At 60.8% G+C, this 55,649-nt stretch carries 47 protein-coding genes and 10 pseudogenes; 24 read left to right on the forward strand and 33 right to left on the reverse strand.

The window, feature by feature from the left end; genetic code table 11:
- The 3 genes and pseudogenes from ACS5Q1_RS22815 to ACS5Q1_RS22825 form a co-directional block, all read left to right on the forward strand.
- Window positions 1–621: IS110 family transposase (locus ACS5Q1_RS22815; protein ID WP_473100321.1), on the forward strand; the 621-nt coding region annotated here is incomplete at its 5' end.
- Between the two features lie 298 nt (window positions 622–919).
- Window positions 920–1,216: pseudogene (locus tag ACS5Q1_RS22820) on the forward strand (ISNCY family transposase); the annotation flags it as partial.
- Between the two features lie 483 nt (window positions 1,217–1,699).
- Window positions 1,700–1,960: a DUF6894 family protein gene (locus tag ACS5Q1_RS22825; protein WP_473100322.1), complete on the forward strand. Its 261-nt coding sequence runs from the start codon at window positions 1,700–1,702 to the stop codon at window positions 1,958–1,960.
- Window positions 1,961–2,875: 915 nt separating this feature from the next.
- Here ACS5Q1_RS22825 and ACS5Q1_RS22830 read toward each other — a convergent pair.
- Window positions 2,876–3,148 carry a zinc ribbon domain-containing protein gene (locus ACS5Q1_RS22830; RefSeq protein ID WP_473100323.1) on the reverse strand — a complete coding sequence of 91 codons (273 nt, stop codon included), beginning with the start codon at window positions 3,146–3,148 and terminating at the stop codon, window positions 2,876–2,878.
- Window positions 3,149–3,707: 559 nt separating this feature from the next.
- Between ACS5Q1_RS22830 and ACS5Q1_RS22835 the strand changes: the two genes are divergently transcribed.
- The 3 genes from ACS5Q1_RS22835 to ACS5Q1_RS22845 are packed head-to-tail and all read left to right on the forward strand — an operon-like array spanning window position 3,708 to window position 6,004.
- Complete coding sequence (locus ACS5Q1_RS22835; protein ID WP_473100324.1) at window positions 3,708–3,947, forward strand: hypothetical protein; 240 nt, start codon at window positions 3,708–3,710, stop codon at window positions 3,945–3,947.
- Complete coding sequence (locus ACS5Q1_RS22840; protein WP_473100325.1) at window positions 3,937–5,592, forward strand: recombinase family protein; 1,656 nt, start codon at window positions 3,937–3,939, stop codon at window positions 5,590–5,592. Before ACS5Q1_RS22835 ends, ACS5Q1_RS22840 begins: the two co-directional genes overlap by 11 nt.
- Window positions 5,540–6,004, forward strand: a complete 465-nt coding sequence (locus ACS5Q1_RS22845; protein ID WP_473100363.1) for a MerR family transcriptional regulator — start codon at window positions 5,540–5,542, stop codon at window positions 6,002–6,004. Before ACS5Q1_RS22840 ends, ACS5Q1_RS22845 begins: the two co-directional genes overlap by 53 nt.
- Here ACS5Q1_RS22845 and ACS5Q1_RS22850 read toward each other — a convergent pair.
- The 3 genes and pseudogenes from ACS5Q1_RS22850 to ACS5Q1_RS22860 form a co-directional block, all read right to left on the reverse strand.
- A pseudogene (locus ACS5Q1_RS22850) lies at window positions 6,001–7,067 on the reverse strand (IS3 family transposase); the annotation flags it as partial. The gene ACS5Q1_RS22845 and the pseudogene ACS5Q1_RS22850 overlap by 4 nt on opposite strands.
- Before the next feature lie 572 nt (window positions 7,068–7,639).
- Window positions 7,640–7,837: pseudogene (locus ACS5Q1_RS22855) on the reverse strand (DUF6894 family protein); the annotation flags it as partial.
- 193 nt (window positions 7,838–8,030) lie between these two features.
- Window positions 8,031–8,273, reverse strand: a complete 243-nt coding sequence (locus ACS5Q1_RS22860) for a hypothetical protein (protein WP_473100326.1) — start codon at window positions 8,271–8,273, stop codon at window positions 8,031–8,033.
- Window positions 8,274–8,673: 400 nt separating this feature from the next.
- Here ACS5Q1_RS22860 and ACS5Q1_RS22865 point away from each other — a divergent pair.
- The 5 genes and pseudogenes from ACS5Q1_RS22865 to ACS5Q1_RS22885 all read left to right on the forward strand — a co-directional run bounded on the left by ACS5Q1_RS22865 (window position 8,674) and on the right by ACS5Q1_RS22885 (window position 11,203).
- Window positions 8,674–9,214 (forward strand): annotated as a pseudogene (locus ACS5Q1_RS22865) (sigma-70 family RNA polymerase sigma factor).
- Window positions 9,215–9,246: 32 nt separating this feature from the next.
- Window positions 9,247–9,555: an SWIB/MDM2 domain-containing protein gene (locus tag ACS5Q1_RS22870; protein WP_473100327.1), complete on the forward strand. Its 309-nt coding sequence runs from the start codon at window positions 9,247–9,249 to the stop codon at window positions 9,553–9,555.
- 65 nt (window positions 9,556–9,620) lie between these two features.
- Window positions 9,621–9,902 (forward strand): hypothetical protein, encoded by a 282-nt coding sequence (locus ACS5Q1_RS22875; protein WP_473100328.1) that lies wholly within the window; start codon window positions 9,621–9,623, stop codon window positions 9,900–9,902.
- Between the two features lie 241 nt (window positions 9,903–10,143).
- Window positions 10,144–10,326 (forward strand): annotated as a pseudogene (locus tag ACS5Q1_RS22880) (hypothetical protein); the annotation flags it as partial.
- Window positions 10,327–10,798: 472 nt separating this feature from the next.
- The gene (locus tag ACS5Q1_RS22885) at window positions 10,799–11,203 is read left to right on the forward strand and encodes a PRC-barrel domain-containing protein (protein WP_473100329.1); all 405 of its coding nucleotides are present in this window, start codon (window positions 10,799–10,801) and stop codon (window positions 11,201–11,203) included.
- Window positions 11,204–11,610: 407 nt separating this feature from the next.
- Here the strand turns inward: ACS5Q1_RS22885 and ACS5Q1_RS22890 are convergent, their stop codons facing one another.
- Complete coding sequence (locus ACS5Q1_RS22890) at window positions 11,611–12,765, reverse strand: sensor histidine kinase (RefSeq protein ID WP_473100330.1); 1,155 nt, start codon at window positions 12,763–12,765, stop codon at window positions 11,611–11,613.
- An 84-nt stretch (window positions 12,766–12,849) separates the two neighbouring features.
- Window positions 12,850–13,245, reverse strand: a complete 396-nt coding sequence (locus ACS5Q1_RS22895) for a response regulator (protein WP_473100331.1) — start codon at window positions 13,243–13,245, stop codon at window positions 12,850–12,852.
- A gap of 653 nt (window positions 13,246–13,898) precedes the next feature.
- Between ACS5Q1_RS22895 and ACS5Q1_RS22900 the strand changes: the two genes are divergently transcribed.
- Window positions 13,899–15,347: an adenylate/guanylate cyclase domain-containing protein gene (locus tag ACS5Q1_RS22900; RefSeq protein ID WP_473100332.1), complete on the forward strand. Its 1,449-nt coding sequence runs from the start codon at window positions 13,899–13,901 to the stop codon at window positions 15,345–15,347.
- Here the strand turns inward: ACS5Q1_RS22900 and ACS5Q1_RS22905 are convergent.
- Window positions 15,347–15,448, reverse strand: a pseudogene (locus tag ACS5Q1_RS22905) (hypothetical protein); the annotation flags it as partial. The gene ACS5Q1_RS22900 and the pseudogene ACS5Q1_RS22905 sit on opposite strands and share 1 nt — an antisense overlap.
- Before the next feature lie 153 nt (window positions 15,449–15,601).
- Between ACS5Q1_RS22905 and ACS5Q1_RS22910 the strand changes: the two are divergent.
- A complete protein-coding gene (locus ACS5Q1_RS22910) occupies window positions 15,602–16,300 on the forward strand; it encodes an IS6 family transposase (protein WP_473100361.1) in 699 nt (232 codons plus the stop codon).
- Between the two features lie 86 nt (window positions 16,301–16,386).
- On the opposite strand, the gene ACS5Q1_RS22915 is transcribed toward ACS5Q1_RS22910, so the two are convergent.
- Together ACS5Q1_RS22915 and ACS5Q1_RS22920 are read right to left on the reverse strand one after the other, a co-directional pair.
- Window positions 16,387–17,334, reverse strand: coding sequence for a phosphotransferase family protein (locus ACS5Q1_RS22915; RefSeq protein WP_473100333.1), 948 nt, complete (start codon window positions 17,332–17,334; stop codon window positions 16,387–16,389).
- Entirely contained in the window at window positions 17,331–18,251 is a 921-nt protein-coding gene (locus tag ACS5Q1_RS22920) for an HAD hydrolase family protein (RefSeq protein WP_473100362.1), read from the reverse strand. Before ACS5Q1_RS22920 ends, ACS5Q1_RS22915 begins: the two co-directional genes overlap by 4 nt.
- A gap of 312 nt (window positions 18,252–18,563) precedes the next feature.
- On the opposite strand from ACS5Q1_RS22920, the gene ACS5Q1_RS22925 reads away from it, so the two are divergent.
- The 4 genes and pseudogenes from ACS5Q1_RS22925 (at window position 18,564) to ACS5Q1_RS22940 (ending at window position 23,112) form a co-directional block, all read left to right on the forward strand.
- On the forward strand, window positions 18,564–19,070 hold the full coding sequence (locus ACS5Q1_RS22925; RefSeq protein ID WP_473100334.1) for a flavodoxin family protein: 507 nt from the start codon (window positions 18,564–18,566) through the stop codon (window positions 19,068–19,070).
- Between the two features lie 125 nt (window positions 19,071–19,195).
- Window positions 19,196–20,314: pseudogene (locus ACS5Q1_RS22930) on the forward strand (NAD(P)/FAD-dependent oxidoreductase).
- Between the two features lie 537 nt (window positions 20,315–20,851).
- Window positions 20,852–21,289: a PPC domain-containing DNA-binding protein gene (locus tag ACS5Q1_RS22935; RefSeq protein ID WP_473100335.1), complete on the forward strand. Its 438-nt coding sequence runs from the start codon at window positions 20,852–20,854 to the stop codon at window positions 21,287–21,289.
- A 215-nt stretch (window positions 21,290–21,504) separates the two neighbouring features.
- On the forward strand, window positions 21,505–23,112 hold the full coding sequence (locus tag ACS5Q1_RS22940) for an alpha-amylase family glycosyl hydrolase (RefSeq protein WP_473100336.1): 1,608 nt from the start codon (window positions 21,505–21,507) through the stop codon (window positions 23,110–23,112).
- 30 nt (window positions 23,113–23,142) lie between these two features.
- Here the strand turns inward: ACS5Q1_RS22940 and ACS5Q1_RS22945 are convergent, their stop codons facing one another.
- From ACS5Q1_RS22945 to ACS5Q1_RS22970, 6 genes and pseudogenes are all read right to left on the reverse strand, one after another.
- Window positions 23,143–24,783 (reverse strand): alpha-amylase family protein, encoded by a 1,641-nt coding sequence (locus ACS5Q1_RS22945; RefSeq protein ID WP_473100337.1) that lies wholly within the window; start codon window positions 24,781–24,783, stop codon window positions 23,143–23,145.
- An 11-nt stretch (window positions 24,784–24,794) separates the two neighbouring features.
- The gene (locus ACS5Q1_RS22950) at window positions 24,795–25,982 is read right to left on the reverse strand and encodes an SDR family oxidoreductase (protein ID WP_473100338.1); all 1,188 of its coding nucleotides are present in this window, start codon (window positions 25,980–25,982) and stop codon (window positions 24,795–24,797) included.
- A 41-nt stretch (window positions 25,983–26,023) separates the two neighbouring features.
- Window positions 26,024–27,809 (reverse strand): annotated as a pseudogene (locus ACS5Q1_RS22955) (thiamine pyrophosphate-requiring protein).
- A 197-nt stretch (window positions 27,810–28,006) separates the two neighbouring features.
- Window positions 28,007–28,216 carry a hypothetical protein gene (locus ACS5Q1_RS22960; protein ID WP_473100339.1) on the reverse strand — a complete coding sequence of 70 codons (210 nt, stop codon included), beginning with the start codon at window positions 28,214–28,216 and terminating at the stop codon, window positions 28,007–28,009.
- 151 nt (window positions 28,217–28,367) lie between these two features.
- Complete coding sequence (locus tag ACS5Q1_RS22965) at window positions 28,368–29,711, reverse strand: PQQ-dependent sugar dehydrogenase (RefSeq protein ID WP_473100340.1); 1,344 nt, start codon at window positions 29,709–29,711, stop codon at window positions 28,368–28,370.
- 264 nt (window positions 29,712–29,975) lie between these two features.
- Complete coding sequence (locus ACS5Q1_RS22970; RefSeq protein ID WP_473100341.1) at window positions 29,976–30,389, reverse strand: hypothetical protein; 414 nt, start codon at window positions 30,387–30,389, stop codon at window positions 29,976–29,978.
- Between the two features lie 249 nt (window positions 30,390–30,638).
- On the opposite strand from ACS5Q1_RS22970, the gene ACS5Q1_RS22975 reads away from it, so the two are divergent.
- Window positions 30,639–31,016, forward strand: a complete 378-nt coding sequence (locus ACS5Q1_RS22975; protein WP_473100342.1) for a hypothetical protein — start codon at window positions 30,639–30,641, stop codon at window positions 31,014–31,016.
- Between the two features lie 338 nt (window positions 31,017–31,354).
- On the opposite strand, the gene ACS5Q1_RS22980 is transcribed toward ACS5Q1_RS22975, so the two are convergent.
- Window positions 31,355–31,801: a CBS domain-containing protein gene (locus ACS5Q1_RS22980; protein WP_473100343.1), complete on the reverse strand. Its 447-nt coding sequence runs from the start codon at window positions 31,799–31,801 to the stop codon at window positions 31,355–31,357.
- Between the two features lie 821 nt (window positions 31,802–32,622).
- Window positions 32,623–32,865, reverse strand: a complete 243-nt coding sequence (locus ACS5Q1_RS22985; RefSeq protein ID WP_473100344.1) for a hypothetical protein — start codon at window positions 32,863–32,865, stop codon at window positions 32,623–32,625.
- Between the two features lie 1,017 nt (window positions 32,866–33,882).
- Here ACS5Q1_RS22985 and ACS5Q1_RS22990 point away from each other — a divergent pair.
- The 4 genes and pseudogenes from ACS5Q1_RS22990 to ACS5Q1_RS23005 all read left to right on the forward strand — a co-directional run bounded on the left by ACS5Q1_RS22990 (window position 33,883) and on the right by ACS5Q1_RS23005 (window position 36,680).
- Window positions 33,883–34,593, forward strand: a pseudogene (locus tag ACS5Q1_RS22990) (IS6 family transposase).
- 17 nt (window positions 34,594–34,610) lie between these two features.
- A complete protein-coding gene (nuoH, locus tag ACS5Q1_RS22995; RefSeq protein ID WP_473100345.1) occupies window positions 34,611–35,597 on the forward strand; it encodes an NADH-quinone oxidoreductase subunit NuoH in 987 nt (328 codons plus the stop codon).
- Window positions 35,598–35,627: 30 nt separating this feature from the next.
- The gene (locus ACS5Q1_RS23000; protein ID WP_203441372.1) at window positions 35,628–36,194 is read left to right on the forward strand and encodes an NADH-quinone oxidoreductase subunit I; all 567 of its coding nucleotides are present in this window, start codon (window positions 35,628–35,630) and stop codon (window positions 36,192–36,194) included.
- Between the two features lie 45 nt (window positions 36,195–36,239).
- Entirely contained in the window at window positions 36,240–36,680 is a 441-nt protein-coding gene (locus ACS5Q1_RS23005) for a CBS domain-containing protein (RefSeq protein WP_473100346.1), read from the forward strand.
- Window positions 36,681–36,743: 63 nt separating this feature from the next.
- Here ACS5Q1_RS23005 and nuoG read toward each other — a convergent pair whose 3' ends face one another.
- From nuoG to amrB, 15 genes and pseudogenes are all read right to left on the reverse strand, one after another.
- Complete coding sequence (gene nuoG / locus ACS5Q1_RS23010; RefSeq protein WP_473100347.1) at window positions 36,744–39,320, reverse strand: NADH-quinone oxidoreductase subunit NuoG; 2,577 nt, start codon at window positions 39,318–39,320, stop codon at window positions 36,744–36,746.
- 32 nt (window positions 39,321–39,352) lie between these two features.
- Window positions 39,353–40,618 (reverse strand): NADH-quinone oxidoreductase subunit NuoF, encoded by a 1,266-nt coding sequence (nuoF, locus tag ACS5Q1_RS23015; protein ID WP_473100348.1) that lies wholly within the window; start codon window positions 40,616–40,618, stop codon window positions 39,353–39,355.
- A gap of 4 nt (window positions 40,619–40,622) precedes the next feature.
- Window positions 40,623–41,132: an NADH-quinone oxidoreductase subunit NuoE gene (locus ACS5Q1_RS23020; protein ID WP_473100349.1), complete on the reverse strand. Its 510-nt coding sequence runs from the start codon at window positions 41,130–41,132 to the stop codon at window positions 40,623–40,625.
- A gap of 17 nt (window positions 41,133–41,149) precedes the next feature.
- A complete protein-coding gene (gene nuoD, locus ACS5Q1_RS23025) occupies window positions 41,150–42,364 on the reverse strand; it encodes an NADH dehydrogenase (quinone) subunit D (RefSeq protein ID WP_473100350.1) in 1,215 nt (404 codons plus the stop codon).
- 27 nt (window positions 42,365–42,391) lie between these two features.
- Window positions 42,392–42,928 (reverse strand): NADH-quinone oxidoreductase subunit C, encoded by a 537-nt coding sequence (locus ACS5Q1_RS23030; protein WP_473100351.1) that lies wholly within the window; start codon window positions 42,926–42,928, stop codon window positions 42,392–42,394.
- On the reverse strand, window positions 42,925–43,428 hold the full coding sequence (locus ACS5Q1_RS23035; protein ID WP_203441379.1) for a NuoB/complex I 20 kDa subunit family protein: 504 nt from the start codon (window positions 43,426–43,428) through the stop codon (window positions 42,925–42,927). The genes ACS5Q1_RS23030 and ACS5Q1_RS23035 overlap by 4 nt, the downstream gene beginning before the upstream one ends.
- Window positions 43,416–43,781, reverse strand: a complete 366-nt coding sequence (locus ACS5Q1_RS23040; protein ID WP_203441380.1) for an NADH-quinone oxidoreductase subunit A — start codon at window positions 43,779–43,781, stop codon at window positions 43,416–43,418. Before ACS5Q1_RS23040 ends, ACS5Q1_RS23035 begins: the two co-directional genes overlap by 13 nt.
- Before the next feature lie 150 nt (window positions 43,782–43,931).
- The gene (locus ACS5Q1_RS23045) at window positions 43,932–45,371 is read right to left on the reverse strand and encodes an NADH-quinone oxidoreductase subunit N (RefSeq protein WP_473100352.1); all 1,440 of its coding nucleotides are present in this window, start codon (window positions 45,369–45,371) and stop codon (window positions 43,932–43,934) included.
- Window positions 45,368–46,843 carry an NADH-quinone oxidoreductase subunit M gene (locus tag ACS5Q1_RS23050; RefSeq protein ID WP_473100353.1) on the reverse strand — a complete coding sequence of 492 codons (1,476 nt, stop codon included), beginning with the start codon at window positions 46,841–46,843 and terminating at the stop codon, window positions 45,368–45,370. The genes ACS5Q1_RS23045 and ACS5Q1_RS23050 overlap by 4 nt, the downstream gene beginning before the upstream one ends.
- A 9-nt stretch (window positions 46,844–46,852) precedes the next feature.
- Window positions 46,853–48,613: a Na(+)/H(+) antiporter subunit D gene (locus ACS5Q1_RS23055; RefSeq protein ID WP_473100354.1), complete on the reverse strand. Its 1,761-nt coding sequence runs from the start codon at window positions 48,611–48,613 to the stop codon at window positions 46,853–46,855.
- Window positions 48,606–48,860: a hypothetical protein gene (locus tag ACS5Q1_RS23060; protein WP_473100355.1), complete on the reverse strand. Its 255-nt coding sequence runs from the start codon at window positions 48,858–48,860 to the stop codon at window positions 48,606–48,608. The genes ACS5Q1_RS23055 and ACS5Q1_RS23060 overlap by 8 nt, the downstream gene beginning before the upstream one ends.
- A complete protein-coding gene (locus tag ACS5Q1_RS23065) occupies window positions 48,857–50,320 on the reverse strand; it encodes a monovalent cation/H+ antiporter subunit D family protein (protein WP_473100356.1) in 1,464 nt (487 codons plus the stop codon). The genes ACS5Q1_RS23060 and ACS5Q1_RS23065 overlap by 4 nt, the downstream gene beginning before the upstream one ends.
- Window positions 50,321–50,324: 4 nt before the next feature.
- Window positions 50,325–50,627, reverse strand: a complete 303-nt coding sequence (gene nuoK, locus ACS5Q1_RS23070) for an NADH-quinone oxidoreductase subunit NuoK (protein WP_473100357.1) — start codon at window positions 50,625–50,627, stop codon at window positions 50,325–50,327.
- The gene (locus ACS5Q1_RS23075) at window positions 50,627–51,127 is read right to left on the reverse strand and encodes an NADH-quinone oxidoreductase subunit J (RefSeq protein ID WP_203441387.1); all 501 of its coding nucleotides are present in this window, start codon (window positions 51,125–51,127) and stop codon (window positions 50,627–50,629) included. Before ACS5Q1_RS23075 ends, nuoK begins: the two co-directional genes overlap by 1 nt.
- Window positions 51,128–51,654: 527 nt before the next feature.
- Window positions 51,655–52,437 (reverse strand): annotated as a pseudogene (amrB, locus tag ACS5Q1_RS23080) (AmmeMemoRadiSam system protein B); the annotation flags it as partial.
- Between the two features lie 100 nt (window positions 52,438–52,537).
- On the opposite strand from amrB, the gene amrS reads away from it, so the two are divergent.
- Window positions 52,538–53,650 (forward strand): AmmeMemoRadiSam system radical SAM enzyme, encoded by a 1,113-nt coding sequence (amrS, locus tag ACS5Q1_RS23085; protein ID WP_473100358.1) that lies wholly within the window; start codon window positions 52,538–52,540, stop codon window positions 53,648–53,650.
- Window positions 53,651–54,028: 378 nt separating this feature from the next.
- Here the strand turns inward: amrS and ACS5Q1_RS23090 are convergent, their stop codons facing one another.
- On the reverse strand, window positions 54,029–54,892 hold the full coding sequence (locus ACS5Q1_RS23090; protein ID WP_473100359.1) for a GNAT family N-acetyltransferase: 864 nt from the start codon (window positions 54,890–54,892) through the stop codon (window positions 54,029–54,031).
- Between the two features lie 453 nt (window positions 54,893–55,345).
- On the opposite strand from ACS5Q1_RS23090, the gene ACS5Q1_RS23095 reads away from it, so the two are divergent.
- Window positions 55,346–55,540: a hypothetical protein gene (locus tag ACS5Q1_RS23095; protein WP_473100360.1), complete on the forward strand. Its 195-nt coding sequence runs from the start codon at window positions 55,346–55,348 to the stop codon at window positions 55,538–55,540.
- Window positions 55,541–55,649: the final 109 nt, after the last annotated feature.

Genomic DNA, 55,649 nt, shown 5'->3' on the forward strand with positions numbered 1-55,649 from the left:
CTTGAGACCGACATCCGCGGTCTGCTGCGCAACTTTGGGCTCAAGGTTGGGATCGTTGGCAAGGTCAGGTTCGAGGACCGGATCCGCGAGCTCGTGGCCGGCCTGCCGGAGCTGGCTGAGATCATAGCCTGCCTGCTCGAAGCCCGTCGGAGCCTGCGGGAACGCTTCACCCCTCTTCACCGCAAAGTGCTGGCGACCGTGCGGGATGATGACGTCTGCCGGCGCCTGATGACCATTCCCGGTGTCGGTCCCGTGGTGTCGCTGGCCTTTAGCGCCACGATCGACATTCCGGCGCGGTTCAAGAATTCCCAGGCCGTCGGCCCCGCTCTGGGGCTCACGCCGGTTCTCAATCAGTCCGGCGAGAGCCATCGGATCGGACGGGTCTCTTTGTGCGGCGATGCCATGATGCGAGCGCTGCTCTATGAGGCCGCTCAGGTGCTGCTGACCCGGGTGCAGCAATGGTCGTGGCTGAAGGCCTGGGCCATGACCGTGGCCCGCCGGCGCGGCCTGCAAAAGGCCATTGTGGCTCTGGCGCGTCGGCTGGCCGTCATCATGCACCGCCTCTGGAGCGATGGCACCGAGTTCCGCTGGACCAAGGAGGGTGTCTTGGCAGTCGCTTGATCGCTCACAGCAATCGCCTGTCACAAGAACAGAAGGATAGCCGAGATCCGCCAGCCGGTGGAGAGACGTCCCTTGCGGGACGATGGATGAGGTGAGTTCGCTAGGGCACTTGTGTCGATCGCGTCTTGCGCGATCAGAACGCGCAACAGATTGGGCTGCCTCATTCTTCTGATCCCATACTGGGAGAGCCACAGAGCTGATCCCGAAGAGAAGCAAGACCCGCGAGTGACGTCAAACACCGGAACGGTAAAACAGCCCGAAAGCGCTTGACCTCAAACCGCCGAATAGAGAAGAACCCGACAAGGTGCTGTTCATCCTCGAGCCGAACGCGATCACGCGTCCGCTCGCCCGTCAGCGTGTGACTGTCTATGACTATCCGGATGGCCGCTTTGAGATCAGGCACAACGGCCTCTCTCTGCCCTACCGCATTTACGACAAGCTGCGCCAGGCCGACCAAGCGGCCATTGTCGGGAACAAGCGTCTGGGGCCGATCCTGGCTTATGCTGCTGAGCGTCAGAAAGAGCTCGGCATGAAGCGTAGCCAGAAGGCTCCACGCCGGCAAGGACAAGGCAAGAGTCTCTTCAAGGTCGGATGAGAGTTGAAATGGACGTGGGATGAGTCCAGCGCTGCAACCCTGACTAGCTGCGCTGGACGAATCCGACACCGCGCAGCCCTATGACTGGCGGTTTACTGGTGATATCTCTAACGGGGCAACCAGAGACTTGTCTAACGGGTTCTGACAGGTGGGATTCTCAGGTTCGCGTTTATGGAGCGGAATGCCCTCGATGACCTCTGGGCTTTTCAGTTTTGAATCTCGGGGTTTCACCCGATAGGGAGCCGGTACCGATAAAGCTAGAATCTGTGCTGAGATGGAGATTTGCTCATCCCATGATGTGAAAGGGTCAGCCCAAAGGCCAAGCCAGACAAGCCAAAGCCGCCAGCTTCAGCATCGACCAAGTCGTCGAGCGGCTGAGGCCGAAGGATTGAGGAGATCTGACAGCAGGATTCTTACGTCACCTGCGAACAAACTGCTTCTCCTCAAGGCTCTAGTAAGGAATCTGGATTAGGGGAATACGCAATGCCACGGTTCTTCTTTGACGTGTCGATCAAAAGCCAATTGGCTCGCGATGACGAAGGCCTTGAGCTGGATAGTCTCGACACGGCCGAACACGAGGCCATCCGCACTGCATCCCAGATTGTCCAGGAGGATCTGTCGAAGGGCGACATCTCTGAAATCGTTCTTCACATCAGGGACGAACAGGGCCAGCAGGTGCTCAGGATCGCAGCTTCCATGACGGTTCAGCGGATGAATATCGTGCAAGGGAAACACAGGGCCTAGTTTCGCATGAGCCGCAGTATGGAACGCGTTTTGAAGGTTTCGCAGCGTATTCGGGGCAGTTCTCGGCCGCTCATCGCGCCTATTCGGTAACGACAGATCGCAAAAGCGCCGCGGAAGGGCTGTTTATACTGGCGAATGCTATGGCTGGATCGAGCAGGAAGAGAGGCCGGCAACGCCACCATCCGAGCTCTCTACGCTTGGTCCCGAGCACCAAGGGGATTGCTGCATCTCCCAGGCGGGTAAACCATAGCCAGCTTTGCACCGTCCTGCAGCAGGATCGTTCCCCTACTTCACCCGGAAGTGTTTCAGGCGATGGGAGCGTCGAGGGCTGTAGGACCGTTGCCGTTCCCTGGGCGAGACAACGGATTAACAGTCCGTTGCGCTACGGTTGTGCAGAGGACTGCAAATCCTTGCTCGGTTGTTCACTCCTCTGGGGCTGGATCGGCACCAAGGGGCAGGAGCAGCCTCGCGTGCTGCGGGCCAACGGTGAGCCAGATCCTCTGGCGCGATGAGTAACCCGGCGGCCGCAATCTGAAGAAAAATTATCGCCGCCGGGATAACCCGTCAGAGGGCGGCTGGGATAATCCGTCAGAGGGCAGCGGCATTCCTGAGGCATAGTTTAGAATGACTACAACGTCTCTGGCTTGGGGATCAGGATGCCTCGGGGATTCAACGTCATCTGCAAAGGACCGATCGAAGGATTACATCTGCCCCGCAATGCTTGGGTTGCGCTTCACAAGGCAGACATTAGGACACTCGACCAGCTCCGAGCTGTGGCGGATCAGATCGAGCGTGTGGTCGATGGCGTCGGGTCTAAGACAGCCCAAGCAATCAGGGCAGAAATCGCCCGGATCGGGCCAGCGAAAGAGGTTAGCTCCGAAACACAGTAATGCGGTCTTGTGATGCCTCCGCGCCCTAAAGGACGTGGCTTCCCGGTCCCTTCAGACCGAGCGTCTCGCACCCGAGACGGGCAATGTTCAGCGCAGCGTTCTGATCGCGGTCGTGAACCGACCCGCAGTCTCTGCACACCCATTGCCTGACCGCAAGCCCTTCTCGACCTTGTGGGCCGCTGAGTGCCAGGCACCCAGAATAGGTCTGCGCTGAGTAGGCCTCATCCACCGCCGCAAAGGCAACTCCAGCGTGATCGCATTTATAGTCAAGGAAGTTGCGCAGTATCGACCAGCTCACATCGTGCGTCGCCTTGCCGGGCGCGTCCTGCGAGAAGTTGCCGGACTTAAAGCGGCCCTGGACTGGCCTGCCCCGAGTAGGTGATCCGAGTGTGATGTTAATTCAGAGTTGGCCGGGGTGCCAGCTTGGGCGCATGGACCACGACCTCAGGTGCAGGTGGCCGGTAGCTCAAGGATGAGTGCGGGCGGATGGTATTATACAACGAGGTTTGAGAACGCCCACAGGACCACTCGGCGTGAAGTCCTGTATCGGCTTCACCCCTGGGCCGGCCGTGAGGTGTCCGTCCACGCGGTGATCGACAAGGCGGACGGCGTGGTTTTCCGGTGCACGCCCGACGGATCGGAGACCGAGCGATGGCTCGAGATCCCGGCGTGGATGTTCGACCGGGCGTCGTGTGCCCAGGATCAGGCCCTGACGACGCATCCCTTTGTCGGGCTCGATGCGCTGATGGCCCTGGCGGCGCTTCTCGATCGGTCGATGAAGATCGCCGGCCAATCATCGAATACCCGGCTTTCGGGTGCATGGGGATCCTCTCGCGACCAGAATCGGGGAGAGACCCATGGCTCGGAAGGTGAGGACGTCCGCGGATGCGGATCAACACAACCGGCAGCTCGGTCCGCATCAGATGGACCTGTTCGGCAGCAGCGCGGCAGACCATGCCAGCGGCGCGCCGGCGTGGTGCGAGCTGCCGCGGGAGGCGCAGGCGACGCTGGTGAGCCTGATGATGCAGCTCCTCCTGGAGCATGCGCAAAGACGCACAGCGCCGCCGCTGATCATGGGGGTCAGCCATGAGCACTGACAAGGTCCGCCCTCACCACCTGGAGCGCAAGGCGATCCTCTACGTGCGCCAGTCTTCCTCGCATCAGGTGCTGCACAACCGCGAGAGCAGCGCACTGCAATACGCCATGCGGGACCGCCTGACTGCGCTGGGATGGTCCGAGATCGAGGTGATCGACGATGATCTCGGGCGTTCGGCCGCCGGTGGGGTCCAGCGCGCCGGCTTCGAGCGGATGGTGGCGGAGGTCTGTCTCGGGAAGGTTGGTGCAGTCTGCGCGCGGGAGGTCTCGCGCTTTGCCCGCAACAGCCGCGACTGGCAGCAGTTGATTGAGATGTGCCGCGTCGTCGACACGGTACTGGTTGACCAAGAGGCGATCTACGCCCCGAGACAGGGCAACGATCGGCTGCTGCTCGGCCTCAAGGGCAGCCTGAACGAGTACGAGTTGGACCTGCTGCGGCAGCGCTCGCTCGCCGCGCGTTACGAGAAGGCCCGCCGCGGCGAACTGGTCGTCGCGGCCCCTGTCGGCTTCGTCAAGGCCGGCGATCGGTATGAGAAGGACCCGGACCGGCGTGTGCAGGAAGCCATCGCTCTCGTCTTTGACAAGGTCGAGGAACTGGGAAGCGCACGGCAGGCGCTCTGCTGGCTGCACGAGCACGATCTTGCTCTGCCGGTGAAGCAGGCGAACGGTGATACGGCTTGGCGCAGGCCGAGCTATGCCTCCATCCACCGGATCATCGAGAATCCGGTCTACGGCGGCGCCTATGCCTATGGTAAGACTGCGGCTGCGGCAGGGTATGGCGCCGATGGGGTGAGCGTGACGATCCGTCGGAAGGCGCGGTCGCAGTGGCTGGCGCTGATCCCCGAGGCCCATGACGGCTATGTCAGCTGGCAGAGGTTCGAAGCGATCCGCACGATGGTCTCAGGCAACATTCCAACCGGCAAGCATCACGGCGCGCCCAAGCACGGCGATGCGCTGCTGGCCGGGCTGATCCGATGCCGGCGGTGCGGTCGGAAGCTGACGCTTCGGTATACGGGCGCACGGCACGGCATTCCGCGCTACAGCTGTAGCCGCGCCTGGATGGACAATGGCGGCCCCCATTGCATCGCCTTCGGCGGTCTGCGGGTTGATGACGCCATCGAAGAGGCGCTGCTCGGCGTGGTCGGACCTGGTGCCATCGCCGCGGCGACGGCCGCGGCCGCCCAGGCCACGCGCCAGAGGGATCAGGTGCGCGAGACCCTTGGCCGCGATCTCGAAGCGGCGCGCTATGCCGCCGACCGCGCCTTCCGGCAGTACGACGCCGCCGATCCGGCGAACCGGTTGGTCGCCGGCGAGCTTGAGACGCGCTGGAACCGCTCGCTTGCCCGTGTCGCCGAAGTGGAGAGTAAGATCGCCGCGCATGACGCGGCGGCCATGCCATCGGCCATCGCCCCGGAGGCACTCGGTGTTCTGGCCGAGAACCTCAAGACGGTCTGGTCGGCGCCCACCACCGATGCGCGCCTGAAGAAGCGCATTGTCCGCACGCTGATCCACGAGGTCATCGCCGATATCGATGACGCAGCGTCCGAGATCGTGATCGTCGTGCATTGGGTCGGTGGCGCACAGCGAGATGCGGTTGCCAAAGCGCCGGCGCGGACAGCGCAACAGCACGTCCGCCGACATCCTTGAAGCGGTGCGCCGATTGGTGCTCATCGCCAGTGATGATCTGATCGCAGGCTTGCTCAACCGCAACGGCCTCCAGACGGGCAACGGCAACCGCTGGACCCGCGAGCGCGTCACCTCCCTGCGGTCGAACTACCGGATTCCGGTGTTCAAGGCGGCCCCAGACGGCATCGAGCCCTGGCTCAATCTCGGCAAGGCCGCCAAACTCCTGAAGGTTGCGCCCAAGACGCTCCGTCTGGCCGCCGAAGCCGGAGAGATCGAGGCCATCCACCCTCTGTCGGATGGACCGTGGATCTTCGCGCGTACGGCGCTGACGACAGAGGCGGCCATATCCATCACCGAGCGGGCGCGCCAGAACCCAAAGTATCCCGCGGGATCGCATCCGGCGCAACAAAGCCTGTTCTCTTCAATGACATAGCCAGATGGGTGTTGTGATGCAGGGTTGTAGTGCCGGCGCCAATTTTCGATCACCACCTTTGCCTCTTCCAATGTGTAGAAGATTTCTCCTTTCAGAAGCTCATCCCGAAGCTTCGAGTTGAAGCTTTCGCAATAGCCGTTCTCCCACGGGCTGCCCGGTTCGATGTAAGCTGTCCTCGCTCCGACTGCCGTAATCCACTCGCGAACAGCTTTGGCCACGAACTCCGGGCCGTTGTCGGAACGAATGTGACCTGGGATGCCACGCAGGATGAACAGATCCGAGAGCACGTCGATCACGTCCACGGCCTTGAGCATTCAGTTCACGCGGATGGCCAAACACTCGCGCGTGAACTCGTCGATGATGTTGAGCATGCGGAACTTGCGTCCATCATGGGTGCGGTCCTCGACAAAGTCATACGACCAGACATGATTGGCATACTCTGGCCGTAGCCGGATGCACGAGTCATCGTTGAGCCAGAGCCGCTCTTTCTTGGGTTGCTTTTGTGGCACTTTCAGCCCCTCCCGTCGCCAGATCCGCTCGACGCGCTTCTTGTTCACCAGCCAGCCGGCGTCTCGCAGCAGCGCTGTGATCCGCCGGTAGCCGTAGCGGCCATGCCGGGTCGCCAAGGCGATGATATCGGCCGTCAAAGCCGCCTCATCCTCCGGCTGTTTGGGGATTTTGCGCTGAGTGGAACGATGCTGGCCCAGAACCCGGCAGGCCAGCCGTTCCGAGACGCCATACGTGGCGATCACGTGATCCACGCAGGCGTGACAGCGGGCGGGGCTCAGTAGTTTCCCGACGCGGCCTCTTTCAGGATCAGCTTCTCCAGGGTAAGATCCGAGACTGCCCGACGCAGCCTAGCGTTCTGCATCTCTAATTCCTTGAGCCGCTTGACCTGGTCGGATTTCAGCCCTCCATACTCGGATCGCCAGCGGTAGTACGTAACCTCTGTTACACCAATCGAGTGGATCGCTTCGGCCACCGTCCGGCCTTGTGCTATCAGCACGTCCACCTGCCGCAGCTTGGCGACGATCTCTTCGGCCGAGTGCCTCTTCTTGCCCACCTTCAGTCCTCCTTCGGCTCAGAAGCCATACTTCAGGGAGGATCACTTTTCAGGAGGCAGACCATGGTGGTCACCGCCCGTCTATCTCTGAAATGGCAATCATCCCTGATGCTGACCTGTTGAAGCTCCCAGGGGTTGGACCTTCAACCATTCGGCGGATTCGCTTGCTCATCCAGGGCGGGGGCAAATCCTTCTCCGCAATAACAGGTTTGAGCGATGCGGAATTGCTATGGGAGCATAAACGCCAACTGACCAAACTCAGCGAATTGCGTGATGAGTTCAAGCGGCGAGAAGATGAGTTTAAGCGGCGGTTGCGCGCTATCCGTCTTGAGCTTCGCGTGAGAGGTCTTCCTCCAAAGTGAGGACTCCCACCAATGGGCAAAAGAAAGCCCCAAGACACGCTCAGGGCTCAAGGCTTCACCAGAGGGAACCATCACGAGTTGGGAGGAAGCGTGACGGCACAGACAAACAATCCTGGATGAGCAATGTTCCGAGATTCGTGACCGCCTTGGGTGGGAAACCTGTGTGATCAGTAACTGATAGCGCACCTTAGGCGCTGGCGCTTGGAAGCATCAAATAACAGGAACCACCTGGACTAAGAGGTGTCGTTCGTCGAAGATCTCAACGACGCATACTGCTGGATTCAAGCCCTCGTCAGGCATCGTCTCCGCGAAGGCTCGGGCCACCCTCAGGGCCACATCGTGTGCTGTAGCGAGGTCAGGCAGATTGGCTGAGCCAAGGTCCTCGGTTTCTGAACGGCACCTGAGGGTAAAGTAAAAGAGGCATCCTCACCTCCTGAGGAAGCCCCAGTGCCAATCGGAAGATGACACTGGAGCCCCATCGACATTTGGTGACGTGTCCAACGTTTCCACCAAAGCATGACACAAGGCCATGCATAAGCAAAAAACGCCAGCCCAAGGCCTACGCACCTCCATAAAACTCCGTAGGGTGCAGATTCCGAGTTCATTCGGCCAGGGATTCCGAGATGAAGCCGGCCACGATTCCGATCATTGTCCGGCCAGGGGCTGAGACAGCGTCGAGGGGTGTTCCCAGGGTCCGCAGATCATCCAACCGCCGCCGGAACTGGTCGATATGGCTCCAGACGTGACGCCACTGCTCGTGCTCGGTTGCCTCCCGCCCAACAGTGAAGGCTGCGAAGGTGCCAAAGGTGATGATGTCATCGGCGAAGAGCGGGCGGGAGCCCACGAAATCCACCGTCTGAATGCAGAGTTAGAGCTTCCGGAACCAGTGGCGGATCAGAGCAACGTCCTCGTCGTGCTCAGCCATGACAGCCTCCTGGAACTGAGGCTTGCAGGCCGATGGTGCGCGTGGCCTCGCAGAGGGTCAAGCCGTCCGCAGACTTCAGGTTCGCAACCGAATGGGCTGGCTGACGGGCAACCGTAGGTGTATGGTGAAGCTTCTACCAAGGTGGAGCGAGGCCATGACCATAGCCGCTCGCCAACACCGCCATCTCGCGGCTCAAGCGACAGGTCGCAACCGGTCGGCCCAACGACGGCAGGCACGGCTCCGTCATATCCATCGCCTCTCCCATGCGCAGCACCTCGGTCTTGGTGACGAGGTCCGTGCGGGCCGTCGCTCAACATACATGCGCGACCGCCTTCCCGCCTTCCTGCCGCACCTGCGAGCCTTCGCGTTGTCCCTGACCCGCGATCCGGTCCGGAGTGATGATCTTGTGCAGAGTACCGTCCTGCGGGCTTGGGCAAACCTGGATCACTTCCAGCCCGGCACCAACCTGGAGGCGTGGCTGTTCACCATTCTGCGCAACAGCTTCTACTCGGAGCATCGTAAGCACAGACGCGAGGTTGAAGACCCGGACAGCGGTTATGCCAGACGCCTGATGGTTCATCCTGAACAGGAATCCAAGCTGATGCTGGACGACCTTCAACAGGCGCTGTCGCGTCTGCCGCCCGAGCAGCGCGAGGCTCCTCCTGGTGGCCAAGCACGGCGAGACCTATGCGGATGTGGCGGCTCTCTGCGGTGTCGCGGAAGGCACGATCAAGAGCCGGGTGAACCGGGCTCGCACCCAGCTTGCCGCGTTGTTGCACATGGAGAACCGGCACGATTTCGGCCCGGATTGGGTGATGCAAGCCGCGCTGCAGCAGCCGAAGGCCACAGCTTCCATGTGAAACCGTCCCTGATTTCCAGAGCGGAGGGTCACATGTCCACTTCGAAGGTAGGCAAACCGGGGCAGGAGAAGGTCGCCCAAGGCGAAGCCCAGGAGCCGACTTCCGCTTTCCTCAAGCCATTACAGCCCTCGCCGGAACTGGCGGCTATCGTGGGCTCAGACCCCTTACCGCGCCCGGAGGTGGTGAGCCGAGTCTGGGACTACATCAAGACACACAAGCTCCAGAACCCGCAGAACAAGCGGGAGATCATGGCGGACGAGAAGCTTCAGGCGGTGTTCGGAGGCAAGAACAAGGTCAGCATGTTCGAGATGAACAAGCACCTCGCGCAGCATCTCAAGTGACCGCCTCGCAGAGCGAGCTACGCAAACTGCTCCGGGGAGCAAACTACATCTGGAAGGACAGCCCTTTGTTTGAAAAGAAGCAGAGCTACACACCCGCAGAAGCCCAGCGGGCCTACAAGCAACTGGATCAGCTTGTCGCCAGGAGGACCATCAATCCACGACAGGCCGGTGCCTACCGGCGACACATTGCCAGCCGGGTCCAAGTCACGCTGAAGCCGTCCTACACTGCACAGGCGGCATGGCGGGCCAAGGCCGAAATTGTGAAGCTGACCGACGCTGGGGCGCTCACCATGAAGTCGGCAGCGGCGTACCAAGCACACATCACCAAACGTACCATCGGAGCCTAAAGCTTGTGGTCTGGGAGACTTTGGCTTGGATGATCCTGGGGAACCCATGACGATGAACCCACCATGTCTACAGTCATTGGGATCATCCGGCTGCCAAAGCCGCACTTAATGCTTTGGATGCTTTGGTTTCCCCCAAGCTCTTTACGTAGGCTATAGTATCCCGGAACGGCGCGCGCAGCCTTGGCGTTACAACTGATGCAGGTTTTCGACACACCTGCTCTGAGTGTCCTGGAGGGCTCGTATGGCGAACGCATCTGGCATCAGCAGCCAAATCACTCCTGACAGCGCGGAGCCTAAGCCTGCGGAGTGCCCCCCAGACAACAAGCTGCCCGAGAACTCGCAGGAGAACCTCGATGCACGGCTCGACCATGCCATTGAGGAAACCTTCCCGACGAGCGATCCGGTTTCCGTGACCATCACCAAAGGCCCGGAGCCTGACCAGGAGGCTCGTTCCTCACCGGCGGATGACCAGAAGAGCCGAGCGGACCAAGGCTCAGACGAGGACGTTCTGGATCAGGTGCGGGTAGCGCTCAACGATATCGCCGGGAGTGCCTCCGAAGCAGCCGGAAATGTGTACAGCCGAGGCGAGCACTACGTGCGGCAAGCAGGCGAGCGCTACCCTCAAGCTCGGCGCTATGTTCGTGAGGGCCAAAGCCTTGTGACCCGGTACACAACGGGAAACCCGCTGCTCTCGCTCTTCATCGCTGGAGCCATCGGCTATGCCCTGGCCTGGGTGATCCATGGCAAGAAGCGAAACCGGGACAGGCGCGTGCCGGATTATGCCCGAACCAGACGCGACTATGCTTCGCAGGGTGACACCCACCATCGGTGGTGATGTGCGCACCAGCGCACAGGAAGCAGCAAGGTCACTCGAACACTTTTCAAAGGAGGAAGTGATGGCACAAACTGATACGACAACTCGCACCGACGCACCGGGAGTGATGACCGGCAAGCCCTTAATCGAGAGTGATCGGGTTGAGGGAACCGCCGTGTATGGTCCGCAAGGCGACCACCTTGGCTCGATCAAGCGCCTGATGATCGAGAAGCTCAGCGGCAAGGTCGCCTACGCGGTGATGTCGTTCGGCGGCTTCCTCGGGATGGGCGAGGACGAGCACACCATCCCGTGGGGCAAGCTGACCTACGACACTGGCCTGGGCGGCTACCGCACGGACATTACCGAAGAGCAGCTACGCGGGGCTCCGACCTTCTACCGGGATCGTGATGACTACGACTGGTCAGATCGGGAGCGCGAACGGGAACTGCACGACTACTGGCGAGCTCCGTACTACTGGCCCATCTGAGCTTTAGATGAGGTCAACTCGCACGGTGCAGCGGTAACCCAGAGGAGCGCGAATGCTCCTCTGGCCCATGTGAATGAGAGAAGTGAGGAATGCCGGATGGTTCCGAAGCCTCACCCAGGTTCAGCAATTCCCAGAGATGACATCCACAATGTTGTTGGAGGCCGAGTTCAACATGGCAAAGAACCCGTGGCTCAGTCTCTGGTTGAGTGCAGCCAATACCTGGGCTGGGGCGGCTCGTGGCTTCTGGACAGCCGAGATGCTCCGTCAGCAGAAGGCGATGTTGAACGAGATGACGCGACCGAAGTCTCGGTCCTCGACCAAGACTCGCTCATCCAAGAAAGCGGCATCGGGTGTGCGGAGGAAAGCCAAAGGCTGATCATGGCCACACGCTCTCATCCGACATAGCCTCAATAATCCGGCACCAGCCGTCGCTCGACCAGCGGCGCGTCCATCCGGAACCGCAATCCCGCGCTGTCGTAGTGAACCTCCACCTCGGCATTGCACTGCATCGGCAGAACCCGCTCAAGGAGCATCAAGCCAAAGCCCTGGTGCTGCGGCTCACTCACGGGTGGACCACCGAACTCTCTCCATTCCAGATGGAGCCTTCTGCCCACATCAGTCTCGACCACGTTCCACCTGATCTGGATGTATCCAGTCGGAACCGACAGAGCCCCATACTGGATGGCATTCGTGGTCAGTTCGTGAAGTGCCATGCCGACTGGGACCGCCAGATCAGCCGCTAACTCAAGCGGTGGGCCAATCAACATAAAACGGGGCACTCGGCTCTCGGTAAACGGCTTGAGTTCGTTAAGGGCGATTTCCCGCAGCGGTGCCGTCTGCCAATAGTCCTCGGTTAGCAGGTTGTGCGTTTTCGCCAAGGAGGTGACGCGGTTTGAAAAGGAGCGATAGAACTCGTCGAAGCTGCCGGTGGACCGACCCGTGGCTCCAACCAGTGCCTGAACCGTCGCCAGGGTGTTCTTCACCCGATGATGAAGCTCTCTGACGAGAAGCGACTGCCGTTGCTCGATCCTACGACTGACCTCCAGCCTCTCGTCTCGTTCAGCGATGGCGCGACGCAGGTCCAGTTGTGACATCACCTGATGAGCCAGCAGCCCGAGGGTGGCAGTCTGATCTTCTGTGAGGTTACGGGGCAGATGATCGAGGACACACAGTGCTCCCAAGGGATACCCATCGGGTGTCCGCAGCCCAGCACCTGCATAGAACCGCAGGCGTGGCTCGCTGGCGACCAGCGGATTGTCAGCAAAACGGGGGTCTTCGCTCAGGTCCGGAACGATCATTGTTTCCGGCTGAAGCATGGCAGTAAGACAGATTGAGCAGTCCAGCGGTGTCTCTCGCACTCCAAGCCCTACCTCAGCCTTGAACCACTGCCTGCGCTCATCAATGAGGCTGATCAGGGCGACGGGAGCGCGACAGGTGTGGGCGGCAAGGTGAACAAGACCGTCGAACTCAGGCTCGGGCGGCGTGTCGAGAACCCGGTAACTGCGCAGGGCAGCCAACCGGTCACTCTCGTTCCACGGGAGAGACATTTGTTCGTTCGACACGAAGGCTACTCACACCACCACGGTGATGAGAACGGGCGACATGAGCGCAAGTTCAGGCCAATCCGACCCCTTCCCCAGAAGAGTTTAGGGACGCCCGACTGCAAGCTGCTGACAGGCTTCGACCAGCACGGCAGGCGGAGCGGGCTTCTCAATCCAGGGCACATGATGAAAGTCCGCCAGAAGCTGGCAGTTTTCGCTGAGGCCCGAGTAGATCAGGAATGGCACCTCGCGCCGTGCGAGTTCAAGAGCGATCTCGCGACAGGGACCATCCTTCAAAGCCGCGTCCAGAATCGCGATGTCGGGCGTCTGGGTCCGGAGCCATTCCAAGGCAGCGGCACAGGTGGTAAAGGGGCCAGCCACCTCATAGCCTGCGTCCTGCAACTCGTCCTGGAGATCGAGCGCGATCAGGGCCTCGTCCTCCAAGACGAGGGCAAGTGGCTTGCCATGAGCCTGCTGGGTCATCTGTAAGCCATTAGCCATCCGGCTCGAATCTAGCCTGAACAGACAAGCTTGACGATCACTTGGGTTAAGTTTGCTGCCCCAGACCACCGCCGATGATGCGAAACTGACCCTCATCGAAGGTGCAAAGCGGTGAAGGAGCATAGGGAACTCCACCCCTGCACCTTGGTTGGCCCAACATATCCCCCCTTATAGGAAGGCCGGTCTGATGATCTGTCCATTCTGCAAGCAAGAAGTCGATGATCCCTGCCAGAGTACCGTTGAGATACAGTGGCGGGCCAGCGATCACATCGAGCGATGCGATAAAGCTCTGAAGAACCTGAAAGGGATTGTGTTCGGCTAACCATGCCGGCCGGCGTAGCGCCGCTTCTTGGAGTTACGGACGGCCCGCTAAAAAGCGGGCCGTCCGGTATTCGGTCAGCCGTTGCCGATGATCTTTCCCGCTAGAGCTGCGCCGTTTATAGTCAGTATGAAACTGGACGATAGAACGACTTGCACGAGAGCGGCATAAAACCTCGTCATGGTATCTCTCCTACGCCCTCATTATGCCCTCTCTTCAGAGAGAACGCGAGATAGTGTCTCGTTGTCCTCTGTCGAGGCCCCTGTCTTACTTAAAAGATGGACGACGTTCCCGATCAGCCGCAGAATCCAGCTTAGAACGGCACGAGGGACTCATGGGTCCACAGGAGCACAAGGTCAAGCGGCGGCTCGCAGCCATCTTCGCGGCTGACGTGGCAGGCTATTCGCGCCTCATGAGCCAGGATGAGGCGGGAACACTCCGGACCCTGACTGCCCATCGTGAGATCATGGATCGGCTGATTGCCGAGCATGGTGGGCTGATCGCCAACACGGCTGGCGATAGTGTTTTGGCTGAGTTCCCGAGTGCCGTGGATGCTGTCCAATGTGCCGTGGCCGTACAGGAGGCCCTCTCCCAAGCATACCAAGACACGACTCCGGAGCGCCGCCTCCAGTTCCGGATTGGGGTTCATGTCGGCGACGTGATGGTGCGCGGCAGCGACTTGCTGGGGGACGGAGTGAACATCGCGGCGCGGTTGGAGGGCATCGCGGAACCGGGTGGAGTCTGCCTCTCGGAGGCTGCCTATGGAGCCGTGCGCAAGCTCGTGCCTCTCACCTTTACCGACCTCGGGCCACAGAAGATAAAGAACATCGAAGAGCCGGTACGAGCATTCGCGCTGAAGGCGGCCTCGCCCATTCCAGCGGGAAAAGAGCAGGCCAAATCACTCTCCCTGCCCGATAAGCCCTCCATTGCGGTGCTTCCGTTCAGAAACATGAGCGGCGCCCCCGAACAGGACTACTTGGCCGATGGAATCGTTGAGGAAATTATTGCGGCTCTGTCGCGCTTTCGGTCGCTGTTCGTCATCGCCCACAGTTCGACCTTCACCTACAAGGGCAAGGTGGTTGATGTGCGCCAAGTCAGCCAAGAACTTGGCGTGCGGTATGTGCTGGAGGGCAGCGTCCGGAGGGCGGGAAACCGGCTTCGCATCATTGCCCAACTGATTGATGCCGCCACTGGCAGCCAGATCTGGACTGAGCGGTACGATGGGGACGTTACGGACCTCTTCGATCTTCAGGATCGGGTGACCGAGGCTATTGTCGGAGCCCTTGAGCCGACCATCACCCTCTCCGAAATCGAGTGGGCCAAGCGCAAGCGGCCCGACAGCCTCGATGCCTATGACTGTGTGATGCAGGCACTGCCTGCTGTCTGGTCGCACGACCACGAAAGAACTGAAAAGGGACTTCGACTGGCCCAGCAGGCGATAGGGCTCGATCCTTCCTATGCGCTTCCGAAGGCGCTTGCCGCGTGGTGCTATGCGCAACAGGTGACCTATCTGCGCAGTCCTGATCCAGCGGCAGATAGGGCCAGTGCGTTGCGATTGGCTCAGGAGGCTGCATCCCTCGATAGCCATGATCCCCTGGTATTAACGGTGCTGAGTGCCGCGTATAACCTTGTTGGCCAGTTTGACCTCGGGCTCACCGCAGTCGAGAAGGCGCTGACGCTAGACCCCAACTCGGCCTGGGCTTGGCTGCACGGCATGATCCTGAGCAGATCCTCAACGCACAGCGCCGAGTTGCGAGGCGCGATGGCCACCATCTCGGTATAGGAGAGATGGCTGTCATCCCCTGCCCCATCCGAGACGGTGCGGATGATATAGGTTGCCTTATCGAAGCGGCGGGCCACTTCGAGCACCACCGATGACTCCATATCCACAATGTTCCCCCATGCCTCGGAGGCGAGTTCGGGTTTCCCGGCAGTTTACAAACACGTCGCCAGACAGCACCGCTCCAAGGCGGATGGTGAGCTGTTGCATTAACCTTGGGAGTGTAGCGAGGGATGGCTAATCGCGGAGCCATCCTGTTGTCGATCTTCAAGCGGCGCCGCTTTCCGGCCGCGATCATCCTGCTGCGCATGCGCTGGTACTGCAAGTACGGGATCAGCTATCGCGATCTGGCTGAAATGCTGTCCGAGCGCGATGTCAGCGTCAATCCAAGCACGCTCCTTCGTTGGGTCCAACGCTATGCCCCAGAGATTGAGAAGCGGATGCGACCATACCAGGGACATCGTTCAGGCTCATGGCGAGTGGATGAGACCTATGTACGAGTTGGCGGACGCTGGCGGTACTTATTTCGAGCGGTCGACAAGCACAGTCGGCTGATTGCCTCCATGTTATCCGATCGGCGTGATCCGGGAGCGACTTCTCGCTTCTTACGCAAAGCTCTAAGGGCGGTGAGCGATTATCCTCCCTCATCCATCGCGACCGACAAACTGGCTTCCTATCCGAAGGCAATCCGGCGCTTGCAGAATGAAGGATTGCTGTCAAAAGATGTCGAGCGTCGGACGTCGAAGAACTTAAACAACATCATCGAGGCGAATCATGGCGCGCTCAAGCGCGTGATCCGGCCGACCCGCCGCTTCCAGCGAATGAAGACTGCCCCCGCGACCCTGACGGGTTTTGAAATCATGCGCATGATCCGCCGCGGTCATTGCATCCCGCGGGAACGTCGAGCGACAGGCGAAATCCGTCTCGTCAATCAGCTCCTCGGCCTTGCTGCCTGAGCAGCCCGTTCGACGGGGTTCATAGTGTCTTGTCTAAGTTACTGCAACGGTGCTTCCGGCACTGCCTGCCCTCGCAACCTCCCTACTCACAGCGAATACAGGTCAAGAGCACCGCTGAAGCGGGTCCGGTACTGGTCCAAGCGCCGTTCGTCCTTCTCATCGGCGGCCCGCTCGACAAACGGGGCATAGTTGATGACATTGATCGCCTTAAGGATCGGTGCCATCTTGCGGATCTCGACCTCGCTCGACCCATATCCGCTCAGGAAGGCCTGCTTGGCATCGACCGAGAGATCGTGCAGGGACAAAGCCAGATCCCAATACGGCGCAATGTTGGAGGAACAAAACTCCCAGTCGATCACCGCTGTGATCTTACCTGCTTCATCGACCATGACGTTCTTGAGCCGCATGTCGCCGTGGTTGAGAACAGGATCGGCATCCAAACTCTCGATCCCACGCAAGGCCGCACGCAGGGTCTTGAGCTGGGGCTTCGACAGCATCTTGTTGGCCTCGAGTACCTTGAGCCGTTGTTCGACGTTCAGTTCGCGCTTGAGATACTCGGCCCAGGTCTCCTTGCGCGAGAGCTGATTGCTCGACCAGTCGAAGGTGTGGCCAAAGCCACTGGTCGGAATGGTATGGATCAGCGCCATCAGTCGGCCCATCTCGCGCAGGATCGCCATCCGTTCAGGGTGATGTGTTGCCTCACTGCCTGCAACCTTGCGCGAGACCATATAAGGGATTGGCACAACATCGGCCCCGACCTCAAGCACCTCGGGCACCGGTACGCCGACTTCCTGGGCGCGGGCTATCGCCCACTGCTCTTTCAGGTACTCCTTGATCTTGGCGGGCTGTGGGTTCATGCGGACGATGAAGTCGCCATCTGTGTGGTTAGCTTCGAAGACGAAGTTGCTGAGGCCTCCGCCCTTTGAGCTGATGCGCTTGGGCTTGGACCCAAAATGATGGGTGATGATCGCCCGCGCCATGGTCCGGGCTTGGCGGTCATCGACGCTCGGCGGCTCCGGCATGACGTCGGTCAATGATGCTCTCCTCGTTGCAGCTCGGCGAGCCGGAACAGCACAGCGCCAAGCTCCAGTGAGTCTTTGACCCTCACCGTCCCCAGCAGCCCCTTGTATTCCAAAGCGAGATCGCCGACCTGAACCGCGAGGCCGACCCCCTTCAGGAAGCTGTCCATGGGCGTGTCGCCAGCCCCGACCGCGTGGGCGAGATCGATTCTAAGCAGCTTGGCAAGGGCCTGCGTGCCGGAGAGCTTGTCAACCCCTTTGTGTGTGACGAAGTTCGAGCGTTTGGTATGCTGGTACGCCATGAGGCGATCTTCCTCGGCGTTGATCAGGAGGAGCATCATGCAGATGTCCTGCGCGTGGAGGGTCTTGCTCAGCTCGGCGACAGACGTCGAAACAACCCTCGCGGCGCTGCGATATTTGGCTTGAACCTCCGCAACCCGTTCTGGCAATGGGGTCCAGATCAATTCACCTTGCGTCCAGTCGCGGGGGTAATAGAACACGATCAGGTCGGTGATGCCGTCATTGACCAGCCCCTGGATGCCAGTCAGAACCTCATCGATTTCGGAGGCCTCCAGCGGGAAAGCCTTGATCTCATCGAAAGCAATCTCGCCTTCTGCGGTCTCATGGAGATAGCCTATGAGACTGCCATTAAGGGAGATCAGTGGCAGCGGGGCATTGGTGATGGCATACCATTCGCGGCCGAAGGTGCGGATGACGTTGAGCGGAAAGCGCAGAGAATTCAGGATGACGGGGCGGCCGAGGTCCCGCAGATGCTTCAAGCCATGTGAGACCGCGTCAGGAATAACGATGCGCCCCTCGAACTCGTGCACAGCTGTGCCATCGAGATCGGTGATGACCGCGCCATCCCGGCTAAAACCTGATTTCTCGACAAACTTCTGCAATTCGCGGTCAAGCAATGGTTCGGGGATCATGAGGGTCACGGCTGTTCGCGTTTAAACACAAGCTTCGCCGGTCAACGTTCAAGTCGGTGACCCGTTCAAATGGCGTCCACAGCGGACCAAGGTGTCAGTCTCGCACCTGGGGCTGCCTCAACGGCGTGGATGAAGTCGGAAGCTTGAGCAGGAACACGGCTACGGTTTGTATCGTTACCGAGGTTCATTGTATTCCCGCGGAGACCCTGATGGCTCTGAGCGCCCTGGCCCTGAACTGTACTCTGAAACGCGGAGACGCAGCCTCATCGACGGACAAGCTGCTTCAGGAAGTGCTGGCTGAGCTCCAGCCGCATGGTGTCTCGGGTCGTGAGGGTCGCGAACCTCGATATCAAACCCGGGGTGACCTCTGACGAGGTTGACGGCGATGCGTGGCCGGCTCTCCGCCAGCAGATTCTCAGTGCCGATATCCTGATCCTCGGAACCCCGATCTGGCTGGGGCAGCCCTCCAGCATGGTCAAGCGGGTGCTCGAGCGCATGGATGCCGTCCTGGAGGAAACCGACGACAAGGGCCGCATGCCGGCCTTCGGGAAAGTTGCCGTGGCGGCCGTGGTCGGCAATGAGGACGGTGCTCATCATTGCCATGCCGAGTTGTATCAGGCCCTGAACGACGTCGGATTTTCGATCCCGGTCGGGGCTGGAACCTATTGGGTCGGCGAGGCCATGGGGTCAACAGACTACCAAGATCTCAAGGCCCCGTATGACAAGACCGTGGCGACGACGAAGATGCTGGCCGTCAACGCTGCCCACTTGGCCACGCTTCTGAAAGCCAATCCATATCCAGGCATGGCCGAGGCGTGAACGGAAGGAATGGCAAGAGCGACGCCGCCGGTGATCAGCGGCAACTCCGGTCGGGATTGCCGCCCTGGCAGGCCGATCGGACTTCTCTGCCACGGACACCTCTTCTCGCTGACACGCGGTGCGACGTGGTTGTCGTCGGGGCCGGCATCACCGGGTCCTTCGTCGCGGAGGCGCTCACGCGCCAGGGACACTCTGTCATCCTGATTGATCATCTGATGCCGGGCCGCGGCAGCACGGCGGCCAGCACCGCCATGCTGCAGTGGGATATCGATGGCTCGCCGACCGAGTTGGCAGACCTCTTCGGTTTTGAGAAAGCCTCCGATGTCTATCGCCGCTCCTATGCCGCGGCCACCGACTTGTGCCAAGATGTTGCGGCCCTCGGCATCGGTTGCGATCTGCTGCGGCGATCGAGCCTGTACCTGGGAAGTGGAGAGACGAGCCTGATGCAGCTCGCGCACGAGCATGACCTACGCCATCGCATTGGCATTCCGGGCGAGTTACTCAACCGCGAGGCCCTCCTCGCCCGCTTCAAAATGGATCGGGTCGGGGCTCTCGCCTCACCGGGAGCCGCAGAGGCCGATCCCTAATGCCTGTCGCTAGGTCTGCTCCAAGCGGCCCTTCAACGAGGAGCGGTGCTGGTCGAGGATGAAGTCGTAAACTATGATTGGAGCGCCGGCAGAGCCGCGGTGACAATGGTCGGCGGCAGAATTGTGGAAGCCAGCCGTCTCGTACTCGCCACCGGCTACGAGATGCCGGGATTCGTTAACACGGATTTCCATCGCACGGTGTCGAGCTGGTGCATGGCTACCATCCCGCAACAGCCCAGTGCCCTCTGGCATGAACGCACCCTGATCTGGGAGGCCACGCATCCTTATCTCTATGCCCGGACGACCGAAGATGGGCGCATCGTGCTCGGCGGCGAGGATCAGGTCTCGAGCCATGCCAGCGAACGTGGGGCACTGACGGAGCGCAAGGTTCAGCGAATTACGTCCAAGATGAGAGAGCTCTGGCCGTCTGCCCGATATGAGGTCGCGCACGCTTGGTCGGCTGAGTTCGGTGAAACGCGCGATGGTCTCCCGCTGATTGGCCCGGTGCCTGGGGCCACCTGCGTGCTCGCCGCTTATGGCTATGGCGGCAACTGCATCACCTTCAGCTACATGGCTTCGCGCATTCTGACGGCACAGATTGCTGGGGTTCGACGAGCATGGTTCAACGCCTTCGCTCTGGATCGCAATTACCCGTGATCCTTCTGGTTACTGAAAGTTCCTTCTGCATGTGTCCATAATCGATGTTTCGGAATACCCACTGATAGCCGACCGTGTCACTTCGTATGAATATCGAGCGCGCTCGCCTGAACCGATGCAGCCCCGAACTCCAATGCTTCAATGCGGACCAGCTCCAGGACAGGCATACACCTATCGACCTGCCGACGACATCAGTTCCTGTGCCATCGCCCTGCACATGCAACATCACCCAATCGGGGACACTTTGGAAAACAGGACTAAACCGCTCCGTTGTGGCTTTATCTTCGTCGAGCATTACAGAGGTGTGTTCGTCGAGGCGAGAACCGATTGGAACTTGAGAACTCGCCGCCTGATTGGAGACGCGGTAGCTGGGGCTCGCAGGTTGACCTGTCTGATGACTTCCAGCAATGCTCATGCTGGCTGTTCAAGGCCAAGCGCTCCCGCGTCCGGACCTGGAACTGCAGAGCAACTCAGCCCGTTGATGCTGCTGAGAGGAGTTGGGCCGAACTTCTGACTTTGGCCAGAGGGTAGTATCAGATGAAGTACAAGCTGATCCATGAGAGCGATGACCAGCGGACCTTTGTTGCTGTCCTGGAGACTGGCGATGAAATCATGGCCAGTCTCAAGAGCTTGGCAAGCGAGCAAAGACTTTCCGCGGCCCAGATCACGGCAATTGGCGCTCTCAGTGATGCGGTGGTTTCCTATTTTGAATGGGAGACCAAGACCTACTTGGAGATTCCTGTCAATGAGCAGGTCGAGGTCGCGTCCCTTAACGGTGACATCGGACTTGACGAAGCAGGCAAGCCCGCACTCCACATCCATCTGGTTTTGGGCAGACACGATGGCAGCGCGGTTGCTGGTCATTTAGCGAGAGGACATGTCGGCCCGACGCTTGAGGTTATCATTACCGAGGCGCCGATCCACCTTCAACGATGCAAGGACGCGGAAACAGGTCTCAATCTTATCCGCATCTGAGGATGCGCTCTTTGCGAGATTCATCCCAATTGTGACATATTCTCCAATAGACCCCTCCCGTAAGTGGTGCTCAACACCTCCACGGTGGAACACCAAGCTCGCTGGAGTGACTCCAGCAGAATCATGATGCGGGTCTCATTCGTGCTGCAGGAACTGGTCGCCGCCCGCCGAATTTGCCCCTCCAGCCGAGCCTTTCCAGCAGTGGAGCGAACCTTATGCCTGAGACGACATGGTGGAAGCGTGGCATCGTCTATCAAATCTATCCTCGCTCGTTTCAGGACAGCAACGGCGACGGCATCGGTGATCTGAAGGGCATTCGCCAGCGCCTTGACTATTTCACCTGGCTTGGCGTCGACGCAATCTGGATCTCGCCGATCTACAGCTCACCCATGGCCGACTTCGGCTATGATGTGGCCGATTACTGCGGCATCGATCCGATCTTCGGCACACTGGACGATTTCGATCACCTTGTTGAGGAGGCACACGCCAAAGGGCTTAAGGTCATCCTCGATTTTGTACCCAATCATACTTCGGATCGACATCCCTGGTTTCAGGAGAGCCGCTCGTCAAGGAACACTCCGAAGCGCGACTGGTACATCTGGCGTGATCCCGCGCCGGATGGTAGCCCGCCGAACAACTGGATCAGCAATTTCGGCGGATCGGCATGGGAGTGGGATGAGGCAACAGGACAATACTACTACCATGCCTTCCTGAAGGAGCAGCCGGACCTCAACTGGCGCAATCCTGAAGTGCGTACAGCCATGTACGATGCTCTGCGCTTCTGGCTCAATCGCGGTGTCGACGGTTTTCGAGTCGATGTGATCTGGCACCTGATCAAGGATGAGCATTTCCGGGACAATCCACCGAACCTCGCCTATCAGCCGACCCAGGCGGAGATCAATCGCTTTCTCCAAGTCTATTCAGCCGACCAGCCGGAAGTGCACGAAGTTGTAAGTGATATGCGCCGCGTGCTGGAGGAGTATCCGGAGCGGGTGCTCATTGGGGAGATCTACCTGCCACTGGAACGCCTCGTCAGCTATTACGGCCAGGATCTTGCCGGTGCTCACCTGCCTTTCAATTTCCAGCTCATTCATACGGCATGGAATGCGCGAGAGATCGCGGCCCTCGTCGATGAGTACGAAGCCGTTCTCCCTGAGGGTGGCTGGCCGAATTGGGTGCTCGGCAATCATGATCAGCCGCGGATCGGCGCCCGTGTCGGGTCGCAGCAGGCGCGGGTGGCTGCCATGCTGCTTCTGACTCTCAGAGGCACGCCGACCATGTACTACGGCGACGAGATCGGGATAGGCAAAGTGGAGATCCCACCTGAGGCAGTCCAGGATCCTTGGGAGAAGAATGAGCCAGGGCTGGGACTGGGGCGCGATCCGGAACGGACGCCCATGCACTGGGATGGCTCAGCCAAAGGGGGCTTTACAAGCGGCAGGCCCTGGCTTCCACTGGATTCGACCTTCGCATCCCGTAATGTGGAGGGACTGCAGAATGATCCTACCTCCATCCTGATGCTCTACCGACGTCTAATCGAGCTGCGGCGGAAGCACTTGGCCTTGAGCATTGGTCGCTACACACCGGTTATGGCAGAAGGGGATGTCCTAGCCTATGAGCGGCAGCATGGGATGGAGCGCTTTTTAGTGGCGCTAAACCTGGACTCCCAGTCGCATACTCTTTCGTTGCCGGACGGGGCACGCGGACGGGTATTGCTGTCGACCTTGCAAGGTAGGAGTGAAGACATGATGGGAACACAGGTCAATCTGAGGCCTGACGAGGGGCTCATCATTTCACTCGAGAAGAACGAGCTCTCCGGGTAGCCTTCAGGAGAAAGGGCTGTTACCCAGAATCTACCGCCGCTCACCCTGCGCACGAAACCAACGGTAGCCATAGGCACTCAGGGGAATCGCCTCGGAAGCGTCGCGCATAGTCCGATCATCCTGGTCGCAGAAGAGAGGCCGCAATCGGCTGACATCGTCGAGCGAGGCTCGTACTTCAAGCGCACGATCGGAGAGATTATGGACGGTCAGGACGGTCTCTCCCTGCCAATCGTATCTTAGGGCAAGAACACTCGTTTCCACTGTTTCAAGGACCTGGCACTTGCCCCAGCCGATCTCGGGGCACGCGCGCCGCGTGCGGATGAGCCGCTGCAACGTGCTCATGAGCGAGCCATCGAGATCGTGTTGAGCCGCAACGTTTATGCAACGGTAGGCGAAGGCTCCATCCGAGATAACAGGCCGCACGAGTTGCTTGGCCGGTGCTGTCGAGAATCCTGCATTGGGCTCGTCGGCCCATTGCATCGGGGTTCTAATCGAGTTGCGCTCTGGCAGGGAGAGGTCATCTCCCATGCCGATCTCGTCGCCGTACCAGAGCACAGGCGTTCCCGGCAGGGCGAACATGAGGCTGAATGCCTGTTTGAGCCGCTGCCCGTCGCCGCGGAGCATGGGCGCCAGACGTCGCCGAATGCCGCGCTCATAGGCCTGCATCTCAGGAGCCGGGCCGAAGGCCGCGAAAACCTCGCTGCGCTCTGCATCCGACAGCCGCCCGAGATCAATTTCATCATGATTGCGCAGGAAGCTCGCCCATTGGCTCTTCGGAGGAATCGCAGGGGTCTGTGCCATGACACGACGGATCGGCTCGGCATCTTTGCGGGTCAGCCCCAGAAACAGGTGCTGGTTTAACATGAAGTGGAAGATCATGTGGAGCCGATCGCTCGATGGACCGAAATACTCGTCCACTTGATCCATAGTAATGTTGGCCTCAGCCAGCAGCATACCCTCGGCGCGGCGCCACGACACGAAACCCCGCAGTTCATTGAGATACTGGTGAGGGTCATCTTTCGGCTGCTCCCCGGCTGGGAGACCACGGTACTCGATCAGGAAGGGAACCGCATCGAGCCGGAACCCGGATACACCGAGCTGTAGCCAGAAGCCCATCACCTTCTCGAGTTCCTCACGCACCTCCGGGTTCGCGATGTTGAGGTCGGCTTGGTGCTTATAGAAGCGGTGCATATACCAAGCCTGCGCAACCTCATCGTAGGTCCAAGTCGTGTCCTGCACGCCGGGAAAGACAACGCCCTCGTGGATGTTCTCAGGCTTCTCCTTCGACCAGACGTACCACTCGCGATAGCGCGAGTTCGGATCTCGCCGCGCCTCCTGAAACCAAGGATGATCGATGGAGGTATGGTTCGCCACAAGATCGATGATGACCCGCAGACCTCTGTCGTGGGCTGCATGCGTGAAGGCGACAAAGTCGCCAAGGGTCCCGAGCCGCGGATCGACGGCGTAGAAGTCTGTGACGTCGTAGCCATTGTCCCGATTCGGGGTCGGATAGAACGGCAGAAGCCAGATGCAGGTGGCCCCGAGAGCCTCGACATGATCGAGCCGATCTGCAAGACCGCCGAAGTCGCCGATACCATCTCCATTCGAATCCATGAAGGTTTCGACATCGACGCAGTAGATGACGGCGTTCTTGTACCAGAGATCAAGCATCTTTAACCCACCTAGCCGATCATGCGAGCAGCGTGCTCCCGCTCCGGCAGACGACGCAAGCGTGTCGGAGGCGTTCTCTTGCCCCAATACCACGCAGCCGTGATGGCACCTGCAATGCCGCCAAGTGCAACAGCCGCGAGGATGCCGCGCGCTGTTGTGCCTGAGACCGAAAGCACCTGCTGACGGGAGCGCGAGCCGAAGCGTCCACGCGCTCCAGGATCGCCGGGAGGCACATCGAACAGGTTATCGTCGCGAGGCGTTGCTGGCTCGTCCGCCATCTGCCCTTCCCAGGCTCGGCGTGCCATCAAGCGGTCGAGGAGACCGGGGGCCACCATGGTTCCCAGAATTGCCTGGATCGTGGGGCTGCCGATCCACATCTCGCGCGGGGCCTCCAATGCGGCCCGCATGATCGCCTCAGCCACGGATTCCGGTTCGTGGATCGGTGGCACAGGCTGCAGCCCCCGTGGCAAGTGACTGCGTGCCCATTCGAACTGCGGGGTATTGACGGCGGGAAGCTGCACCATCGTGAGGCGAACCCCACTGCCGTCGTGCCGCAACTCACTCCGGAGGGAATCCGTAAAGCCCCGCACGGCGAATTTCGCTGCGCAATAGGCCGACTGCAACGGGATCGAGCGATAACTGAGTGCCGACCCAATCTGAACGATCGTGCCTGAATTCCTCTTGCGCATGTGATGGAGGGCCGCCAGGGTACCATGGACCTGTCCTAGATATGTGACCTCCGTTACCCGGCGGATCTCGTCGGAGCTGAGAGCTGTCGCAGGACCGAAGACCGACGCCATGGCATTGTTGATCCAGATGTCGATATGTCCCCAGGCGGAGACCACTTGAGCCGCTGCCTCGTCGATTGCGCCTGCATCCGCCACGTCAGCGGCGAGAACCAGCGTTTGACCGCCTGCCTGCTCGACTTCGTGGGCTGCACTCGCAAGGCGTTCATGTCCACGGGCGATCAGAGCAACCCGCCAGCCTTCCCGCCCGAACGCAATGGCCACTGCACGACCGACCCCTGCGGATGCTCCGGTTATTACGACAACCGGCTCGTTCCGATTGGACTTGTCTCCGGTCCCGTGTTCTCTTGGATTGGCCCGACGCCTATTGCGAACATTGTCAGTCACTATCGGCCTTTGCTCTCGAGAAGACGCATCCAGAGTGATAAGAAGCGACCGTTTGGCAGGTTCCATCGACACGCTTCTGGCTCAAAGGGCTGAAGGTCCATTGTCCCTTACTCCTTCGATGGCAGGATCGATCCGACGAGGCTTCGTGCCGTATCGAGGATCACGCTTCCGCTCTCCGGGTCCCCTTTGGCAAGAGCCTCCATGAAATGGCGGGCCTGCTTCAACGTGATGTGCGGCGGTAGCGGCGGCACGTTGGGATCCGTCACCATGTCGAGCACGAAGGGTCTATCGGCTGAAAGGGCCGCCTCCCATGCGGGGCCGACTTGCTCCGGATTCTCGATCCTGAGCGCTCCAAGCCCGATTGATCGTGCGAACTCGGCATATGGCACGTCAGGAAGCGCCTGAGATGGCTCCCATTTTGGGTCGCCGGTCTGGACGCGTTCCTCCCATGCCACATAAGCAAGGTCGCGATTGTTCAGCACCATGACCACCAAGCGAGGATCAGCCCATCGTGTCCAGTACTTCGAGATCGTGATGAGTTCCGTCAGTCCGTTCATCTGCATCGCACCATCACCGACGAGTGCGATCACTGGACGGTCGGGATGAGAGAACTTGGCTGCAATGGCGTACGGTACAGCGCAGCCCATGGTCGCGAGGGTGCCTGAAACCGAGCCCATCATCCCACGCCGGAAATGGAGATTGCGCGCATACCACACTGTTGTAGTGCCGCTGTCCGCAGTCACTATAGCGGTCCGGCAGGCGCTGCGACAACTCCCATGCAACGCGTTGCGGGTTGATCGGATCAGCCGGGGCTAAAGCCATTCCACGAATCTCTGCCTGCGACGAGGCTACGCTGGCCTCGACCGTCTCCCGCCAGGACCGATCCTGCTTCTCGTTCAGCATGGGAAGGAGTGCAATCAGCGTTGCGGCGGCGTCACCCAGGAGATTGACCTCCATCGGGTATCTTAATCCCAGCATTCCGGCATTCCTGTCGATCTGGACTCCGCGAGCTTTTCCCTTCTTCGGCAGGAATTCCGTATAGGGGAAGCTCGACCCCACCATGAGAAGAGTGTCGCAATCCTGCATCAGATCCCAACTGGCCTTCGTTCCTAAAAGACCGATCGATCCGGTGCAGAAGGGCACATCATCAGGAACGGCCGCTTTGCCGAGCAGTGCCTTGGCAACCCCAGCCCCAAGCCGCTCCGCGACGGCCACGACCTCGTCCGTTGCCGCGAGCGCGCCCGCCCCGACCAGAATCGCCACCCGCTCACCGGCATTGAGCACCTCCGCCGCCGGCGCCAAAGCCGCGGCATCGGGAACGACGGGCGACAGCTCGATGCCCACGCCTGAATGGGTCATGGCATGCTCATGAGCGGGCTGCACCATCGAGGCAAGTTGAAGGTCATTGGGGAGAATGAGGCAGGTGACCCGGCGCTCGCCTTTGGCGATGCGATAGGCGCGATCGATCAGATGCCGCACCTGGGCCGATGTTGATGCTGTCTCCACATAGGCGCCAGCCACATCCTTGAAGAGCGACTGCAGGTCGAGATCCTGCTGGTAATGAGAGCCGATCGCCGTGCGGGCCTGCTGCCCGACAAGTGCCAGCACCGGCTGGTGATCAAGCTTCGCATCGTAGAGGCCGTTCAGGAGGTGGATCCCACCGGGTCCGGAGGTTGCGATACAGACGCCGACTTCGCCTGTGAACTTCGCGTGGCCGCAAGCCATCAGGCCTGCCATCTCCTCATGACGAGCTTGAACGAAATCGATGGCACCGTCCAGCCTTGCAAGAGCGCTGATCAGCCCGCCGATCCCGTCGCCCGGGTAGCCATAGACCCGGCGTACGCCCCAGGCCTGTAAACGCTGCCAAATGAAGTCCGAGACGGTTTGGGCCATGACGCTCTCCTGTCAGGTTTCAGCTCCGTCAACCTCTACCGCTCCATGAGAGTTGCATGGCATCGCCTCAGTGCTGCTTAAGGATTTAGGGTGGTGAGCGCGCTGGGACTCGAACGGAAAACCCTCTGACAAAAAGTCAGAGTGCCTTCCGCCTGCGAACACCCTGTAGCCACACTCCTCCCATTTCGCTTCGTGCGCTAACGGGGATTGCTTAAGAAGGTGCCCTCTGCAGCCATGTCCGAGGTCAGTTGTGCCAAGGCTTGCGCGGCTGACAGCAACTCTTGTCTCTCGTCGTCGGTTCGTTGCCCGATCGGAGCGCTCCAGCGCCGATCCGAGACGGGGTTCTCCACCTCAGCCGTGTGCAGAACAGGCCCGTTCTCATCCCAGCTTACTGTCAGCTTTGGCATCGCACAGCCCCTGAACCAGCCGATGCACCAAACAACTGCTCATGAGAATATCGCATCCGGCTGAGATCACGAACCGTCTACACCATAGGTTACGGCTTCCCGCCCAACCGAGGCGAGGCCGTTCGTCCTGCCGAATTGCTCCTCGGTCGCGTCACGGCTGGGAAGAGGGCTTGATCGACCCGGTCGCCGTCTGATCCGCCTTCGGCGTCACGCGCCAGATCGTTCCGCCCGTATCATCCACCACGAACAGGGTGCCATCAGGCGCGAGGGCCACATCGGCCGGCCGGCCCCACACCAGGGCGCGATCGTCCCCCTCCACCCAGAAGCCGGTCATGAAGTTGTCGTACCAGCCGACCGGACGGCCCTGCTCGAACTTCACTCGCACGACCTTGTAGCCGGTGGGCTTGGAGCGGTTCCACGATCCCTTGAGCGCGACGATCGCATCGCCCCGGTAGTCCGGGGACACGCGCTCGCCTGTCAGGAACACGAAGTCCATGGCGGCGGAATGTCCCTCGAACAACAGATCGGGAGTGATCGAGGCTGCGACCTTGTCTGGCGCCATGGCGGCAAAGCCGGGCTGAGGATGAGTTCCCGTGTAGGCGTAGGGCCAGCCGTAAAAGCCGCCGTCCTGCACCCGGATCAGGTAGTCCGGCACGAGCTGATCGCCGAAACCGTCGCGCTCCTGCACGGTCGCCCAGAGCTCGCCTGTCTCCGGATGCAACGCCAACCCGACGGGATTGCGCACGCCCGATGCGATCGTCGTCTGCTCCCTGCCCTCCGCCGAGAACCTCTGGATCGTCGCCTTGGGCTCAGGCTCGACGCCCAGGTTGCCGGTGGAGCCGACGCCGACATAAAGCCGGCCATCCGGCCCGATCTCGAGGTCGCGGTTGGTGTGCCCCTGCACGACCCCGAAGACCCCACGGGCGGTGATGAGCTTCTGGCCATCCATGACCGGATCAGGCTTGCGCTGCTCTGGCGGGACATCAGCCGCGCGGCGTGGTTGCGTTCCCTGGCTGCGGACTGCCCCATCCTGATATGCCAAGCTCCAGATGCCCTCCTGGTCGGCAACCAGCAACTCACCGGGCCGATGGGCAATGCCATTGGGCTTATTGAAGCCGGCCGCGAAGCGCTCAACCCATTCGGCGCGTCCATCCTGGTCGGCATCGCGCAGGATGAAAATGGTGCCCGACCCCTGGCTCACAACGGCCAGATCGCCGTTGGGGAGCACGAGGGCCTGACGCGGATTGTCGAGTTTGTCAGCAAAGAGCAACACCTCAAAGGCTTCTGGCACGACAGGTATCTTATTCTCCCGGTCCAGGATCAGGGGAGGATTGCGGACGATCGGGCCCTCAAAGGGTTTTGGGAGCTGATCCGCCTTGACCTCGAAGCGTTGGCCGATGGCTTGATCGGAGCCTGGACTAATGGTCTGCGCTTGAGCAAGGGCTGAGGCTGACAAAATCAGGAGCAAAACGGCAGAAAGTGGGGTGCTGCGCATGCGAAATCTCCGGGCACGTCCGCTTTCGAAAAGCAGATGCCAAAGGCTCTGTTCCGGCTCCGCCCGCCTCGGTGCTTCACAAACGTGTGCTTGGAGCATGAAGAATCTGGGGGTGCGGCTAGTCGTCCGGTACTCTTGGGACTATGCCCGATGCTCCATCATCTCTTATCCACCAGCACAAGATGAGCCTTGGCGACCGTTGGCGGGCCTCGCAGACCTCTTCTCATCTGTCCCACGAACCTGATGCTCGCCGGATCGTCTGGATCACTCTGGTTCTTCTTCGAGCGACCGGCACACACCCGACAGAAAATCCCGGATCCTGTAGAGGCTGAAGGTCATGGGCGTGCTCGACAGGCTGACGTGGAGCATCCCGATCGGCGAGGCGCCGATCCGGAAGAAGCCGACGAACTCGCTCGTGCTGAGGAGGCCTTTCTGCAGTTTCTGCGAGTATGTTGCGTCATCGGGAAGCGCATTGGTGAGGATCAGGGTCGAGGTGTCGAAGTCGAAGCTCTGCCAGGTCATGGCAAACGGATCGGCCGGATCGGCCTCCTCAATTCTCCCCTCGGCATTGGACCTGACATGCGACAGCGTGGTGCAATGAAGCCGGGCGGCTTCGGCACCGTCGGGCAACAGCGCCGCGCCGGCTGTCAGGAAGGCCGCGAGGCGCGCTGAAGTCACCGTGGCGATCCTCATCGGAGGCTTACCAAGAACCGTGCACCGCACTCCACTCAACAAGAACGCTCGCAGGGCCGGAAACGATGTCAAGGCGGCTCACAAACGGAGTATAATCCCGTGACTGTGACCATGGCTGATCGTCACCGACGGTCGTTGCCCAGTCATCTCGGAGAGGAAGCATCGCTCGCCTGACTCCAGCTGGCCTCACCCATGAGAGCAATGGCGGCGATCCTGCGGTGCCAGTAGTCAGGTTTGGCCGTTCGGTCGCACCATTGGAGGAACCCGATGCGCCTGCCGCCCGCTCTGCTGATGGGCCTGGCTCTCGCCGCGTGCATCTCGTCGGGAGAACAGCAGCAGACACAGCCCTTACCGCCCGTGAATGTCGGCGACACCCGGGCCGCGGCTGCCGTCCCGGCCCCGCCGACCGCCCCCTCCAATGCGAAACATATCGTCTACACCGGGGCCGGCGGCTACGTCCTGCCTGACGGCACAACGGCGGCGGGAGACGGATCGGGCGGCTTCCGGCTGCCGAACGGGGCCTACGTCGCGCCCGACGGAACGGGCGGTGTGACACTGCCGAACGGCACCAAGTGCATGTCCGATGGCGCGCGGGGATATTTATGCCCGTAACGAGGGAGCCTCGAAGCGGCCACGACGGGCGCATGTTCCAGGAGTTCGCCGTGGGTCGGCACTGGGGTGCACTGCTGCAGTCTCGTCTGCTGTTACCCGTGGCGCGTAACCCAAGAGTAAAAGAGTAAATCGGACGCGAGAGAGAGCATGGGGAAGTGTGCTGGGGCACTCAGTCAGGGGTCTGTTTCAAGGGCTCGCCATTTCAACACGTCTCCATGCCCGCCAATGGGGCTGCCCTCAAGCGCTTCATCGCTGCCCCACACGACCTCATGCTCTCCTTTATCGTTGTGCTGTTCTTCCCGGCGTCAGGCTGTGCCGGATCTCGCTAGGCCAAAGGCCTAATGCCGGGAACCGCCGGTCTGGCTGTGCAGGCCGCCCGGCTGTGAGATGCCGGCCATCGCGGTACCAACCTTCGCGGCCTTGTCGTTCATCGCCAGATCACCCAGCGACACAATGCCAACCAGGCGCTTGTCACGGTTGAGCACCGGCAGGCGGCGGACCTTGATGTCGGCCATGTTACGCTCCACCTTGGCAGTGTCATCGTCCTCGAAGCAATACAGGACCTCGTCCGTCATCGCCTCACGGATCGGGGTGTCAGGGCCTCGGCCCTGGGCGACGGCCCGGATAGCGATATCACGGTCGGTGATCATGCCGACCAAGCGGTCGCCTTCGCGCACCGGCATGATTCCGGCATCCAGCTCGGCCATCAGCCGAGCCGCATCCCGGATGGTCTGGGTCGGCTCGATCAGCCGCACATCGCGTGTCATGACTTCACTGATTTTCATGAGTTCCTCATGCTGCGCCCCCGATACGATCTCGCTTCGTGGGCCTCGCGCCTCTCGGTGGGCGGGGACCTGCATGGCGAGCGCTATGCGGCCCCTGAGCCGGGCCTATCTCCATCCGTGGGGAGAACCCGCACTGCGTCGGATTGTGCCTCCAGCACCACATTGGGATGATAGCAGGACACGCCGCCTCCTCTAACCCGGCGGTCGTCATGTACAGCAGAGGCTCATTCGGGATCATGCCGGTCGAACGGGCGTAATCTATGTTGGTTCCGAAAGCCGCGTCCGGAACCAGGGGCATCAGGGTTCGTGCGGCCGTCGATCGGCAGGCTGAAATCTGCGAGAGGGTGGATGGTGGCGGCGGGCGCAGTTCGATCTGACACGAACCTCGTCCCACCGGGCGCCGTTCGAAACCAACCAACACACTTCCTCAAGCTCCCTTCCTTGTGAGGGGGTATGAGGTCGTTAAACGCGGCTGGCCGGGAGTGATGTCAGGGCCACCTTGTTTGTACCCCGGATCCCTTGTCATTTTGCGCCGCCCAAGGTTGTTGCGGCCTTCCCGGCTCGAACACAGCGCTATTTGCGTTAACGCCGCTCAACCAGCTGCAATCGGCGGGAAAGGGCGAACCAGGATCAGAGATTGTGTCCACGGTGTTACTGCGATGCAGCATCGGTCCTGAGCTTCGCCACGAATGATGGGTGCTTCGCTGCGGCTGTTCAGTGCCACGTCTGCGGCTTCGGGCAGCCCACCAAGCGTGGTTTCGCGGGCGAGCAGACCGCGCGGCAGGCTGCAAGGCCTGGGTGGAGGGAACCGGCCCCTCCCCTTAGTCCTGCTCTCGTCTGAAATAGATCGGATCAAGCTCATAATGCCTAGCTTGGCTACTGGCTTGGTCGACCGCTTCATCCAAAGTGAGGAATGGTCCACTCACAGCGATGGCCGTCCCATCGATGAGTACCGTCACGGTATACTCCATCCCGCGCCCGGGCCGCACCACCTCCGTCAGGACAATGTTGTTGTCCTTGTCCCTCGGCTTCTGGTCGGATGTCAGGACATGGAGGTCGGGCATGTCGGATCCTCTGAATATTCGGACTTGTGAGTGAGTGATTGATCATCCTTGAAGATATGGCTGCCCGATGGCTGACACACCCAATCCGATGTAGGAGAGCCTAAGGAAGCGTGGGACAAAGGCGTCCGCAATTTTTTGCTTCGCTTTGCGCGGCCGCTGCGCTGATCGGGTTTGATTGCCGTCTTCCAGAGAAGATCCCTGGCGCCCTGCCCATGGAACCTCGTGCTCTCTCCGAATGAAGGCCGATTAAGGACTTGAAGCGGTCGTGCCCCTTCACTGGATGAATGAGCCCTGATCCTAGTCTTTATGGAAGCTTTCCGACGTAATGGGCAGAAGCAGGTTTGGCCTTTGGTACGGCTTGGAAGCAATCGCCGTAGGTGTTCCGGTTTTCGGAAGAATGGGTGCTGCGATGATCCCGGCGATTAAGACGAATGCCGCAATGATGAGGCCCATTCGCCCATAGATAGTGATCAGATCCCTTCTCTCCATTCCGCACCCTTGTGTTGTTGGAGTTGCTCGAGTGGTGCAGCTTGACTGTGGCTAGATCAAGACATGGTTCGCAAGCATTTCATGCTTCCAAACAATCTGGGTTAGCGCCCATAGATGCGCAATCCGCTCTGCTTCTTGACGAATAGGATCTCCTGCCTCTGTGTGCGGTTCTCGATAAAGCAGTCATTGGCCATGGCAAGCTGAAGCGCTCTTGCCGAGCCTCGCTGTCGGGTTCACCTGGCGGAAATAGCTCGCTGAAGAGGTCATAAGGCACATGCACGGCTTGACCGGCGGGTAGGTCGTGAAGAGTGGCCTCAAGCTCATGCGGCGTCATGGCGAGGTTCCTCGTGTTTCGGCAACAGAGGCATTGTACCTCATAGCCGAGGAAAAAGTCCGAGCCCAGCAATGCTCTGGAAGTTCTATAAAAGGGTCGGTTCCGTATGGAGGGCAACTAAGTGGTGCATCCGGTAGGTAGAAGGGCACCTTCAATTTAACCCGGAGGTGATAGGATCCTGACATATGTGATGGATGAAAAAGACCCGTCACCCCCGTTATGCTCGCCACCGCTACCCGGCTGAAGTGATCAGCCATGCTGTGTGGTTGTACTTTCGGTTTCCACGTAGCTTGCGCATGGTTGAGGAAATGCTGGCGACCCGAGGCATTCTGGTCAGCCGTGAGACCATACGGCAGTGAGCACTGAGGTTCGGTCAGGGCTTCGCGAACCAGGTCCGTCGGCGTATTCCGGCTGCCGGAGACAAGTCGCACTTGGATGAGGTCGTCATCAGCATTGCCGGCCATAAGCATTGGTTGTGGCAAGCCTTGGATCAGCACGGGATCGTGCTCGACATTCCGGTCCGGAGCCGCCGCAATGCAAAGGCCGCTAAACGCCTGTTGCGGAAGCCTCTCAAGAAGCAGGGCACCGCACCGCGCGTGCTAATCACAGACAAGCTGGCCAGCTATACCCTCGCGAAAAGGGCCGTGATGCCCAGCGTGGAGCATCGGGGTCTGAACAGTCGAGCAGAGAATTCTCATCAACCGACCCGCCGACGCGAACGCATCATGAGAAGATTTAAATCAGCCGGGCGGGCGCACGGTGCCATAGCCAGCAATGGTGAGATTGTGATATCCTTGCACAAAGCACGCCGTCGTTGGCAAAGAGCGCTCCTGCGCAGCCTGAGAACTGCACAGGTGTTCAGTGTACAGCCGGAGCTGAAGTCCGGTCGCGGGTTTAACTGTTAAACAAGTAGCCGCGGATCATGGAACTTGCCGTCGCCCTTGGCCTGATCGTCCTCAAGGTCGCATTGCTGATTGCGATCCTACTGCTGCTGCCCCTGCCGTTGACCTGGCTGGAACGCAAGGTGGCCGGGCACATCCAGCAGCGGATAGGACCGATGCGCGTGGGGTGGCACGGGCTGCTGCAGCCGGTGGCTGACGGGATCAAGCTCCTAACCAAGGAGGACCATATCCCAGCCGAGGCCGATCGTTTCCTGTTCAAACTGGCCCCAATCCTGGCACTCGCTCCGCCCTTCGTAGTGTTCGTCGCAATCCCCTTCGGAGAAACCGTCTCTGTTCTCGGCGCCGAGATCACGCTCTACGTCTCCAATATGAATGTGGCGCTCCTTTTCGTTCTCGCGGTAATCGGGATCGAGGTCTATGGCGTCATCTTCGGCGGCTGGGCCGCAAACAGCAAATATGCGGTTCTGGGTAGTCTCAGGACCTGCGCGCAGATGATCAGTTACGAGATCCCGATGGGGTTCGCGGTCATCGGCGTGGTCATGCTGGCGCAATCCATGAGCCTGCTCGAGATCGTACGGGCGCAGGCCGATGTCTGGAACATCATTTACCAACCGGTCGGGTTCTTCGTGTTCTTCGTCGCCGGGTTGGCCGAAGCGCAGCGCATTCCCTTCGACCTGGCGGAAGCGGAAGGTGATCTGGGGGCCGGATTCCATACTGAATACAGCGGTATTCGCTTCGCCTTCTTCATGGTCAGTGAATACGCCATCATGCTGCTGGTGTCGGTCCTGGCCGTGATCCTATTTTTCGGCGGCTGGAACGGCGTGCTGATCCCGTTGCCGCCACTCCTCTGGTTCCTGATCAAGGTCGCGGTCTTCATCTATGTATTCATGTGGTTCCGCTTCACTTTCCCGCGCTACCGCTACGATCAACTGATGGCGATCGGATGGAAAGTCTTGCTTCCATTGTCACTGGCGAACATAATTATAACAGGTGTTGCTTTCCTTTAGGGGCCGCAGCGGCCCGGTAGCGAGGCGGTTATGTCGCGCGCACTAGACAGGAGTGGAACATGGATCGGCTGGGCGTTCTTCGCCGATCTGGCGGACGCCCTGGCACTGACCTTCGGCTACATGTTCTCCAGATCCGTGACCATGCAGTATCCGGACAGGGAAAAATGGCTGCCCTATTCGCGTTACCGCGGGCATCACTTCCTGAAGCGCGATGAAGAGGGCGAGATCAAGTGCGTCGCCTGCGAACTCTGCGCACGGATCTGCCCCTGCGACTGCATCGAGGTCGTCCCCTACGAGGACGATAAGGGCAACCGTCGCCCAGCAAAATTCGAGATCGACATGGCCCGGTGCCTATTCTGCGGACTATGCGAGGACGCCTGCCCGGCGGACGCGATCGCGCTTGGACAACAGTACGAGTTTTCGAGTTTTTCCTCGCATGACCTAGTGATCGGGCGTGACAATCTGCTCGACAAACCGGGCAAGGCAATGACCGGCGGCAGCGTGGTCGCCGCGCGCCTGAACACCGAACAGGAGGTGCTGGTCGAGGCGAGCGAGCTGCAGGGGTACAACTGGTGGCGAAATATCCGACGAACGTGAACGCGCGCCAGCCATCAAGCTGGGCCGTGCAGACAGGAGGCTCAGATGCTTGTCGTCGAAATCTTGCAGACCAAGGCTCCTGAAATCATCTCGGTCACTCCAGGTCAGACGATGGTGGAAGTCCTGCGCCTGTTTCGGGAAAACAACATCGGCTTCGTGGTCGTCAGCCGCCGGTCTGGGGAGTACTTAGGCACGCTGTCGGAGCGGGACTGTTGCAATGCGGTGGCTGAACACGGAACCGAGGCGCCCATGATGCGGGTCGCCGACATCATGAACCGCAGCTTGGCGACCTGTTCGGTACAGGATGGGCTGCCCATGGTGATGGCGATCATGACCAAGCGGCGCACACGCCACGTGCTGGTCATGGACGACGACACCCTTGTCGGCGTGGTCAGCATCGGCGACGTGGTCAAGCATCGGCTCGACGAATTCCTGCGCAACGAGCAGGCGCTACACGATTACATCGCCGGGGTCGGTTATCACTAACGCCGCCGACCCGGGGGTACAGACGCAAGGTTCGCGCAGGCTGCCGGGAAACCCAGCAATGCCTCAGTCCAGATCCTCAGACTCCGCCCCTGGTCTGGCGCCGATGGCGAGCTCGAAGGTTACGCGCGCCTTGTGAACCTCCACCGGACATGGATATTCGCCCCGACGCATCAGGCTGTTGAGACGCAGAGCTCTGTAGTTTTCGGGAACAAACACGAGGCCTCTGGGAAAACGCTTGTTGACCTTGAGCTGCGCCGTCAGTTCGCCTCGGGCGGATCGCACGACTACCTGATCGCGATCCGAAAGGTCAAGCTGCGAGGCATCCCACGCGCTCATCTCAACATATGGGTCATCCGCGACCGTATTCAGGATCTCCGATCGTTCGGAAAGATATCCATTGTGGAACAGGGAGTTGCCGGTGACCAGCATGAGCCGGTCGTCTGCCTTTGGTGCCGGCGGAGGGGCGAAGAGTTCGCCGGCCGGTGGTGTCGGGGCTGCCTTCGTGAATGCTCCGTCGGCGCCAAGCCTGTCGCATTCTAGTCCCTGATAGGCCGGAACCAGCCGTGCAATCTCGCGGAGGATTTCGCCGTGCGTCGATGGCTGCAACGTCCGGCCGTGGAGCGCCGCGACGAAGTCGAAGATCGCCAGATTGCTCCGCGCGTCGAAGACGGGTTCGCGGAACTTGCAGACCTTCTGGACCCGGCCCTCGTTGTTGGTGAACGTGCCGGATTCCTCGCCGTAACCCGCCGCGGGCAGAACGACTTCAGCCAAACCCACCGTATCCGTGAGGAACGTGTCCTGCACAATCAGGAGATCGGCAGCGCCAAGCGCCCGCTTGGCGAATTCCCGGTCGGGGTAGGCCATCAGCGGATCGCTTCCGACGATATAGAGCGTGCCCATACGCCCTTCGTCACAGAGCTCCAGCATGGCGTCGAAATCCGCGCCCGGTTCAGGCGGGATTTCGGCGCCCCAGGCCTGTTCGAGGTTTGTGCGTGCCACGTCGTCAGCGACCGAGCGCAATCCCGGCAATGCCGCCGGCAGAACCCCCATGTCCCAGGCGCCCATCTGATTGGCCCGGTCGAAGAGAAACTGCATTGCCGGGCCCTTGCCGAGCACGCGGAGAACCTGCAACAGATTGCTGAGCTGTTGCAGCGTCACGCGCGCTTCGGATGATCTGAGGAGATCGGCGCTGACAAGCATGGCGACGTTCCGGCCTTCCAGCAGGGCTGCGACCAGACTGTCCAGGCCATCACCGTTGGTATTCGCTGCTGACCCGTCGATGCCAGTCAAAACGTCTCCTGGCAAAGTCTGACCGGCCGCCACCAGCCCGGCCACCACCGCGGCAAGACACGCTGCCTCACCGCCCGGCGGAACGCGAACGACCGCCCGGGCATCGGCATCCAGGCGGGACGGCCGCGCCGAAAGCATGAGCAAACTAGTCTGTCGCCGTCGCGCGCCATCCCGCAGCAGGTATTCGGTGACCGGGTTTTCGTCCGTCACGTTGCCGCCGACGACGAGCACGCAGTCGTTGCCAACCACCTCCTCCACCGGCGCGTGGGTGTAGAAGCTCGTCACCAATGGGCCGAGCGTGTCGAAGGGTGTGGACCACCGTGACGAGCAGTCGACGTTGTTGGTCCGGAATACCGTCCGCATCAGCTTCTGGAACTGATAAAGCATCTCGTTGGGCAGACGCGGCGAGGCCAGCCCGCCTGCTGCCTTGCTTTCGACGGCGGCCAGGCGCCGGCCCAGATAGTCTCCCGCTTCATCCCAGGAAACCGGAACCAGGGCGCCATCACGACGGATCATCGGCTGCTTGATTCGGTCCCGGCTTTCGACGAAGTCGAGGCCGAAGCGCCCTCGCACACAGAGCGTTTCGCGGTTGACCCCATGCTCCCACTTCGACCGGACGCGCATGAACTCGCCCTTGCGCGTACCGACGGTCAGCTGGCAGCCGGTGCCGCAATGCACGCAGACCGTGTCGGTCTCAACCAGATCCCAGGGCCGCGCCTTGTAGCGATAGGGGAAGCTCATCAGCGCGCCGACCGGACAGACCTCGACGCAATTGCCGCACTGGTCGCAACTCGCGAGGCTGCCCTCGAAGCCGGTGACGGCTGTGTCCATGCCTTTCTCGACAGTGCCCAAGGCAACCGCGCCCACGACCTCTTCGCACATCCGGACGCAGCGCTGGCATTGGATGCAGCGGTTGACGTTCATGATGATGACTGGGCTGAGACGGATGTCCTCGGTGTGGAACACACGCTTGGCATCGTGGAACTGGCTTTTGCGGGGGCCGTATGCCATCACCATGTTCTGAAGCTCGCACTCACCACCCTTGTCGCAGATCGGGCAGTCGAGGGGGTGGTTGGCGAGCAGCATGTCGAGCATGGAAGAGCGCGTTTCCTCGATCAACGGCGTGTTGGTTCGCACCACCATGCCATCGGCGACCGCAGTGGCGCAGGAAGGCTGCAGCCGTCGCTGCCCCTCAATCTCCACCAGGCACATGCGACAGGAGGCCAGTGCCGGCAGACGCTTCAGATAGCAGAAGGTCGGGATGTCGATGCCCAGACGCTGAGCGGCCTGGAGAACCGTCGAGCCCGCCTCCACTTCCAGCATTTGTCCATTGATCGTGAGGCTAACCATGGCTTCCTCGTGGCCCTCTCCCTGCGCGCTCTTCAGTGAAACGGGCACCTCTGTTCCTCGATATGGGCGACGAATTCATGCCTGAAATGCATCAGCGCCGCCCGCAGCCCCATAGCCGCGCCGTCACCCAGAGCGCAGAACGTGTTGCCGAAAATGCCCTTGCAAAGCGCCTCCAGCTGTTCCAGATCGCCCGGCTCGCCCTGCCCCGCCTCAATCCGGCGCAGTACTTTCGCGGTCCAATTCAATCCTTCGCGGCAGGGGGTGCATTTGCCGCAGGACTCATGGTGGAAGAACTCGATGATCCGGGTCGCAACCTTAACCATGCAGGTCGTGTCGTCGATCACGATCACCCCGGCCGAGCCGAGCATCGAGCCGGCGGCGGCCAGCGAGTCGAAATCCATCCCGACGTCCAATCCGCGCTCCGGGAGCACCGGTGCCGACACTCCGCCGGGGATCACCGCCTTGATCTTGCGCCCCGGTGGCGGCCCACCGGCGCGGTCCTCGACCAATTCGCGCAGCGGTATGCCCATTGGCAGCTCGTAAAGGCCCGGTTTTCGCACGTGTCCGCTGACGCAATAGAGCTTCGGGCCCGGACTCTTCTCCGGGCCGATGCTGCGAAACCAATCCGGCCCCCGCGCCACGATATGCGGCACGCAGGCCATTGTCTCGACGTTGTTGATCACGGTGGGACTGGCGTAGAGTCCCTCGACCGCCGGGAACGGCGGTTTCAAACGCGGCTGCGCCCGCTTGCCCTCGAGCGAGTCGAGCATCGCGGTCTCTTCGCCGCAAATGTAGGCTCCGGCGCCGCAATGGATGTGCGCGACGAAGCTGAAATTTGAGCCGAGGATCCGCGTTCCCAGATAACCCTTCGCATGGGCCTCAGCGATCGCCTGCTCCAGCCGCCGGATCGCCAGCACATATTCCCCGCGGATGTAGACATAGGCGGTTTCGGCCCCGATCGCGTAGGCGCCGATCGCCAGACCCTCGATCAGCTGGTGCGGGTCACGCTCCATGATAAGCCGATCCTTGAAGGTGCCCGGTTCGCCCTCGTCGGCGTTGCAGCATAGGTATTTCGGTTTGCGGGCTTGCTTCGGCACGAAGCTCCATTTCGCTCCGGTTGGGAATCCGGCCCCGCCGCGACCGCGCAAGTTGGATTTCTTGACCAGGTCGATGATCTCGTCGGGCGTGTACTCGCGCAGCGCCTTCGCCAGGGCCTGATAGCCGCCGCCGGACTCGTAGGTCGCAAGCAGATGGCTATCCGGTACGTCCATGTTCCTGAGAAGAACCGGTTCGAACATGGCGTTACTCTTCCGGGGATCCTGTGGCGAGATCGACACCAGTCGCATACTCCGCCGCCGCCCGCAGTCTGTCCAAGTGCGCGTTGATCCGCGCGATGTCGAGGTCACCGAGATAGTCGTCGCCGACCTGCATCACCGGGGCCATCTCGCAGGCGCCGAGGCATTCGACGGTCGAAAGCGTGAACAGTCCGTCCGGGGTTGTACCACCCTTCTTGATTCCCAGCACGGCTTCGAGGTGCCTCAACAGGTCCTCGGATCCGCGCAGCATGCAGGAGACGTTATCGCAGAGCTGTAGGTGGAATATCCCCACCGGCTCCGTATGGAAGAGGGTGTAGAAGGTCGCCAGCTCGTAGACCCAGATCCGCTCGACATCAAGGATGTCGGCGATCTCTTCCAACACCTGGCCGGGGAGATGGCCATGTTCCTTCTGCGCGATCAGAAGTGCGGGCATGATCGCCGAGCGCTGATCAGGATACCGCGCCGCTGCCGCCTCGATCTTTTCGCGCATGGTCATCGCGTCGAAATCCCCTGCTACTTGTCCACCTCGGCCATCACCGGATCGAGGCTGCCCAGCACGGCGATCATATCCGCCAGGTAGCGCGCATTGGTGACCCCAAACAGTGCCTGAAGGTTGACGAATGACGGCGCCCGCACTTTCATACGGAACGGTTTTGCCGAGCCGTCGCTGATGATGTAGAATCCGAGTTCTCCCTTTGGCGCCTCGATTGCCGAATAGACCTCGCCCTTTGGCACCTTGAAGCCGTAGGCAGACAGGTCGAAATGCTGGATGAGCGCCTCCATCGAGCAGTGCACCCTATTCTTGTCCATCGGGAAAGCGATTGTCGGCATGTCGACCTGGAATGGCCCCTCGGGCATCTGGTCGAGGCACTGTTCTATGATCCGGACGCTCTCGCGCATCTCCTCGACCCGGCATCGCCAGCGCGCGTAACAATCGCCCTCGTCGCTGGTAATAACATTGAATTCGAGCTGGTCGTAAATCTCATAGGGCTCGTCGCGGCGGATGTCCCAGTTGACGCCTGAGGCCCGCAGGTTCGGGCCGCTCAGGCCGAGATCGATGCCGTCCTCGGCGGAGATCACGCCGACGCCCTGCGTGCGGCTCAGGAACACCCGGTTGTTCTCGATCAGCCGTTCATAGTCGCGGATCCGGTTCGGGAAGACGTCGCAGAACTCCCTGATCTTGGGGAGGAACCCGTCGGGAAGGTCCTCGCGCACGCCGCCGACCCGGCAGAAGGAGGTGTGCATCCGCGCTCCGGTGATCATTTCCAACAGGTCCATGATCATTTCGCGCTCGCGCATGGCGTAAAGCAACGCGGTCATGGCGCCCAGATCCATCGGCAGCGCGCCGGTGATCAGGAGATGACCGGAGATCCGCGCCAGTTCGGCCATCAGCACGCGGATATATTGGGCGCGAATCGGCGCTTCGATGCCCAGGAGTTTCTCTACCGCCAGCGCGAACGCCAAGTTGTTCGATGGCGGACAGACGTAGTCGAGCCGGTCCGTCAGAGGAAAGATCTGGGTATAGGTGAAGCTCTCCGCCAGTTTCTCAGTGCCACGGTGGAGATAGCCGATATGCGGGTCCACGCGCGCGACATATTCACCTTCCATCTCAAGGACAAGCCGCAACACCCCATGCGTGCTGGGATGCTGCGGGCCGAGATTGAGCAGCACCTCCTTGGTGTCGAGCGCTTCGCCTTCAGGACTTCTCAGTTCCGTGACTTCCGTCATCTCGAGTCCTCGGCATGGAATGGCCTCTTATGGAATGTCCCTGGTGGCGAGGTCGGGTTGCGTCGGCGGAGGGCCCTCAGCGCCAAACGGGTTCAACTCGTCCTTGTAGCCCCGGAGCGGAAAGTCCTTGCGCTGCGGGAAACCCTCGAACCCCTCCCACATGTAGATCCGGCGCAGGTCGGGATGGCCCTCGAATCTGATCCCGTACATGTCCCAAGCCTCGCGCTCATGCCAGTTGGCGGTGCGCCAGATTCCCATTACCGACGGAATCTGCGGCGGATCGCCGAGGCGACACTTGATCCGGACGCGCCATTTGTTCGGCAGCGAATACAGATGGTACACCGCCTCGAAGCGTGGCGTCTCAGGGTAATGATCGACCCCGCAGATGTCGGACAGGAAATTGAACCGTAAGGCCGGATGTTCCTTCAGGAACCGGCAAAGCTCGACGATCACTTCAGGCGAGGCAGCGAAGGCATGAACGCCATGAGCGAAGCCAAGATCCTCGATTGCTCCTCCGAAACACTCCATGATCGGGGCGCGATTGAGGGGCTTCTCCATGCTCATGGCACTGAAATCCGACCTAGGGGCGCCCCAGCCAGCGCCCGGGATTTTTTGATCTTTTCCTGAAGCAGAAGGAAGCCATGCATCAGCGCCTCGGGCCGCGGCGGGCAACCAGGCACATGCACGTCCACCGGCACGAACGTCTCTGCCCCCTGCACCACCGCATAGGTGTTGTAGACCCCGCCCGAGATCGCGCAGGTGCCCATCGCGATCACCCAGCGCGGCTCCGGCATCTGATCATAGAGCCGGCGCACGACCGGCGCGAATTTCCGCGTCACCGTGCCGGCAATGATCATCACGTCGGACTGGCGCGGCGAAGGCCGAAATACCACGCCGAAACGGTCGAGATCGTAGCGGGCGCAGCCCGCCGAAATCATCTCGATGGCACAGCAGGCAATGCCGAAAGTCTCGGGCCACAGTGCCGACCGTCGGCTCCAGCTGATGACGCTGTCGGCCGTGGTGAACAGCACGCTGTCGCGGATCGCGTTGTTCACGCTTCCCATTCCAGCGCCCCCTTCAGCCAAGCGTAGGCGAAGCCCACAAGAAGAAGCACCATAAAGACGAACATCTCGATATAGCCGACCAACCCGATTTCTTTCAGAACGACGGCCCAGGGAAAGAGGAACATTGCTTCGACATCGAAGACGACCAACAGGATCGCGAGGATGAAGAACTGCACCCTGAAGCGCCCCCCGGCGGCCTCGCCTGCCGGATCCATGCCGCATTCATAGGGCATGTTCTTCGCCGGATAGGGATTGGACGGGCGCAGCAGCGAGGAGACAAAGAGCGTCGCAACTGCCACCAGAACAATTCCGGCGGTCATGATAAGAACCGGCAGGAATTCCATCCCAGTCATATCGCATTATCCGGTTATTCACCGAGGACTTTGCTCAGGCCGTAACCGACCCTATTCGGGCCTGGCGCAGGTCCCCGGCAAGCGGATTGGGCATTCCTTTCTTGCACTGCAAGAGTATTCCGTCTGTCGAATCAATGCAAATCCAATCGATCAGCCGCCAAACGCGGAATGTTGGGCAAGCCTCAGAAACCACGCCGGAAACAGGCCGATCCCAATGGTGCCGGCGGCCGTGAGGGCAAGTGTGGCGCGGACCGAGGGCGTCAGCGCCGGGTCGAATGAGCCCTCCGGCTCACGCATGTAGATTACCATGACGATGCGGATGTAGAAATAGGCGGCGACGACGCTCAAAAGCACTGCGATTACGGCGAGCAGGATGAAACCCCGCTCGACGAGCGCGACCAGCACGTAGAACTTGGCGAAGAACCCAGCCGTCGGCGGAATGCCTGCCAGAGAGAACAGATAAAGCAGCATCAGAAGTGCCAGTCCGCGATGCGACCTAGCTAAACCGGCGTAGTCCTCAATGACCTCGCCTGAGAAATTGCCGTTTCGCATCATGATGACGGCGCCGAAGATGCCGAGATTCATGAACGTGTAGATCAGCAGATAAAGCATCACGCCGGCGACCCCGTCAGCGCCGCCGGCCACCACCCCGAACATCGCAAAGCCGGCATGGGCGATGCTGGAATAGGCCAAGAGGCGCTTGAAATTGTCCTGCACAAGCGCCACGAAACTCCCGAGCGCCATCGTCACCACCGCAATGATCGCGATGATGATCCAAACATCCGAGGCTGCGACCAGCGGGTTGAGGAATACTCGCAGGATCACCGCGAACCCGGCTGCCTTGGGGCCTACCGACATGAAGGCGGTGATGGTCGTCGGCGCGCCTTCATAGACGTCCGGCACCCACATATGGAACGGCACTGCGCCAACCTTGAACGCCAGCCCCGCAACGATGAAGACCACCGCCAGCAGCAATCCGGGATCGAGCGGCTTGCTGGTCACCGCCGCAGCCATCCCGTCCAGCTGCGTCGTGCCGGTGAGCCCATAGACCAGCGAAGCGCCGTAGAGGAAAAGCCCCGTCGAGACCCCACCGAGGATCACGTATTTCAAAGCCGCCTCGTTCGACCGCCGTTGCCGCCGCAGGAATCCGGTCAGCACATAAGTGCAGAGTGCCATCAGTTCGAGGCCCACATAGATCGACAGGAGGTCTGTCGCCGAGGCCATGATCATCATTCCCGAAAGCGCGAAGAGCAGCAGGACATAATATTCGCTGCTCCCGATCTCTTCGATCTCGACATATTTCCACGAAAGAAGGAATGTCAGCCCCGTCGCCAAGTAGAACACGATCTTGAAGAAGGCCGAAAAGCGATCGGCAATGAACATGTCCATGTATGCCGGCCTCACCTCGCCCGCCAGCATGAGCGTTCCCAAGGCGGCGATCAGCACGATCGCGACGGAAGCCCAGACGAGGAATTGCTCCTGCCTTTTTGGCACGATCTGTCCCAGGATCAGCAGGACACAGGCCCCGACCACCACCACGATCTCGGGCAGGCTCGCGAGAATCGACTGCAACAGCGCGGCAGCGGTCATTGGCGACTCCCCTTACCGTGCACTTGCACCAACAGATGCTTCATCGAGGCGTCGATGATGTCGAGAAATGGTTTTGGATAGAGCCCGACCCAGAGCACGAGGACGGCTAGAGGCAGGATCGCTGCCAATTCGCGGGTGTTCACGTCTCGGATCTCGAACCGCCCGGCGACGCTGGCGGGACCGAGCGCGACTTTCCCATACATGCCAAGCAGATAGGCCGCGCCTAGCAATGCCCCCAGGACGGCGACCGCACCAATGGCCAAGTTGGCCGCAAACCCGCCTGACAGCACCAGCAACTCGCCCACGAACGAGTTCGTTCCCGGCAGCGCCATTGAGGACAAGATGAACAGCGCAAGAAATGTCGTGTAAACCGGCGCCACCTTCATCAGCCCGCCATAGTCGGCGATGCTGCGCGTATGGGTCCGCTCGTAGATCAGACCCACGACCAGGAACAACGCGCCTGTCGTTACGCCGTGATTAAACATTTGCAGGATGCCGCCCTCGAGCCCGCGTAGGTTCAGGGCGAAAATCCCCAGGGTCACAAAGCCCATGTGGCTGATGCTGGAATAGGCCACCAGCTTCTTCAGATCATCCTGCGCCAGGGCAAGCAGCCCGCCGTAAACGATGGCAAGCGCGGAAAGGGCCAGCATCAGCGGCGAATAATGCACCGACGCTTCCGGCAGCATCGGCAGCGAGAACCGCAGGAACCCGTAGGCGCCCATCTTCAGGAGCACGGCGGCGAGGATGATGCTGCCTGCCGTAGGCGCCTGCACATGAGCGTCCGGCAACCATGTATGGACCGGAACCATCGGCACTTTGACCGCGAAGGCGATCAGGAAGGCGAAGAACAGCCAAGATTGGACCTCGAACGGCAAATCCTGCGCGGTCAAGGCGAGGATATCGAAGGTCGCGCCGCCGTGGAAATAGAGCACGATGATACCGACCAGGAATAGGACGCTGCCCGCCAGGGTGTACAGGAAGAACTTGAACGCCGCATAGACACGGCCGTTGCCGCCCCAGACGCCGATGATCACGTACATCGGGATCAGCATCGCTTCCCAGAAGACGTAGAAGAGGAACAGGTCGAGCGCGCAGAACACCCCAAGCATCAGCGTCTGCATGACCAGCAGGCTGATCATGAACTCCTTCACCTTGCGTTCGATCGCCACCCATGAGGCGAGTACACAGATCCAGCCTAACAGTGCGGTCAGGAATACGAAGAGCGCGCTGATTCCGTCGACGCCAAGTGCGTAGGTGATCCCGAGCGCAGGCACCCATGGGCGCGTCTCGGTGAACTGCATCTCGTGAGTGGTGATGTCGAAGCCGGCCAGCATCGCGATGGCGAGGGCGAAGTCGAGGACGGTGACGCCAAGTGCCGTCCATCGCACCGCGTCGTCATTGCGGAGAAGCATCAGAATTGCGACCCCGATGGCGGGCATGAACACGATGAAGCTGAGCAGCGGTAACTCCATTAGGCCCCCCTACCGCCACACCACAGCGAATACGGCGGTCGCCGCGATCACGCCGACGATCATCGCCAGCGCATATTGGGTCACGACGCCGGTCTGGAGATGCCGCAGCGCCTCGCCAGTGCTCAGGATCGCCCGAGCGACACTATTCACGACGGCGTCCACCTTGTTGTGATCGATCCGCAGCCCGGTCCGCGCCGCTCCGTGCAGAAAGGGAAGTACCGTGGTCTCGGACACGTCGCTCACCGCCTTCTCGTAGCGTGCCAGCGGGTTCTCGGCGAGCCACAGGAAGCGTCGCGCACCCTTGCGATAGAACCAGTCGGTGTCGATGCTGATCGTGTTCTCAGGATCGAGCGCCTTGAGGAACAGCACGAACCCCAATGCGGTGAACATCAGCAGGCCGAGGCTCTCGGTGATATGGACGGCGGTGTAGGGTTCGAAGTCGACCGGATGGGGTAGAAGCGCATAGAGCGGCTGGGGGAACACTCCGATCGCGATGCAGAGCACCGCCGCCATGCTCATCGCAATCAGCATGTTGCGGGGAGGTTCTCGCGCCTCCAGCTTCCGGTCCGTGCCGAAGAACATGTAGTATGGGAGCTTGAGCCCAGTGTGCAGGAAGGTCCCGGACGATGCCATCGTCAGCGCGAGCACGACCAGCGCGCGGTGATCCTGTCCGGCGGCGGCTATCACCATGGATTTGGTGACGAAGCCCGAGAAGAACGGAAATGCCGAGATCGCAAAGGCGCCGACCATATAGAGCGCCACAGTCAGCGGCATGGTCCTATAGAGCCCACCAAGCTCGGTGAGCTTGCGACGCCCGGCGACGTAGATCACCGCCCCCGCACCCATGAAGAGGAGCGCCTTGTAGAGAATATGCGCGAAGGCATGACTGGCGGCTCCGTTCACCGCCATCTCGGTGCCGATGCCGATTCCGGCTACCATGTAGCCCACTTGGCTGACGATGTGATAGGCCAGGAGCCGTCGACAGTCGTTCTCCAGCACCGCGTAGACGACGCCGTAAAGCGCCATCACCGTGCCGAGCCAGACCAGAAGTTCGGTCCCCGGAAACGCCCGTGCCAGCACATAGACAGCCGTCTTGGTCGTGAAGGCGCTCATGAACACCGCCCCGGTGACGGTCGCCTCCGGATAGGCGTCGGTCAGCCAGGCATTGAGCGGCGGCACAGCAGCATTGAGCATGAATCCGGCAAGGATCAGGTAGACCCCGACGTCCATCCCACTCTCGATCGGGCCGAAGCGAAGCGAGCCGACAGCAAGCCCATGGGCAATAATACCGCCGAGCAAGGCGAGCCCGCCGGTGATGTGGACCATGAGATACCGGAACCCGGCGCGGATCGCCTGCCGACTACGCTGGGCGAAGACCAGATAGGCAGAGGCGAACGCCATGACTTCCCAGAACAGAAACAGGGTCAGATAGTCGCCGGCGAAGACGACGCCGAGCGCGCTGCCGACGTAGACGAACGCCGCCACATGCTGGCCGGCATGTGTCAGGTGTAGCGCATAGACCATGCCGATCAACGCCATGATGGTGAAAACGGTGGCGAAGACGATGCTCAGTTTGTCGACCTTCGCAATCAGGATGTCCTGTCCGATGAACCGCGCTGCGCCATAGTCGCCCGGCTGCATCGTGAGCACGGCGAGGATTGCCAGCGCCGGTACCAGCAGCAGATAGATCTTGCGGATCAATCCCTTCAGGAAGGGGATCGGCAGGGCGCCAAGAACAAGCAGCAGCGTGGGATGGACGAAGTCAGTCATAATAGTCCTCGCGCCGCATCAGCCCGCCCTGATGGCCGAGGAACTTGGAAACGAAGATCAACAGCACGCAGGAGGCGAAGCCGTAAACGGCCGACCAGCCCGGCAGGCGGTCCCAAAAGTATTCGCCGTGTTCGCGGGGGACTAAAAAGTCTGAAACGACGATCAGAACGAGTGTCAGGTGGAACAGACGGCGCCGTATCTTCGCATATTTCCCGTCACCGAAGAAATCAACGATGTGCCTGATCATCTGACCACCTCCTCCGCCAAGGAAAGAAAGTAGTCGGGGAAGAGACCCATCGACACCGACAGGATGGCGGTCGCGACCAGCGGGATCGTCACCAACGGTATTTCACGGACTGTCGCAGGGCTCTCCACTGCCTCTGTCTCGAAGAAGGCGAGATAACTGACAGGCAGGAAATAGGCGGCATTCAGGACCGAGCTTGCCAAGAGAACGATCAGGAACGCGACTTCCCCCGCCTCCACCGAACCCAGCGCCAGATACCACTTGCTGACGAAGCCCGCTGTCGGCGGTATCCCGATCATGCTGAGCGAGGCGATGAAGAAAGCCCCCATCGTCCAGGGTAGCCTGCGGCCGATGCCGGCCATATCGCTGATATTCCGTTTGCCCGACGCGCAATAGATTGACCCGGCGCAGAAAAAGAGAGTGATCTTGGAGAACGCGTGCGCCGCGATGTGAATGATCCCGCCGATCATCGCAGCCGGCGACAGCAGAACCGCACCCAGCACGATGTAGGAGAGTTGGCTGACCGTCGAATAGGCGAGCCGCGCCTTCAGGTCGTCCCGCGTCAGAGCGTACACGGACGCCATCAGGATGGTGAACGAGACCAGATAGGCTGTGGCGATGCCGAGACCTAACTCATCCATCAGCCCTGTGCCGAAGACATGGAACACCACCCGCAGCACACAGAACACGCCCATCTTGACCACGGCCACCGCATGCAGGAGCGCGCTCACCGGTGTCGGTGCCACCATCGCAGCGGGCAGCCAAGCGTGCATAGGCATCACCGCTGCCTTGGCGAAGCCGAAGAGATAGCAGAAATAGATGACCGTCAGCAGCCCGGCCGAGGCATCGACCCCTGCCAGCAGCCCTCCCGCCACAAAGTCGAGCGACCCCGCAACGTGGTAGGTCAGCGCCAGCGCGGCGAGAAGCACGCTTTTCGACGCGCCCATCAAGTAGACGAGGTACTTGCGGCCGCCCGCCCATCCCTCGCCGTCCTCGTGGTGATAGACGAGCGGATAGGTAACGAGGCTGAGCACTTCGTAGAAGATCACCAACGTGAAGAGATTGGCTGCGAACGCGCCCCCGACGGCTGCCGCGATGCTCGCGGCAAAGCAGGCGAAGAACCGGGTCTGTGCGTGCTCATTCAAATGCCGCATGTAGCCGATGGAATAGATCGACGCCGCAACCCACAGCAGCGACGAGACTGTGGCAAACACCATGCCGAGCGCGTCGACCCGGAACGCGAAGTCGATCCCCGGCAGAATCCCGAACAGACGCAAATCGACCGTGCCGCCCGCTAGCACGGTGGGCGCCATTGAGGCGACAGTTGCGAACATGGCGGACGCCGCTAGCGGCGAGACGACATCGCGAAATTTCTCGCGCTTGTTCAGAAGGAGAACTGCCAGTGCCGCCAGAGCTGCGATCGCGACGGCAAGCAGCGGCCGGGTCGATACCACCGGGTTCAAGCCGCTATCCTTTCATGATGGTCACATCGTCGACCTTGAGAGTGGCCTTGTTCCTCACGAGGGCGACCAGGATGCCGAGGGCAACGGCAACTTCCGCCGCGGTGATTGCAATGACGAAGATTGTGAAGATCTGCCCGCGGAAGTCGTCTTGGAAGTGCCCGAACGCGATGAAATTGATGTTAACCGAGTTGAGCAGCAGCTCCAGAGACATCAGAACGACCAGGATGTTGCGCCTGAGCAGCACCCCCGCCGCCCCAATCACGAACAGGACCACCCCGAGCACGATATACCACCAGAGCGGCACCATCACTTCGGCTCCTTCCGCGCCAGCACAATGGCGCCGACCAGAGCCGCCAGCAGGATGACGGAGGCGGCTTCAAACGGCAGGAGGTAGTCGGCGAAAAGCGTCACGCTAAGCTGTCTGATCTCACCACCGATGTGCATAGAGACGGGCTCCGTGACCGAAAATCTGTCGCTCCAGAGCACCAGCACAAGCATTTCGACCCCGAGCAGGACGAGCAACACCAGAGCCGGCAAGTTGCTACCCGGCAAGAACCGCTGCAACACCGCTTCACGCACATCGGTCATCATGATCACGAACAAGAACAGGACCATGATTGCGCCGACATAGACGAAGATCTGGATGACAGCGAGCAACGGCGCCTCGAGCAAGACGAAGATTGCCGAGATCTGCAGGAAACACGCCATCAACGCCAATGCGCTGTGAACCGGATTCCGCGCCAGAACCATGATCAGGGCCGTGATCACGGACGCCGCAGCGAACAGAAAAAAGAAACCCTGATCCATCGACGCCAACCCTCCGATACGAACTATCACTCGGCGGCGACACGGCCAGATTTGAGATAACCGCGCACTTCAGATGCGTCGATGAATTGTGCCCTAATCTCGGATTTTTCTCAAGATTATCGTGATTTGGCGCTGCATCGGCCGTTTCATTGGTGGCTTTGTCAAAGCCTGATGCGGCCGTGGGAACGTCGTTCTGGCGGCTCGGCGAGAGATCATTGATGATCGAACTATGGGCTGGCAGGTTCGGCTGAGGTAGTCCGCAAGCGGCTTTTTCCCGTTCGGCTTGGGCAAACCGCCGAGCAGCTTGCTCTGCCCGCCGCATGAGTTCTTCACAAACACCTGATCCTTTCTCGTCACTGCTGCGGATTTGCGGCAAAGCCAGCTGGGGAGTATGAGGTTTCGTGGGGCAGGTGATCGGCACGTTGGGATATGCATAGGGGGTAAACCAAGGTCGCCGCTCGTTGTTCGTTCTAAACGAACCTCTCCCCGGTAAGCAGTGACATAGGCCGCTCCACACCTCCTCTCCTCTAGGGGGCATTCCGGGCATCGTCGATAATCCATGCCCCATAACCGACGACGCGATCCCGTGTCCCGGCGGCGTCGCCGGAGTTCTCCAGCGCTAGGCGCTGCAGTCCAAGGCTGCGGCAGTCCGCTTCTATGATCAGGCCCGCAATGGCGAGGTACCCGCAAGCATTGTTCGGTCCAAGGCTGGCCCAGTCGCCCCGCTCAATTTGAGCCGCCGTAACTGCATCGAGTTGCCGGGCCGTCTCATAATCATGAAAGTGCGACAGGTCCGAGCTGACCGCGACCAGCGTCTCCGGGCCGCCCCACAGCCGGTCGAGCACGCCGGAGACCTCCTTCGGAGCGGCGTCACCTACCAGCAGCGGGACCAACTCGAAGGACCTGAGGACCGATTGGAGGAAGGGCAGTTCGACCTCAAGGGCATGCTCAGGCGCGTGCGGAGCGTCGGCCCGCAGCATGGGCGTGAAGTCTGCAAGTATGGTGGCGGCATCCTGCGCGACGGGCACACGCCCCAGCGGTGTCTCGAAAGCGTCCACCGTCGGCATGGCGAGGCCGCGAAACGGCACGTAATGCGCGGGCCCGATCAGCACCACCCGCGTGATCGTGTCGGCATGGGGTTGCAACGAGGCGAAGGCGGTGGCAGCCACCTCGCCGGAGTAGATGTATCCGGCGTGAGGGACTATGATGGCTTTGGGAGCCGCCACTGGGGCAATCCTCGCCCCAGCCAATAGCGCGTCGACAGTCGTGCGAAGCTGGTGCGGACTGCGAGGATAGAACCGGCCCGCGACCGCAGCCCGCCTGACCTGCTATTGGTCTCGAACGGATGCCACTGGATGCTGCTCCGCAGGCGGCTCCTCAACCTCATTACCAGAGATAGGTGAGGTCGGCATGGATCAACAGATCTCCCCCGGCAACCCGGGCCGCTACTGGCACCTGCTGGAGGACGGGCGCATCCAGTGCGATGTGTGTCCGCGCCTGTGCAAGCTGCATGAGGGCCAGCGAGGCTTGTGCTTCGTGCGCGCCAGGCAAGGCGATCAGATCATGCTCACCACCTATGGCCGGTCGTCGGGCTTCTGCATCGATCCCATCGAGAAGAAGCCGCTCAACCACTTTCTGCCCGGCACACCGGTGCTGTCCTTTGGCACTGCGGGCTGCAATCTCACCTGCAAGTTCTGCCAGAATTGGGACATCTCGAAAGCCCGCGAGTTCGACCGTCTTCAGGACCGCGCCTCGTCCAAGGCGATTGCCGAGGCCGCGATCGCAAGCAGCTGCCGGTCGGTGGCGTTCACCTACAACGATCCGGTGATCTTTCTGGAGTATGCCGTCGACGTGGCTCAGGCCTGCCGCGAGCGCGGCATCAAGTCGGTTGCGGTGAGCGCGGGCTACATCTGCGATGAGCCACGGGTCGAGTTCTTCCGGCACATGGATGCGGCCAACATCGATCTCAAAGGCTTCACGGAAGAGTTCTACAAGACCCTGTGCTCGGCCCGGCTGGGACCGGTGCTCGATACGCTGGAGTACCTCAAGCATGAGACCGACATCTGGTTCGAGATCACGACGCTTCTGATCCCCGGCGAAAACGGCTCCCCTGCCGAGATCGAAGCCTTGAGCCGCTGGGTGCTGGAGCACTTGGGTCCTGACGTGCCGTTGCACTTCACCGCCTTCCATCCCGACTGGAAGATGCTGGACACCCCGGCCACCCCGCCCGAGATCTTGAGGATGGCCCGCCGGATCGCCCAGGAAGTGGGGCTGCGCTATGTCTTCACCGGCAACACCCACGATGCGGAAGGCCAGAGCACCTATTGCCATGCGTGTCAGGCAGTGCTGATCGGACGGGACTGGTACCAACTCACCGCCTGGAACCTCACCGCCGATGGGCGTTGTGGCAGTTGCGGCACCCCCTGCCCTGGTGTGTTCGAGGCAGCCCCGGGCACGTGGGGGTCGAGACGGCGCTCGGTGGTGCTTCAGGCCGCGGCGGGAAGCGATTACTCCGCTTTTTGATCGGCTGAGATCGGCGCAGGAGCCCACAGCATGAAAAAGGTGCGCAAGCTCTACAGCAGTCCGAACGGCGACCGCTGGTACCTGATCGGCGAGGCATCCGGACACTGAGATGGTTCACGCCTGAGTTCCTGGCGTTGAAGCGGCTTGATCAACCCCCGAGCCGTTGCCCGGATCCGGTCCGGCGTCTCGTCCTGAGCTGTAATGGATAGCATGTGCCCCCTTCCTGAGAGGATCTTCAGCCCCATCCAATCGACCTTGTCTCGCGAAGTTATACCATGGCTCCTGTGATCGAAAAATTCCTTTGCCTGTACCAAAGTGACCGGTCACCCGGATATCAAGAGCCGGGTAGTTTGCTACCGTTCCGGGAATGGTCGTCAATTAGTAGAGCACCGAGGGGAAGTAACAGCCCTTCGGCTCTTGGTAGGTGCCTATCGTCATCAGGTTCATCGGTTTGATCACGCTCATTCCTTGATGCAGGCACCAGCGGAACAGGTTCGCCTGCCGCGTTGGCAGGAGCAGGGAGAGCGGCTCAGCGCTCATGGCTCCGGCGCCGGCCAGGAGCGCTCTCATGTCCAATTCGGTTTCGGCAACGCCGTGGTTCATCAGCCAGAATGTCGCCGCCGAGAGATAGCCCGTGATGCGGCCCTCCCGCTCGACCACGAAGGGCGTGAACACCTGCAGTGCTTCTTGGAGTTCATGACTGCGCCCGATGTCATGGACGGCCGTGCAGAGTTCTGCGCAGGCGTCGACATCTCCAGGGGTCATCGGCCGGACCGCGAAACCCAGATCTGGCCCGCTGCGCGGCGTGCCACGCATGAGCACAAGCGGCTCCCGGACGTCGAACCCGAGCGAGGCGTAGAGCGCAAGCGAGCGGGTGTTGAAGGCGTCCTGGACGAGGCGCACCCCCAAGGCGTCGCGGGCCCGCTCCAGGACGGCTTCCATGAGCTTGCGCCCAACCCCGCTGCCCTGCATGGCCGGGTCGACAGTGATCGGTCCGATGCCACGGATCGGATCCCCTTCGGCCATAAAGACGCTGCCGACCACCCGGCTGTCCAACTCGGCTACTACCCCGTATATGGTCGGGGCCGCGACAAAGGTTGAGGCAAGTTGCGTTCCCGCCTCCACCGATGGGAAATCCCACGGGAAGCCATGCTGATCCGCAATCGCCTTGAAGGCCTCGAAGATGATGCGCCCGCAGGCTTCCACATCAGTAGGCGTGGCGGGGCGGAGTTCTGGGATCATGACCGCTTCCCTCCCTCGCAGTCACGCAGTCGGATGAGCATCGGCGACTGCACTGCGTCGCCGCTCAGACTCTCGCAGATGCATCCATCAGGCAAATGAGATTGCGAACCAGATCGTGGCGAAAGCAATACAGCTGACGATGGCAGCCCACTCTGACACCTTCAGTCGGCCCGATCCTGACGTTGATGAATTGTTCGCACCCATAGTATCCCCTCGATTGGTCCTTCCACGTTGCTGCCAAGGACGTCCAAGGCGTTCAATGGCACCTGCCTCAAGGTATGGCGGGACGCTCGGTCTGGATGTGCTGGGTGACACATCCGTGGCCAAGCTCGCACCCGTCGTGTGGAGGCTGCCGGTAACGAGGCCAGGCGCCCGGCCCTGCAAGAACGCGCCACAGCAACCGTGGCACTCACCGCCGCGTTTTACCTATGGACTTGCTATAGGAGTGAGATCATGGCCAACGAAAAGCCCATCACGGTTCACCCCGACAAGCCGAAGCTCAATCCCGGAGACCAAGCCGATCTTGGCACGCCAGGAGCCGGTGAGAATGTCTGCCGGGAATGCCAGGGCACCGGCAAGCTCGGGGAGAAAGACTGCCCGATCTGCGGTGGCACTGGCGTAGTCATCGAGGAAATCGGAGGCGCCTAGGTGTTTAATCCCGGACTTTGATGGTGCAATCTTTTCGCATGAGTGGAAGGAAGCACTATGGGGCAGGTTCTACACGGCAGCGCCACGACGACAGAGGCAATCCGTCGAG

Source organism: Microvirga sp. GN3 (assembly GCF_055792825.1).

Excerpts from the sequence above, each read along its gene's own strand:
- ACS5Q1_RS22960 (WP_473100339.1), bottom strand. The coding sequence starts at position 28,216 with ATGCCAAAGCTGACAGTAAGCTGGGATGAGAACGGGCCTGTTCTGCAC.
- ACS5Q1_RS23090 (WP_473100359.1), bottom strand. The coding sequence starts at position 54,892 with ATGATCCCAGAACTCCGCCCCGCCACGCCTACTGATGTGGAAGCCTGC.
- nuoF (WP_473100348.1), bottom strand. The coding sequence starts at position 40,618 with ATGTTCGAACCGGTTCTTCTCAGGAACATGGACGTACCGGATAGCCAT.
- ACS5Q1_RS22980 (WP_473100343.1), bottom strand. The coding sequence starts at position 31,801 with ATGAAAATCAGTGAAGTCATGACACGCGATGTGCGGCTGATCGAGCCG.
- ACS5Q1_RS23030 (WP_473100351.1), bottom strand. The coding sequence starts at position 42,928 with ATGAGCATGGAGAAGCCCCTCAATCGCGCCCCGATCATGGAGTGTTTC.
- ACS5Q1_RS23095 (WP_473100360.1), top strand. The coding sequence starts at position 55,346 with ATGGCCAACGAAAAGCCCATCACGGTTCACCCCGACAAGCCGAAGCTC.
- ACS5Q1_RS22895 (WP_473100331.1), bottom strand. The coding sequence starts at position 13,245 with ATGGCTAATGGCTTACAGATGACCCAGCAGGCTCATGGCAAGCCACTT.
- ACS5Q1_RS23040 (WP_203441380.1), bottom strand. The coding sequence starts at position 43,781 with ATGACTGGGATGGAATTCCTGCCGGTTCTTATCATGACCGCCGGAATT.
- nuoK (WP_473100357.1), bottom strand. The coding sequence starts at position 50,627 with ATGGTGCCGCTCTGGTGGTATATCGTGCTCGGGGTGGTCCTGTTCGTG.
- ACS5Q1_RS23050 (WP_473100353.1), bottom strand. The coding sequence starts at position 46,843 with ATGGAGTTACCGCTGCTCAGCTTCATCGTGTTCATGCCCGCCATCGGG.
- ACS5Q1_RS22900 (WP_473100332.1), top strand. The coding sequence starts at position 13,899 with ATGGGTCCACAGGAGCACAAGGTCAAGCGGCGGCTCGCAGCCATCTTC.
- ACS5Q1_RS23020 (WP_473100349.1), bottom strand. The coding sequence starts at position 41,132 with ATGACCATGCGCGAAAAGATCGAGGCGGCAGCGGCGCGGTATCCTGAT.
- ACS5Q1_RS22840 (WP_473100325.1), top strand. The coding sequence starts at position 3,937 with ATGAGCACTGACAAGGTCCGCCCTCACCACCTGGAGCGCAAGGCGATC.
- ACS5Q1_RS22985 (WP_473100344.1), bottom strand. The coding sequence starts at position 32,865 with ATGCCCGACCTCCATGTCCTGACATCCGACCAGAAGCCGAGGGACAAG.
- ACS5Q1_RS22925 (WP_473100334.1), top strand. The coding sequence starts at position 18,564 with ATGGTGTCTCGGGTCGTGAGGGTCGCGAACCTCGATATCAAACCCGGG.
- ACS5Q1_RS22940 (WP_473100336.1), top strand. The coding sequence starts at position 21,505 with ATGCCTGAGACGACATGGTGGAAGCGTGGCATCGTCTATCAAATCTAT.
- ACS5Q1_RS23045 (WP_473100352.1), bottom strand. The coding sequence starts at position 45,371 with ATGACCGCTGCCGCGCTGTTGCAGTCGATTCTCGCGAGCCTGCCCGAG.
- ACS5Q1_RS22885 (WP_473100329.1), top strand. The coding sequence starts at position 10,799 with ATGGCACAAACTGATACGACAACTCGCACCGACGCACCGGGAGTGATG.
- ACS5Q1_RS23060 (WP_473100355.1), bottom strand. The coding sequence starts at position 48,860 with ATGATCAGGCACATCGTTGATTTCTTCGGTGACGGGAAATATGCGAAG.
- ACS5Q1_RS22950 (WP_473100338.1), bottom strand. The coding sequence starts at position 25,982 with ATGGAACCTGCCAAACGGTCGCTTCTTATCACTCTGGATGCGTCTTCT.
- nuoH (WP_473100345.1), top strand. The coding sequence starts at position 34,611 with ATGGAACTTGCCGTCGCCCTTGGCCTGATCGTCCTCAAGGTCGCATTG.
- ACS5Q1_RS22965 (WP_473100340.1), bottom strand. The coding sequence starts at position 29,711 with ATGCGCAGCACCCCACTTTCTGCCGTTTTGCTCCTGATTTTGTCAGCC.
- nuoD (WP_473100350.1), bottom strand. The coding sequence starts at position 42,364 with ATGACGGAAGTCACGGAACTGAGAAGTCCTGAAGGCGAAGCGCTCGAC.
- ACS5Q1_RS22920 (WP_473100362.1), bottom strand. The coding sequence starts at position 18,251 with ATGATCCCCGAACCATTGCTTGACCGCGAATTGCAGAAGTTTGTCGAG.
- nuoG (WP_473100347.1), bottom strand. The coding sequence starts at position 39,320 with ATGGTTAGCCTCACGATCAATGGACAAATGCTGGAAGTGGAGGCGGGC.
- ACS5Q1_RS22945 (WP_473100337.1), bottom strand. The coding sequence starts at position 24,783 with ATGCTTGATCTCTGGTACAAGAACGCCGTCATCTACTGCGTCGATGTC.
- ACS5Q1_RS22835 (WP_473100324.1), top strand. The coding sequence starts at position 3,708 with ATGGCTCGGAAGGTGAGGACGTCCGCGGATGCGGATCAACACAACCGG.
- ACS5Q1_RS22870 (WP_473100327.1), top strand. The coding sequence starts at position 9,247 with ATGTCCACTTCGAAGGTAGGCAAACCGGGGCAGGAGAAGGTCGCCCAA.
- ACS5Q1_RS23075 (WP_203441387.1), bottom strand. The coding sequence starts at position 51,127 with ATGGATCAGGGTTTCTTTTTTCTGTTCGCTGCGGCGTCCGTGATCACG.
- ACS5Q1_RS22825 (WP_473100322.1), top strand. The coding sequence starts at position 1,700 with ATGCCACGGTTCTTCTTTGACGTGTCGATCAAAAGCCAATTGGCTCGC.
- amrS (WP_473100358.1), top strand. The coding sequence starts at position 52,538 with ATGGATCAACAGATCTCCCCCGGCAACCCGGGCCGCTACTGGCACCTG.
- ACS5Q1_RS23000 (WP_203441372.1), top strand. The coding sequence starts at position 35,628 with ATGTCGCGCGCACTAGACAGGAGTGGAACATGGATCGGCTGGGCGTTC.
- ACS5Q1_RS23035 (WP_203441379.1), bottom strand. The coding sequence starts at position 43,428 with ATGGGAAGCGTGAACAACGCGATCCGCGACAGCGTGCTGTTCACCACG.
- ACS5Q1_RS23055 (WP_473100354.1), bottom strand. The coding sequence starts at position 48,613 with ATGACTGACTTCGTCCATCCCACGCTGCTGCTTGTTCTTGGCGCCCTG.
- ACS5Q1_RS23005 (WP_473100346.1), top strand. The coding sequence starts at position 36,240 with ATGCTTGTCGTCGAAATCTTGCAGACCAAGGCTCCTGAAATCATCTCG.
- ACS5Q1_RS22935 (WP_473100335.1), top strand. The coding sequence starts at position 20,852 with ATGAAGTACAAGCTGATCCATGAGAGCGATGACCAGCGGACCTTTGTT.